We start from the raw sequence: 55247 nt of genomic DNA, 5'->3' as shown, positions 1-55247 counted from the left end.
GTCGAACCTCTCGCGTGCTGTCTGAAAGATCGTGAAAGTCGTAAAGTCCGCGATCGTCGGCTCAGCACCAGCTAGGAAAGCGTTCTCCCCGATCTCCTTCTCCAGCACATCGAGAAGTTCCGATACATAGCGATGCGTGCGATCCGCCATCTCCTGGGAAGGAACCGGCTCTTTTGCTGGAAAGGCGTCGGTCCGGTTCCAGAGCCACAACTGACCGCGCGCAATCAGATCATTGCCAAGCCGTTCAAGAGACCGCACCCGTGCACGGGACAGCGGGTCCGAGCCAATCATCGGCCTGTCGGGATAGAGTTCCTCCAGATACTCGACGATCGCCGCCGACTCTGTGATCGCAAGACCTGAGTCGGTCACCAGGATCGGGGCCCGGCCCGCCGGGTTGATGTTCACGTAACGGGCGGAGCGGTGTTCACCGTTCGCATAATCGAGTTCGTAGCGCGGGACGTCGATCCCCTTTTCCGCCAGGTAAATGATGACCCGTCGAGGGTTTGTACCCTTCCGAAACTGATACAGCAGCATTGTTCCAACCATCTCGCAGTTCGATGGTTACGAATGTATACTGTTGCAGAAGCCCGCGGAAGACAGCACATTTCTGTACTTGGGGCACACGGAGGATACTTATGGTCAACACAATCCATGGTCGCAACTACGAGGAAACAGAGCTAGGACCGCGGCTGAAGCCCTGCGCGCCCCACAGCGTATGTTGACCGTGACGCTCCGAAACTTGGAGAGGGATGGTTTCCTTGTCCGACACTACTTTCCGGAGGTTCCACCGCGCGTTGAGTACGAGCTTACCGACATGGGCTCGAGCCTGTTGCCAGCCTTGGAGGGCTTCACCAGCTGGATAAGGGAGCACTGGCCTCTCATCGAAGACGCACGCCGCACCTTCGATGAAGAACATCATCCTCGGGCAGCAGGGAGTTAGTTCGGAAGCCCCACGGCCCGCCAACACATCCCTCAAATCGACCTGTCCAAGCCGGCAAGGAAGGGCGAACTCCGCCAACCTAATCGCCGGCCTTGGCTGGGAACATATGCCATTGCCGATCGTCGCTGATGAACTCGTAGCGGAACAGCTTGTTCAGATCCTGCTGGAAGGACCTAGACGCGGCCTTTTATCGATGCAGGCCATTTACAAGGCCGACAGCCTTCCTGGTCGGGCCGCTCGTTGGTTGCTTGACCGCATCCGCTCCCCTGCGAACATGCGGTTGCGCGAATGGGCCGGGCTGAGAGCGTAGCGTCTACATTGAAATTTGCAGTTCGACGCAGCGCGATGAGGGCTCCGATTCCGGCCCACGAAACCCTCATGCTCGGACAGTCAAGGCCTCAGACTTGCGCCAGGCCACCATCGACGAACACCTCGCCGCCAGTCATGAAACTGCTGTCCGACGACGCTAGAAACGCGGCGACCGCTCCCGTCTCCGACGGGTCGCCCATGCGGCCGAGCACGGTCGACGCGCCCATCGCGGCAATCCCTTCCTCACCCAAGACTTCGAGCGCCAGCTCGGTCGTGGTCGGCCCGGGGACAGCACATTAATACGGATGCCCGTGCCGCGCAGATCCAGCGCCCAGCTACGGGCCAGATTGCGGATCGCGGCCTTGGTCGCGCTGTAGATACTGAACGCCGGCGTCCCCATCACCCCCGTGCTGGAGCCGGTCAGAATGATCGACGCCCCATCAGTCATCAGCGGCAGGGCCTTCTGCACGGTAAAGATCGTCCCCTTCACATTGATGTCGAAGATCTGGTCGTAGTGCTTGAGCGTAATTTCGCCGAGCGATGCGAACGAGCCGGTCCCGGCGTTGGCAAACAGGATGTCGAGACTGCCGCGTTCGGCCTTCACCGTCTCGTACAGCCGGTCGAGGTCGGACAAATCGGTAACCGAGCCCTGAACGGCGCGCACCGAGGACCCTAACTGCGCCACGGCAGCGTCGAGCGTCTCCTGCCGTCGTCCGAAGATGTAGACGAACGCGCCTTCGTCGATGAACCGCTTGGCAGCCCCGAGTCCGATGCCGCTTCCGCCGCCCGTTATCACTGCCGTCTTACCTTGTAGCCTGCTCATGGTGTGCTCCTTCATTGAGGTTGCACTAAGCTGGCGGCACACCCACCTATTGACAAGTATGCACCTTTTGGTAAGTATCTAGAAATGTCATCAGATCGTTCGGAACCGACCTTGCCGCCAGCGCGCGCTGTGCCGCCGGCCCAGACCTGCACCCCGACGCTGCCCGGCTTCACCTGCGGTCTCGACGCGACGCTGCGGGTCATCGCCGGCAAGTGGAAGCCACTGATCCTGTACTTCGTCGCCCAAGACGGCCCGACCCGCTACGGCGAGCTGCGGCGAGCCGTGCGCGACGTCAGCGACAAGATGCTGATCCAGCAACTCAAAGAGTTGGAGGCCGACGGTCTTGTGAAGCGGACTGATTACAGAGAGATCCCACCGCGGGTGGACTACAGCCTCACTCCGCTGGGCAGGAGCCTTGCCGAGGCGCTGGTGCCGCTTTGCTCCTGGGGCACGGAAAACATGGCCGAGGTCACGCGCGTCTTTGCCCAGCGCGAATCCTGGACCAGGAATAAAGGGTAAGCTGACGGTTCCGAGGGCGCTCGCGGCGTCGGCTCTCCATAGGGTTTGTTTGCGCTGCCTCGAACGCCTTGCGCCAACGTCAGACCAAGCACGGCGCTCGAGGGACACCGGTGCTGTTGTCCGTCTCTAAATCAAATCTGCTCGTTCTGAAGAGGTGGTGCGGGTGGTCGGAATCGAACCGACTCCTTGCGGAACCGGATTTTGAATCCAGCCGTCTACCAATTCCACCACACCCGCATGCAACCACCACCTATTTTCGACTTCAGCTTCCACTAGCGCAGCGAAAGGTCTGTGCTGGCATGTTAGGCTGACTTGCCAAGAGCTTTCAGGCAAAATCGAATCTGCTCGCGCAAGCCCACTTCGGTATCCTCCCCGTGTTCGAGGCAGTGCTCAATCAGAATTGGGTGGAGGAACGGCGCGAACGCGGTGTGGACGGCACGCGCCGCCCCAGCGGAATCATCGACTTTGAATTCGCTCGATTCGATGCCCTCGCGGATGATGACCCCTAAAGTCGTTACCATGCGCTCGATATGCACCTTGATGATCGCCCAGTTCTCCTGCATGGCGGCGACAATCAGGTCGTGCATGCGCTTTTCCTTGACCAGCGTCATCTTCTTGTGGTGGTGAACGGCGGTCAGTAGCTGGCCGAGTTTCTCCCCGGCCGGCGCGTTCGTGTGTGCGATTGCGAGGGCGATGTCAGCTACCTCGTTCACAACTCGCCCGCAGATGGATTCTTTGATTGCGTCCCTGGAGGGGAAGAAACGGTAGACATTTGCCGTGCTCATGCCGAGTTCGGAGGCGATGTCGGCCACCGACGTCTTATGGTAGCCGATGCGGCGAAAGTGCTCTTCCGCCACCTCCAGGATGCGCGCGCGCACCTCGTCGGGATCGGTTCGCGTTCGGACCGGACGATTCATGGACATCTCCTGAGCTGATGAATCCAACCCGCCGGGCTCGCGTGTCCGATCATCGGTAGGTAAGATCGTACGGCTGGCCTTGCCTATGTGAGGCAAAGCCAGCGGGCGAGTACTTGAATCGTCTCCTCCGACAACGGAGCCCTACTCGGCCGCCATTGCTGGTTGCAATTCCGGTTCCTTCGTCGAATCCTCATGGGACTCATCCGCAGTCGGCTTGATCCGGAACCACGCTACATAGAGTGCTGGAAGGAACAGCAGGATCAGCACCGTGCCGGCCGCCGTGCCGCCGATCAGCGTGTAGGCCATCGATCCCCAGAAGACCGAGTGCGTGAGGGGGATGAAGGCCAGCACGGCGGCAAGTGCGGTCAGGATCACCGGCCTCGTGCGTTGCACCGTGGCCTCGATGACGGCGTGATAGTCGTCAAGGCCGGCAGCACGGTTCTCCTTGATCTGTTCCGTCAGGATCAGCGTATTGCGCATCAGGATGCCAGCCAGTCCTATCAGGCCCAAAATGGCGTTGAATCCGAAGGGCTGGTTGAAGGTGAGCAAAATGGGCACGACGCCGACAAGACCGAGCGGCGCCGTCAGCACGACCATCGCCATCGTCGAGAAGGATCGCACCTGCAGTATGATGACGATCAGCATGGCGGCGATCATGGCTGGGAAGACTTTACCCAGCGCGGTGTTGGCCTTGATCGCCTCCTCGATCGATCCACCCAGTTCGATGCGATAGCCGGCCGGAAGGGATGCGATCAGCGGCTGAAGGGCGGTCATGATCTGCTTGGAGACCTCCGGAGGCTGGGTTGCCTCGTTGATGTCCGAGCGGATCGTGATGACGGGTGTGCGATCGCGGCGCTTCAGGATCGGCTCTTCCAAGCGGACTTCCGAGTGACCGATCTGGTCAAGTGGAATCTGGCGGCCATCCCGGCTCATCAGCGAGAAATCCGCCAGACGCGACGGATCCAGCCGCTCGCCGCCGGCGCTGCGTGCCACGATGGGGACATTGCGAATGTCCTCGCGGACCTGCGTGACGGGGATACCGGTGAGCAGGAACTGCAGCTGCTGGCCCACCTCCGCCGGCGACAGCCCGATGAGGTTGAGTCGATCCTGATCCGGGATGAAGCGTAGTACGGGCGTGCGATTTCCCCAGTCGCGGTTGGCCTGCCGCACGTCCGGAACGCCTCGCATGATATCGAGGGCTTTTTCAGAGATGGCGTATAGTTGCGCGGGATCAGGTCCCATGACCCGGAACTCGACCGGGAACGGCGTGTAGGGGCCGAACACAAGCTGCGTAACGCGGATATAGGCCTCGGGCGCAAGCCCTTGTGACACCGCCGCACGGAGTCGCTGCTTCAAAGCCTCGCGTGCCTCCGCGTCCGGTGTCAGCACGACAATCTTGGCAAAGGCAGGATCAGGCAGTTCCGGCGCCATCGCGAAGAAAAAGCGGGGAGCGCCCTGACCGACGTAGCTCGTCACGATCTTGGCCTCGGGTTGGTCGCCAAGCCAGTGCTCCAGCTTCTCCACCGTGGCGGTCGTCGTCTCGATGCTGGTGCCTTCCGGCAGGCGAACCTCGATCAGCACTTCGGGGCGGTCGGATGTCGGGAAGAACTGCTGCTTGAGCGCGCCCATGCCGACAACCGAAAGCGCGAAAACGATGCCGACGACACCGCAGGTTACGAACTTGTGGCGCACTGCAAAGGTGATGAGCCGGCGAAGGCGCCGGTAGTTCGGTGTGTCGTATATGGCGTGGACGCCGCCTTCGACCGCTTTGATCGCGGGCAGCATCTTGACGCCTAGATACGGCGTGAAGACCACAGCGACGATCCAGGAGACGATGAGGGCGAAGCCTACGACCCAGAAGATGTTGCCGGCGTATTCGCCGGCCGTCGAACGCGCGAAGCCCACCGGCAGGAAGCCGGCGATCGTCACGAGCGTGCCTGACAGCATCGGCGCCGCGGTATGGCTCCACGCATAGGCCGCCGCCTTGATGCGGTCCATGCCCTCTTCCATCTTCACCACCATCACCTCGATGGCGATGATGGCGTCGTCCACGAGAAGGCCGAGCGCCAGGATGAGGGCGCCGAGCGTGATGCGGTCGAAGAACCGGCCGGTTTCCAGCATGATGAGGAACACCACGGCGAGCGTCAGGGGGACGGCGGCAGCCACGACGATGCCGACGCGCCACCCGAGGCTGAGCAAGCTCACCAGGAGCACCACACCGAGCGCCATAGCGAATTTGAGCATGAACTCGTTGACCGACGAGTCGATGTTCACGGCTTGGTCGCTGACCTTGGCCAGCGTCATCCCGAGCGGCAGCGTCTGTGCGATAGAAGCGGACCTCTCCTCCAGCGCCTTGCCGAGTTCAAGACCATTCCAGCCCTCCTGCATCACCGCCCCGAGCATGATGGTCGGCTCGCCCTGATGCCGGATGACGTAGGTGGGGGGATCCTCGTAGCCGCGGCGGACCTCGGCGATGTCGGAGAGCTTCAGCGTCCGTCCCGCGGCGACGATCGGCGTGTCGGCGATCGCCTGGACACTGTCATAGGCGCCGTCGACCCGGATGAAGACCTGCGGCCCCTGAGTGTCGATCGAGCCGGCCGGTGTGACGGTGTTCTGCCGTTGCAAGGCGGCAACGATATCCTGGGCCGACACACCGAGGGTGGCCAGTTTGGCGTAGGAAAACTCGACGAATATCTGTTCGGGACGTTCGCCGAGGATGTTGATCTTCTTGACGCCGGGCACGTGCAGGAGGTCCTGGCGAATGGTCTCGGCTTGCCTGGCGAGTTCCCGCATCGGCATGCCTTGAGCCTTCAACGCATAAAGGGCGAAACTGACGTCCGAATATTCGTCGTTGACGAAGGGACCGAGCACGCCGGGCGGCAGGTTGCGGGCTTCATCCCCGAGCTTCTTGCGGGCCTGGTAGAACTCCTCCTGCACGCTGGATGGCGGTGTGCTGTCCTTCAGCGTAACCGTCAAATACGCATAGCCTGGTCGTGTCGTCGTCTCGACCCGGTCATACCAGGTCAGCTCCTGAAGCCGCTTCTCCAGCGGTTCGGCGACGAGGTCCTGCATCTCGCGCGCCGTCGCGCCCGGCCATACGGTCGTGACCGTGAGGGTCTTGATCGTGAAGGAAGGATCCTCAGCCCGCCCAAGCATGAGGAAGGCGTAGGCGCCGGCCGCGACCAGCAGGATGATGAAGAAAAGGGTGACGGCCCGTTCGCGAACGGCGATCGCGGAAAAATTGAGGTTCATCGTCAGTTGCTCCCGCTCTCGGAAGCAGTCCTGACGCGGGCCCCCTCCTTCAGGAGATGAGCGCCGAGCGAAACAATCGATTGATCCGAACTCAGTCCGGAGACCACGGCGGTTTCGCTGGTCACACGAACAAGGTTGACGGGCCGAAAGTGTACGGTCGAGGTAGCTCGATCCAGGGCCCAGACGCCGGTCTTGCTGCCGTCATCGAGCACGGCTCCCAGCGGGACCTGGACTTCCGGCTGGCTGGCCTGGCTTGCAATCCGGATGGTGACGGTCGCGCCAAGCGGTGCTGCCGCGGCCTCGCCGTCGAGCACGTAGCGGGCCTCGTAGGTACGGGTCTGGGGATCGGCGGCATCCGACAACTGCCGCAGATGCGCTGTATAGCGTCCAGCGGCGCCGTACACGCCGGCCTCGGCCGCCGAGCCAATCGCCGGCCGGATCGTTTCGGGAAGCGCGACCACAGCTTCACGGGGGCCGGCCTGGGCGATCCGAACCACTGTCTGGCCGGCGGAAACGACCTGTCCCGGCTCGCCGAGCGTTTCGACCACCGTCCCATCCGCGTCCGCCACCAGGACGGAATAGGCCGCTTCGTTCTCCGCGACTTTCGCTTCCGCTTCTGCGGCGGCGAGCTGTGCGGTCGCGGTATCCAGCGCGGCCTTCGCCTGCTCGTAGCGCTGCGGGGTTGCTGCCAATTCCTTCTTGACCAGAACGGCATAGCGCTTTTCGTCCGCGCTCGCCTGAACCAGCACAGCGCGTGCCGCGGCGACCGCGTTGCGCTTGGCGGTGAGCGCAAGGGCCAGATCGGTCTCATCGATCCTCAGCAGCGGTTGACCCGCCTTGACCCGTTCACCGACATTCACCAGACGCTGAACGATCTTGCCGGGTACGCGAAAACCAAGATTGCTCTGCACCCGCGCGGCAATTGTGCCCGTGAAGCCGCGTTCGGATCCGGCCACCGGCACTGCTGTCACCAATCTGACGATCGGTGCTTCCTGCCTCGGGTCGCCCGCGGCGGATGCCGCCTGCGTGCGAATGGGAAGTGTGGCAAACGCGCCCACCCCTAACCCCGCGACCAGGATGCCCCCCAGCCCAATGACAAGTCGCTTTTTCATGCCCATCGCCTCATGTCGAAATAGATTGCGTTCGTACGCTATACATGCTATTGATTACGAACGCAATCTAAAAAGGAGATCGATGATGCGAGTTAGTCGCAGCCAGGCCGAGCAAAACCGGCAAAACGTGATCGATGTGGCAAGTCGCCTTTTTCGCGAGCACGGCTTCGATGGCATCGGCCTCAAGGATCTGATGAAGGGTGCCGGGCTGACCCAAGGCGCTTTCTACAAGCAGTTCGCATCCAAGGAGGACTTGGCTGCACAGGCATCTAGCCGGGCGATGGAACATGCGACCCGCAGATGGTTGGCTGCCATCGCGGCGAAACCTGAGGATCCGCTTGGCGCGGTGATCGACTTCTATCTCAGCAGGGGACATCGCGAAGAGAGGATGGAGGGCTGCCCGGTCGTGGCGCTCGGCTCGGATGCCGCCAGACAGGGCAATAAGGTGAAGGCGTCATTCGAAGCGGGGATCGGAGAATACCTCGGGATGCTTGGCCCCTGGATTGGCGAGGCCGACGTCGATGCGCCCAGCGGCAAGGCCATGGCCATTCTTTCGACGATGGTCGGTGCGGTGCTCCTCTCGCGGGCGGTCAACGACCCCGACCTCGCGCAGGCTTTTCTGGATGCCGCGACCGATCAGGTTCGCAAAGCAGTTGCGGCTTGAACGGCGTGGCCAGCGCGATCGACGCATCCATGCGATAGGACAACAGATGCGACGGATTGTTGTTACAGGCATGGGCGCGGTCACCCCGCTTGCCGCCAATGTCGAAGCGTCCTGGTCGCGTCTGCTGGCCGGTCGTTCGGGGCTTCGGAAGCTTCCGGATGATATGGTGGGCGAACTGCCGGCGAAGATCGGCGGCGTGGTGCCGTCCATGGAAGAAGACCCCGAGGCTGGGTTTGATCCCGACACAATCCTGGCTCCGAAGGAACAGCGCAGGGCAGACCGCTTCATTCTCTTCGCACTGGCGGCGGCAGAAGAGGCGCTGTCCCAGGCGGGTTGGAAGCCAGTCTCGGACGATGACAGGGCTCGCACCGCGACGATCATCGCTTCGGGTGTCGGAGGATTTCCCGCCATAACCGAAGCTGTGAGAACCGTCGACCAGCGCGGTGTTCGGCGTCTCTCGCCGTTCACCGTGCCATCGTTCCTGGTGAACATGGCAGCGGGGCAAATTTCGATCCGATATGGTTTTAAAGGCCCGCTTGGCGCTCCGGTGACAGCGTGCGCAGCCGGCATTCAGGCGATCGGCGATGCGGCGCGTCTTATCCGCGCCAATGAAGCCGACATCGCCGTGTGCGGCGGAACCGAAGCCTGCATGAATGCGGTCAGTCTCGGCGGTTTTGCAGCAGCACGCTCTCTCTCGACATCCTTCAATCACCGTCCTGACCAGGCCTCCCGTCCATTCGACATGCTGCGTGACGGCTTCATCGTGGGCGAAGGAGCCGGAATCCTGGTCGTCGAGGCATTAAGCCACGCTCTTGCGCGCGGCGCCAAACCACTTGCCGAGCTTGTCGGCTATGGCACGACGGCGGACGCTTATCACATCACGTCCGGTCCCGAGGATGGCGACGGTGCGCGCCGAGCCATGGAGATCGCGATCACCCAAGCCGGCATTTCGGCACGGGAAATCCGCCATCTCAATGCGCACGCCACCTCCACGCCGGTCGGTGATGCGGGGGAAATCGAGGCGATCAAAAGGGTCTTTGGCGCGGATTTCAGCATAGCTGTCAGCGGAACGAAGGCGGCGACCGGACATCTGCTGGGAGCCGCCGGCGGGCTTGCAGCCATCTTCACGATCCTCGCGCTCAGGGATCAGGTTGCGCCGCCGACGCTCAATCTGACCGCTCCCGATCCGGCCGGCGACGGGATCGATTTCGTCGCAAACCAGGCCCGGCCAATGGAGATGGACCACGCGATCTGCAATGGCTTCGGTTTTGGAGGGGTCAACGCCAGTGCGTTGTTCCAGCGCTGGACGGGATGATCCGACCGGCGCGAGCACCGGAGCGGCCGGTGATTGAAACTTTACCGCTGACCCCTTGGCAATCCGGCCGCTTGCGATCGCGGCCCTATTCCCTGCCGGAAACGGAAGTTTCCGAGATTCGTATGTTCCGCGCATCCCCGGCAAGACTGGTGGGTGTGAATCTTATGGAGATTCGCGATGACTGCCATCCCCAACATCATTGAGCTGAAGCCAAGGATCACCGTGATCGGCGTGGGCGGAGGCGGTGGAAACGCCGTCAACAACATGATCCTCCAGAATCTCGAGGGCGCGGAATTCGTCGTTGCGAACACCGATGCCCAGGCGCTTGCCATGTCGAAGGCATCGCGCCTGATCCAGTTGGGCGCCAACGCGACAGCGGGGTTGGGAGCCGGCTCCCTCCCCGAACTCGGGCAGGCGGCCGCCGAGGAATCGATCGATGAGATCATGGACCATCTCGCCGGCACCCATATGTGTTTCGTGACGGCGGGCATGGGAGGCGGAACCGGAACCGGGGCAGCACCCGTCATTGCCCACGCCGTACGTCGGGCCGGCATTCTCACCGTGGGCGTCGTCACCAAGCCGTTCGTCTTCGAGGGCAGGCACCTCGAAGGCGACCGAGTTGGGTGCCGCCGTCGGGTTCGATAACGAAAAGGCCGGGCGCACGGCGGCACGCTACCTGCTTGACCTCGGCCACTCCCAATTCGGCATGATCGCGGGCATCACCAAGGACAACGATCGCGCGGCGGGTCGCCGGGACGGCTTTCTGCACGAACTCGAACGGTCAGGCATTGATCGCGCCATGGTTCCGATTGTGGAGGGGGCCTACAGGCTCGATGACGGCCGGACGTCCATGCAGCGACTGATGGAAGAAGACCGAAGGCCGACCGCGGTGTTTTGCGGCAGCGATATCCTGGCAGCCGGCGCCATCAAATACTGCCACGCAGCCGGAATCGCCGTCCCCGGGGAGATCTCGATCGTTGGCTTCGACAATCTTGAAATTGCTGAGCTCACCTCACCTGAATTGACCACGTTGGAAGTGCCGGCACGCGACATGGGCCGAATCGCTGCCGACTACATCCTGGCATCACCATCGCAGCGGCTGCATTTGAGGCAACGCGAGCTGGCCATCAGGTTGATCATCAGGGAAAGCACAGCTCCAGTGAGGCGTTAGGCACTTCGACATCCTAGGAAAACGCGTAAGAGCCCTCCGTTGCCGAAACCTAGTCTAAGTGTCCGCTTCCAGGTGGCGAACAGCCTCACTTAATGGCTGCAATGCGGCGCTTTGCTGCCATTCGCGACGCGGACAATAAGGTCGCCGATGGCTCATCAACGTGAATACGAGACGATCCGGTCAGCGTAGCCGGGAACATCGCAGCTGCGCCACAAATGCTTGAGGCGCTAGTCCGGGCTTTCCCCCTACCGACGATCATGGGGCAGCAGCACCGCAGGCTGGTGGGTGGTTAATGCCGCGTCGTGCATCTGCTTCGTCGACGAATGCCTTTTGTACGCCATTGGCGCCGCGAGCAGTTGCGGACGCGGCTCCTATTCTGCACCTAGGCGGCTTTGCGAGACTTCCAGGGATGAAGGTCTGATTCATTAAAGCATTGATTTTCTTATTCGTTTTTGGTTTTGCGACACTCCGTCGCATGGTAGACAAACCCCTTTTTGAGTCGAGCGCGTCTACCAATTCCGCCATAGGGGCTCAGGCCAGGCGGCCTGGATGGGCGCGGACTATACGGTTGGAGGCCTGTTCGTCAACTGGCCAATTCCCGCGACCCTATCTCGCCCAAGTCCAGCCTTTCGATTTCGTGAAGCAGCTGCCATTGTGCAGCGCGGAAAATCTTTCTAGACAGGCGGCGCATGTCATTTGGAGCGCACCTTGTCCGAAGAGGTTGATGCGGGCGCTTCCAAGTCTTTGTTTGTGCATGTCGTACCCAAAACCGCGACCGGTTTGGGCGTGCATTAGGAGTGCCGATGCTTCGCGGACTTTACGACTGGACCTTGTCGCTGGCGGCAAGCAAATCCGCCGAATGGTGGCTGGCCTTCATCGCTTTCGTCGAGAGCTCGGTGTTCCTGGTGCCGGCCGACGTGCTCTATCTGCCGATGGCGCTGTCGCGGCCGGATCGCGCCTATCGTTACGCGCTGATCGCCACCGTCGCCTCCGTGCTGGGCGGCATCGCCGGCTGGTTCATCGGCCATTACGCCTATGATGCGGTGGCGCGGCCGATCCTCGAATTTTATGGCAAGTATGACGAGTTCGAGGCGATGCGCGTCTCGTCGGGCACCGGCTTCATCATCCTGATGCTGGTCACCTCCGGCCTCGCCCATCTGCCGCCGATCAAGGTGGTGACGATCCTGTCCGGCGTCATCGGCGTTCCTTTGCTGCTGTTCATCGTGCTGGCAATCGTTGCGCGCGGCGCCCGCTTCCTGTTTCTCGCCTGGCTCTTGCGCCGCTATGGCGAGCCGATCCGCCACTTCATCGAAAAGCGCCTTGGCCAGATTGCGGGCGCCGCCGCCGCTGCCCTGATTTTGCTCTATATCGTCGTCAAATACGCCGTCTGAACGGCATCGAACCGAATGGACTGAGTCCGATGACAGCGACCGTGAATGCCGATACCGGACGCCAGCGGCTGCGCACCGCCCTGTTTCTCGCTGTCGCCATGGCCACCACGGTCGGCTCGGCGCTGGCCTTCCAGTATCTCGGCGGCTACATCCCCTGCAAGCTCTGCCTCGAGCAGCGCACGCCTTACTACGTCGGCGTGCCCTTGATGCTGCTGGCGGTGCTTGCGCCGGCTCTTCACGCGCCAGCCTGGGTAAGCCGTGGCCTGCTGGCTATTGGCGGCCTGCTGATGCTCTACGGCGTCTATCTCGGCGTTTATCACTCCGGCGTCGAATGGGCGTGGTGGCCAGGCCCGACCGATTGCACCGCAGCCGCCGGGCCGGTGGACACCGGCGGCAAGGGCGTGCTCGATGCGCTCGACAAATTCGTCCCGCCCTCCTGCGACAAGGCGGCGCTCCGCATCCTCGGCCTGTCGCTGGCCGGCTGGAACGCCATCGCCAGCTTTGTCCTGGCAGTCGTAGCCTTCCGCAGCGCCTTCGCCCGCGACTGATTTAGCGCGACACGAGATCATCCAAGAATTCGGCAGGCTGAGTCGGGTGGAGTGATTGTCGAGAACCGAAGCGGAGCGGACATTGGTCCGTGAGCATCGGAAGCGCAGAAAATCGCTTCAGACGGCCAGCCTCCCGAATTATCGGATGATCTCACGGCTCGAGTTCGACATCCCAGTACAGATAATCCATCCAGCTTTCGTGTAGATGGTTGGGCGGGAACAGGCGGCCGTTATTGTGCAGATCATGCACCGTCGGCTGGTACGGCTTCTGCAGCGGCCACATCTTGGCGTGCGCCGGCATCATGCCGCCCTTCCTCAGATTGCAGGGCGAGCAGGCAGCGACGACATTCTCCCAGGTCGTGGCGCCGCCGCGATGGCGCGGGATGACGTGGTCGAAGGTCAGATCGTCCGGCGTACCGCAATATTGGCACTGGAAACGGTCGCGCAGGAAGACGTTGAAGCGGGTAAACGCCGGATGCCTGGACGGCTTCACATAGGCCTTCAGGCTGACGACGCTCGGCAGCTTCATCGAGAAGGTCGGCGAAGAGACGGCGTGTTCGTATTCGGCGACGATGTTCACCCTCTCGAGGAACACCGCCTTGATGGCGTCCTGCCAGGACCAGAGCGACAAGGGGTAATAGCTGAGCGGACGGTAATCCGCATTCAGCACCAGCGCTGGAAGCCCATCCGGAGATACGGCAACCGTCACGTCGTTGACCTCCTTCACCCTCGAACCGGTCGACGCGGATACTGTAAGCCCGACATGACAGGGATGTGAAGCGGATTGTCGATCATCCCGGCCCTCAAAAACGCATGATTTCAATGCTTTTTTGCGGATTCAAGCCGGAGGCGCGGCGTCCCGGCCCTTCAATTCGCGATAATAAGCCCAGAAAAGCCGCGATGCGACACCGCGCCACGGGCTCCATGATTCGGCAAGCCGGATCAGCATTTTCTCCGGCGGACGCGGGTCGATGCCGAGTGCATGGCCGACCGCGCTCTGCAATGCAACGTCGCGCGCCGGAAAGATATCTGGGTGTCCGGCGGCAAACAAAAGGTAGACTTCAGCCGTCCACGAGCCGATGCCCGGCACCTTGGTCATGGCCGCGATCGCCTCGCTTGCATCGAGCCGGCACAGGTGATCGAGGTCGAGTCCCTCGGCCACCGCCCGGGCGACGGCAACCAGGCCGCGCTGCTTGGGCCGCGACAGCCCGGCCTCGCGAAAGATCGCCTCGTCGGCGGCAAGTATCGCCTGCGGCGTCAGCGGATCGAGCAGTCTCGCCAGCCGGCCGAAGATGGCATCGGCGCTCGCGCGGGACACTTGTTGTGAAACGACGATCGAGGCAAAGCTCCTGAACCCCGGCTCCGACAGCCTGAGCGGCACCTCGCCGGCCATGCCGCGCACTTTTTCCAGGCGTGGGTCGAGCAAGCATAGCCTATCCAGCCCTTGCGCAATGTCGTCGAGGCTGGCGATGCGTTGCATGTCTGCTTGTTCCAAAATCAAAAGTGCCGCACGCTTCGTCACGTGTCCCTCTGGACGCACGACGCCGCCGGCGCAAAGTAGCAATTGGCGAAAGCGCCGCACAACCCGTTTGCCGCCGGACAATGACACTGCTGACATTCCGCTTCGCGCCGAGCCCGAACGGCGAACTGCATCTCGGCCATGCCTATTCGGCGCTGCTCAATCAGAAATTGGCAAAGGCGGCGGGCGGACGCCTGCTGCTGCGCATCGAGGACATCGACACGACGCGCTGCACGCCGGAATTCGAGGCGGGCATTTTTCGCGACCTGAAATGGCTGGGGCTTGGCTGGGAGGAACCGGTGCGCCGCCAGTCCGAGCATTTTGCCGAATATCGGGCTATGCTAGAGCGGCTGATCGAAGCGGAGCTTGTCTATCCGGCCTTCATGAGCAGAAGTGAGATCCGCGCCTTCATCGCCGACAGCGAAAAGCGCGGCCGCGACTGGCCTCGCGACCCGGACGGCGTGCCGCTCTATCCCGCCGCCGACAAGGCGCTGCCGGCGAGCGAACGCAAACGGCGCATCGCCGAAAATGTGCCATTTGCCTGGCGGCTGGACGTCGATGCTGCAATAGCGCGCGCCGGCAAGGACCTGTCATGGGCCGAATACACGGACGAGACGCTCTCCGCGACGCGTCGTGTCGAAGCCCATCCGCAGGATTGGGGCGACGTGGTCGTGGCGCGCCGCGAAATCCCGACCAGCTATCACCTCGCCGTCACCATGGACGACGCGCTGCAGGGCGTCAGCCATGTCGTGCGCGGCCAGGATCTTTATTCCGCGACCAGCGTGCAGCGGCTGCTTCAGCAGCTGCTTGGCCTGCCGCAGCCGGCCTATTTTCACCATCGCCTGATCCTCGGCCCGGACGGACGAAAACTGTCGAAGAGTCTTGGCGATACCGGCCTTGCCGCCCAGCGTAAGGCGGGCGCATCGCCGGACGATGTGAGGCGGCTGGTCGGTCTCTAGCGGCGCCACCGGCATTCCTTGAATGGAAATGAGCCTAATGGATCAACGGTTTGGTTTTGCCTTCCGCTCGGAACGGCATTAGAGCAAGCGCGACAGTCAGTCCTCACCGACGCGTGGCCTCCGGAAAAATGCACAGCCTCAAGCGGTTCATCCCCGCCTCTTTCGTCGTCCTGTGGGCGACCGGCTTCATCGGCGCGCGCTATGCCATGCCGTGGGCGGAGCCCTTTACTTTCCTGGCCGCGCGCTTTGTCCTGGCCGCAATCCTGCTTGTCGCTTTGATGGCCGCACTTGGTTCGAGCCGCGCCACCCGCGACGAGGCGCTGCACGCGACCGGCGCCGGCATCCTGATGCATGGGGTCTATCTCGGCGGCGTGTTCTGGGCCATCCACCGGGGCATGCCCGCTGGGCTTTCAGCCCTGATCGTCGGCCTGCAGCCGCTGATCACGGCAGTGCTCGCCGGCCGGCTTCTGGGCGAGGCCATCCTGCCGCGCCACTGGGCCGGTCTCGGCCTCGGGTTGATCGGCGTGGTAATCGTGCTCTGGCCGAAGCTCGGCGCGCTCGGCGGCGGGGTGACGACCGAAACACTGGGGGCCTCGCTGGTCTCCGTACTCGGCATGAGTGCGGGCACGATCTGGCAGAAGCGTTTCGCCTCCGGCGGCGATCTGGTGGCTGCCACGTTCTGGCAATATGTCGGCGGCGCATCAGTGATGGCGCTGGCCTCGCTCGCCTTCGAGACCCGAACGGTCATCGTCAACGGCGAACTGATCTTCGCCATGGCCTGGCTCGTGCTGGTGCTATCGATCGGCGCCATCTTCCTGTTGATGGTGATGATCCGCGACGGCGAGATGTCGAAGGTCGCCTCGCTGTTTTACCTCGTGCCGGCCGTCACCGCGGTCATCGCCTGGGCATTGTTCGGTGAGCAGTTGAGCCCGCTCCAGATCGCCGGCATGGCGATCGCGACGCTCGGCGTCGGGCTGGCGACGGCTCAGCCGCCGACGCGGGCACGCGCCTCTAAATAGCGGCTGATCGCGGCGTTGAGCTCGCCACCGAGGATGAAGATCGCCGAGACGATATAGAGGAATACGACGGCGATCATAATCGAGGCGAGGCCGGCATAGGTCGTCACATAGGACGAGAAATGATCGAGATAGGCGGCGAAGATGGTCGATCCGATGAGCCAGCCGACCAACGTGAAGATGATGCCCGGCACGATCGAGACGAAGCGGCGCTTGCCGGCCGGCAACCAGAAATGCACGGCGAACAGACCGCCGATGATGACGACCGAGGCGATGACGTAACGCCACAGCGTGATCGTGCCCATGTAGGGCTTTATCCATTCGAAATGCGACTCGGCCAGCCGTGCCAGCAACGGCGCGAAGACCAGCAGCACGCTGATCGCCAAAAACCCGGCCGTCGCGATCAGCACGAAGATGATGCTCTGCACCCGCCGGTAGATGATGCCGCGCGTTTCCGAGACACGATAGGCGCGGTTGAGCGAAGTGCGCAGCGCCTCGATGCCGTTCGAGGCGAAGTATCCGGCAAGCACGATACCGTAGGTCAACAGGTCGCTGCGCCGGACGGTAAGCACGTTGAGCACTTCGCGCGCGATCGGTTTGGCGATCTGCTCGGGCCATGTGTCGAACACAAGGTGCACGGCGGTGTCGGCGAAAGCCTGCGCGCCGAAAAAACTCGCCAGCGTCGTGGCGAAGATCAGGAAAGGAAAAAGCGCCATCAGCGCGGTGATCGCCAGATGGCTGGCCATTGCCCAGCCGTCGTCGGTGTTGAAATGGCCGAGCGCGTCGTAGAGCACGCGTTTGAGGGCTACGATCTTCCGCAACAAGAACCGCGTTCCCTTCGATTGTCCCGACGTCGCGAATATGGGAAGGGTTTGCGGCAAATGACAACCCTAGGTCAAACCACCATTCCTCCCGGAGAAGAGTTGCGCACCATCATTGTCACCGGTGCCTCTTCCGGAATAGGCGCCTATTGCGCCCATGCTCTTAAGAAGGAAGGCTGGCGGGTGTTCGCAACGGCCCGAAAGCCTGAAGATATCGCCGCGCTCGACGCCGACGGCATCGAGGCCTTTTATCTGGACTACACCGAGCCCGGATCGATCGAGGCGCTGGTGGCGTCGGTGCTGGAGCGGACCGGCGGCCGGCTCGATGCCCTCTTCAACAACGGCGCCTACGGGCAGCCCGGCGCCGTCGAGGACCTGCCGGTCGAGGCGTTGCGGCAGCAGTTCGAGGCCAATGTCTTTGGCTGGCATGATCTCACTCGCCGTGTCGTACCGGTGATGCGCCGCCAGGGCCATGGCCGCCTCGTTCATTGCTCGTCGATCCTCGGTCTCGCGCCGCTGCCTTTCCGCGGCGCCTACTCGGCATCGAAGCACGCTCTCGAAGGGCTGATGCTGTCCCTCTATCAGGAACTCCGGGGTAGCGGCATCCATGTTTCACTGATCGAGCCGGGGCCGGTGAAATCGAAGATCGCCAGCAACAGCCTCGCATGGTTCTTGGCGAACATCGATCACGCGAAGTCAGTCCATCGCCTAGCCTATGACGCACAATTGGAACGGCTGCGGGCCGGCGGCAGCGCATCGCGGCTGAAGCCCGGGCCGGAGGTGGTTCACGCTGCCTTGCGCCATGCGCTTCTGTCGCGGCGCCCGCGACCGCATTATGTGGTAACGGTGCCGGCCAGGATCGGCGTAATCCTCAAACGCATCCTGCCGGCAGCGATGCTCTACCGCCTGCTCGCCAAACGCGCCTGAACGCAATTCAACTGGAACACACCATGGCAACCGTCTTCAACATCCTCGCCGTTCTCGTCATGGTCGCCGTGGTGATCGTGCTGATCCGCGGCCTCATCAACATGATGCGCGGCGGCTCCAGCATGACCTCTAACAAGCTGATGCAGACGCGCGTGCTGTTGCAGTTCGTGGCTTTGGTGCTGATCATGCTGGCGGTGTATTTCACCCGTAAGTGACGCAGCAGCCAGCAGCCGGGAGGTAACCCGTGGTCAAGCTCAACAAGATCTACACCCGCACCGGCGACGATGGCACCACCGGCCTTGGCTCCGGCGAGCGGCGGCTTAAATCCGACCTTCGCATCGACGCCTACGGCACCGTCGACGAGGCCAATGCCTGCATCGGCATGGCCCGTATCCATACAGCGGCAGTACATCCGTCGATCGATGCGATGCTCAGCCGCATCCAGAACGACCTTTTCGATCTCGGTGCCGATCTGGCAGTCCCCGACAATGGCAAGCCGCTCGACTACGAGCCGCTGCGCATCGTCGCCTCGCAGACCGACCGCATCGAACAGGACATCGACCTCCTCAACAAGGATCTGCAGCCGCTCAAATCCTTCGTGCTCAATGGCGGCACGCCGGCCGCCGCCGCCCTTCACCTCGCCCGCACGGTGGCTCGCCGCGCCGAGCGCATCATGGTGGCGCTGTCGCAAGACCCAAACGAGCCCGTCAACCGCGAGGCAATAAGGTACATCAACCGGGTCTCGGACTTTCTGTTCGTCGCCGCACGCGCGGTCAATGACAACGGAAACGCCGACGTGCTATGGGTTCCCGGCAAGAACCGCTGAATCCGCCGGAAGCGGGAGAGGCCCGATGTTTATCCCGCTTTACGACACCAACCGGCTGCGGCACATCAAGCTGCAATATGTGACGATCGGCCTGATCGCCCTCAATGTGTTGATCTACTTTGTCACCACACTTGGCGGTGAGGATTTCTCCAACGCCGCGGTGCTGGGCCTCGGCTTCATCCCGTCGGTTGTGCATGACAGCGCCGAACTCGCTCCGCAATTTGTCGTCATTCCGGAGAGCCTGAGCTACCTGACCTATTCTTTCCTGCACGCGGATATCTTCCACCTCGGCGGCAACATGCTGTTCCTGTGGGTGTTCGGCGACAATGTCGAGGATGCACTCGGCCACATCCGCTACCTCATCTTCTACCTGCTTTGCGCCATCGCCGGTGCTTTCTTCCAGGGTCTGGTGGCCTGGGATTCGCAAGTGCCGCTGATCGGCGCGTCGGGTGCCATCGCCGGTGTGGTCGTCGCCTATCTGATCCTTTATCCGCGGGTAAAGGTATGGGTGCTGGCCTTCGCCCGCATCCCGTTGCGCATTCCAGCCTTCATCCCGCTCATCCTGTGGATATTGTTCCAGATCTTCATGTTCGCCCAGGGTGGCGAGGATCAGGTTTCCTGGGCCTGCCATATTGGCGGCATCATCGCCGGAGCCGTGCTGGTGCTTGTCTTGCGCAGCCGTGGCGTACCGCTACTCGCCGGCGCCGACGAGGAGCCGGCCGTGGTCGCCGGTCCGGCGCCCGTTGCCGTGGAGCCGCCGGCAAGCGATCTGCCGCCCGCGCAGCCGGCGCCGCGCTGGGGCCGGGGAAGCGTTTCCGGTCTAGACTGAACCGATTTGAGTGCTTCGCCGAGGATCCGAGTGCGCCCTGGATATTGACGCGCGGGGTCGCCGCAACTACGGAAGCGCCACCCTACTGGCGTGGCGAAGACCAGAATTCCGTCCGGAATGTCGGCTTTCGACAACTCTGAAGAGGTGCATGCTGCTATAGCGCGCCCGACGAGCGTGAAGAGACTATCGTGAAAGAGGTGACAGGCAAATGAAGATCCTTGTGCCCGTGAAGCGGGTTGTGGATGCGAACGTCAAGGTCCGGGTGAAGGCGGATGGTTCGGCGGTGGAACTCGCCAACGTCAAGATGGCGATGAACCCGTTCGACGAGATCGCGGTGGAAGAGGCGATCCGGCTGAAGGAAGCTGGCAAGGCGGAAGAGATCATCGTCGTGTCGGTCGGGCCGCAGCAGGCACAGGAAACCTTGCGCACGGCGCTCGCCATGGGCGCCGACCGCGCCATCCTGGTCAAGACCGACGAGCAGACTGAGCCGCTCGGTGTCGCCAAGGTGCTGAAGGGCGTGGTCGAGGCAGAACAGCCCGGTCTCGTCATTCTCGGCAAGCAGGCGATCGACGACGATTCCAACCAGACCGGCCAGATGCTGGCGGCGCTTCTGGGCTGGGCGCAGGGCACCTTCGCCTCCAAGATCGTGCTCGACGGTGACAAGGCCAAGGTGACGCGCGAGGTCGATGGCGGCCTGCAGACGCTGGAACTGAAGATGCCGGCAATCGTCACGGCGGATCTGCGGCTGAACCAGCCACGCTACGCCTCGCTGCCCAACATCATGAAGGCCAAGAAGAAGCCGCTCGACGAGAAGACCCCGGCCGACTACGGCGCCGACGTCAAGCCGCGGCTGAAGGTGATCAAGACCGAGGAGCCGGGCGGCCGTAAGGCGGGCGTCAAGGTCAAGAGCGTGGCCGAACTCATCGACAAGCTCAAGAATGAAGCCGGCGTGCTGTAAGCAATCGGAAACGGAGACAAGAACATGGCTATTCTTCTGATTGCCGAACACGACAACGCAACGCTTTCCGACCAGACCGCGAAGGCGCTTTCGGCGGCACTGCAGATCGGTTCGGACGTGCATGTGCTGGTTGCCGGCAAGGGCGCCAAGCCGGCAGCGGACGCCGCCACCAGGCTCAAGGGCGTGAGCAAGGTGCTGCTCGCCGAAGCGGACGAACTCACCGAGCGTCTCGCCGAACCGCTGGCGGCGCTCGTCGTTTCGCTTGCTGAGCCATACGACACGATCATCGCGCCGGCGACCTCCTCGGGCAAGAACGTCTCGCCGCGTGTCGCGGCCCTGCTCGATGTGGCACAGATATCGGAAATCATCGAAGTCGTGTCGCCCGACACCTTCAAGCGGCCGATCTATGCCGGCAACGCCATCCAGACGGTGCAGTCGAGTGACGCCAAGAAGGTCATCACGGTGCGCACCGCTTCCTTCCAGGCGGCTCCCGAGGGCGGCTCGGCCACGGTCGAAACCGTGAAGGCCGCAGCCAACCCCGGCCTGTCCACCTTCGTCGAGAACAAGCTCTCGGAGACCGATCGTCCGGAGCTGACCTCGGCCAAGATCATCATTTCGGGCGGTCGCGCGCTGGGCTCCTCCGAGAAGTTCCAGGAGGTCATCCTGCCGGTCGCCGACAAGCTCGGTGCGGCCGTCGGCGCATCTCGCGCCGCCGTCGATGCCGGCTATGCGCCGAACGACTGGCAGGTCGGCCAGACCGGCAAGGTGGTAGCTCCCGACCTTTACATTGCCGTCGGCATCTCCGGCGCCATCCAGCACCTTGCCGGCATGAAGGATTCGAAGGTCATCGTTGCCATCAACAAGGACGAGGAGGCGCCGATCTTCCAGGTCGCCGACTACGGTCTCGTCGGCGACCTCTTCGTCATTCTGCCGGAACTGCAAAAGGCGCTTTGACGCCTTCTGCCAAAGCGTATTAAATTCTGAGGGGTGGGGTAGACGAAGTCGCCCCGCCCTTTTAGTGTGCACTGCACAAAAAAACAGGCCGCAAAGGCCTCGACGGGATCGGGTAATGAGCAAGATCGAGACGATCGGCATCATCGGCGCGGGCCAGATGGGCGGCGGCATCGCCCATGTATCCGCTCTGGCGGGCTACAAGGTGCTGGTTTACGACATTTCGCCCGACCGCATCGAAAAGGGCATCGCCACGATCAGCGGCAACATGGCCCGTCAGGTCGGGTCCGGCAAGCTCGAGGAAAAGCTGCGCAACGAGGCGATGGCGCGCATTTCGTCTGCACCGGCCATGGCTGACCTTGCGGGCGCCGATCTGGTGATCGAAGCAGCGACCGAGGACGAGACGGTCAAACGCAAGATCTATGCCCAGCTCTGCCCGCAGCTCAACCCCGAGGCCATCCTGGCGACGAACACGTCGTCGATCTCGATCACGCGGCTGGCTTCGCAGACCGACCGGCCGGAGCGCTTCATCGGCATACATTTCATGAACCCGGTTCCGGTGATGAAGCTGGTCGAACTGGTGCGCGGCATCGCCACCGAGGACCAGACCTTCGAGGCGGCAAAAACCTATGTGAAGCAGCTCGACAAGACGATCACCGTCTCGGAGGATTTCCCGGCCTTCATCGTCAACCGCATCCTGCTGCCGATGATTAACGAGGCGATCTATACGCTCTATGAAGGTGTCGGCTCGGTCGACGCCATCGACACCGCCATGAAGCTCGGCGCCAACCATCCGATGGGGCCGCTGCAGCTTGCAGATTTCATCGGGCTGGATACCTGCCTGTCGATCATGCAGGTGCTGCATGACGGCCTGTCGGATTCGAAATACCGCCCCTGCCCGCTGCTGGTCAAATATGTCGAGGCCGGCTGGCTCGGCCGCAAGACCGGGCGCGGCTTCTACGACTATCGCGGCGAACACCCCGTTCCGACACGCTGATCGCCGTCGCTACCAGCGCACGAAAAGCCGCCCGCCGAGCGCCCCGAGCACGGCAAGGATGGCGATCGCGACAGTGTACCAGGTGGCAACGAAAAGCGGCGAATCATCGAAACAATGCGCGGCATAGAAGGTCGCCGCCAGCCCGCCGGCAAGCAGGCCCGCTACCGCACCGGCAAGCACCGGCCGTGTTGGCGCGCCATGGCGCAGCACCGCGAGAAAGACGGCAAGCGGGCCGATGCCGATCAGCGGAATGAACGTCATGCAGATGATCATGTTGGTGCCGACCAGGCGCGTGCCCCAGTCGGACGCAGGCACGACGAAGAGTTCGAGAATCACGGCCACAATCACCAGCAGCGGGGCGATGATCATCCAGATCGCCGCCCGGCCGGTCGATGCTCCGGGTGCCGACAGCGCGCGGACCAAGACAAAGGCGCTGACGGCAAGAGCAATAGTGAAGACGAATTTCGACAGGAACCGCATCGTGTGCATGGCAAATGCGATGTCGGGGCGCGGGCCGATCGTCAGCCAGAAAACCGCGGCCGCGATCACGATGGCCGCGCCGGTGGCAAGCCACCAGGCGGCGCCCAGCGGCAGCGCCTTGCTGCGGGCATCGGCATCGAGCGCCTTGATGAGATCTTCGGTCCTCATGTTATTCCCGCCCCGCCCCGAACCGTTTGGCAATGGCGGCAAGCCCGCGGTGCAGCGACACCCGCACCGCCGTCTCGCTGATGCCGAATTTCGCCGCCGTCTCGCCGATCGAACGGCCTTCGACCGATACTGCCGAGACCACCGAACGCTGCGCCGGCGACAGGCCGTCGAGTGCTCGGTTGATGTCGCGCTCGCTGACCGTCTCCGCTTCCGGCTCGGCAAAGGTCTCGGCGATTTCGTCGATCTCGATCTCGATCCGCCGGCCGCGCCGCCGAAACGCATCGATCAGCTTGAAGCGCGCTATGGCATAGACCCAAGGCAACACCGGCGCATCATGGCGCCATGTATGCCGTTTCACATGAATGGCCAGCAAGGTTTCCTGCACGACATCCTCGGGATCGACCCCGCCCTGCACGATCTTGCGCCTGGCAAAGCCACCAACGAGAGCGGCGATCCGGTGCAGACAGTCGGCATAGGCCCTTTCGTCTCCAGCGATCGCGGCCCGCAGCAGCCGGGAAAGCTCGGCTTCGTCCTTGCCGGTCACAAGACTTCACTCCCCGATATTCGCGTCTCGGCGCTGATTTGTTACGTGGCCGGCGAAATAATGTCCAAGACAAAGTACGTGGAAACCACGAAAGTTTGCTGGTGAGAAGCGGTGGCCGCAGGCCATGAAATGCCGGTGGCTGTGCTTTTCAAGCTTCGAGCCGTAGCGCGCAACTTTCACTTGGCGACTCTGCGCAACCTCAAATGCCACCCAACTGCGAGCGGTTGAAAATCCGTCTCAAAGAGTTGCCACGCCCGATCGGAGTTAATGACCACGCGGCGCAAACAATATGCCTGCCGCCGCGAGTACGGCGATCGCCCCGCCCGCCAAGTCCCACGTATCCGGCCGATGCCCTTCGGCCAGCCACAGCCAGAGCAGGGATGCGAGGATATAGATGCCTCCATAGGCGGCGTAGGCGCGGCCCGCATAGTCGCTAGGCACCAGCGTTAGCAGATAGGCGAACAGCATCAGGGACGCGACGCCCGGCACCAGCCAGAGGATCGGTTTGCCTTGCCGCAACCAGGCCCAGAAGGCGAAGCATCCGGCAATCTCAGCCAGGGCGGCGGCCGCGAACGTCAGGAAGGTGCTGAGAAGAACTGGCATGCGGTCGAGTCTGTCACAGGCGCGTCGTGATGACCACCAGCCAGTCAGGCAATGCCCGCTCAAGCCCGGTTTGAAAGGTACGGTCGAACCCGGTCAGAGTCATAGCGCCGGCGATGACGAGCAGCGCGCCAAGAACCATCTTGATGCCGCTCGAAGCGCCCAGCATCAGGCCCCGCCAGCGTAGCAGCGCTTCACGGGACATCAATGCCAGCGCCAGGAGCGGCAACGAGGTGCCGATGCCGAAAGCCAGCATGGTCAACACCACCATGCCGAGATTTTCGCCGCGCGCGGCCATAATGGACGCTGCGCCGAGGGTCGGCCCGACGCAAGGCGTCCATACCGCGCCAAGGAGCAGTCCGACACCGAACTGGCCCGATATGCCGGAGGTGGAGACGCCACCGAAGCGGCTTTGCGTCCAGTTGCTTACCGGACCGGCCGCCACGGCAAATTGCGTCTGAAAACGCGGCACGAGCAGCACGGCTCCGACCAGGATCAAAAGCACGGCGGCGGCCGAGCGAAACACCGTCATGTCGAGGCCGATCGAAAAGCCGATGGTGGCAACAAACACCCCGATCGCGGTGAAGGAGACGGCGACGCCGGCGGCCAAAGCCAGCGGTGCCAGCCGGTGTTCGGCCAGGGCGCCGGTCAGAATCACCGGCAGCAGCGGCAGCACGCAGGGTGAAAGGATCGACAGAATGCCGGCAAGCAGGGCAAGCAGCATGTTACAGCGCCTTCCTGAGCAGCGCTTCAATAACAGCCGGGTCGGTCTGGCCGGTCTGCCGGTCGATTTCCTTGCCGCCCTTGTAGACAATCATCGTGCTCTGCATCTGCACGTGGTAGCGTGCGAGGACCTCCTTTTGCGTGTCGAAATCGACATCGAATTTCTTCATGGTCCTGAAGTCGGGAGACGCGAGGAGTGCTGCCACGATAGGCTTTTGCGCCTGGCAGACCTCGCACCAAGGCGCCGTAACGTGGATGATCACCGGCTTGCTGGACTTAAGCGCTTCGTCGAAGCCGGCAATGGTTTCGTCGCCGTTGTGGGCGAACGCTGGGCCGGCGGCAGCGGCGATGCCGGCGGTGGCTGAGAGCATCAGGAAGTGACGACGTTGCATGTTATGCAATCTCCTTGAGGTTGGATGGCGCGAGTTCAGGGCGAAATGGTCAAACAAAAGATCAGCGGCCTCGGCCGCCGCCTCCGGTGCGGTGATGGTGAGAACCACGTCGCGCGCGCTGCTCTTCAAATCAAAGGTCAGGAACGCGCAGCAGGTTCGCTCCTTGCGCATCAGCTCGCGCACCTCGTCCAGAGCTTCCGGCTCATAGGTCAGCGACAGCGACAGCGGCGCGCGATCTGCACGCCGCAAGGACCGTCGCGCCAGGGCGCGGATGCCGGCGACACGCTCCTTGAAATCGGAAGCACCAAGGGTGCAGGCGATCGACAGGGCATCATCTTGGGCGGTCGAGGGCACCAGACGGACCACAGCCGCATTCCTCTTGGGCCATCAATGACTGAAACGTGGCGTTGGGCGCAGCTTTGCGACGCGAGAGGAGATATAGCCCGCCGATCGGAACGGCCAACGCGAGCAGGCCGAGGCCCCAGGTACAGGCGGCACCGCCGATGGCAGCCAGGCTGGTGCCTAGCAGCGCCGCCGGTATGAAGCTGACCGTGCAGCAGGCCGCACAAGCGGCTGTTGCGACGCCGGCCCATTTTAGGGTGGTTTTCATCGAAACGGCCTTTCCCGATTTCTAATCTTGGCAGGACGGTACTTCTTCAAGTAACTTGAGGTTCAAGGAGTATCTGGCGATGAACCTTCACATCCGCGTGTTCACAATCGGCGCCCTTGCCAAGGCCGCAGGCGTCACGACCCCGACCATTCGCTATTATGAAGAGATCGGTTTGCTGCCTCCTGCCCAGCGCACGGCCGGTGGGCAGCGCAGCTATGATCACGACGATCTCGGCCGGCTGACCTTCATCAAGCAATGCCGGGACTTCGGATTCAGCATCGACCAAGTGCGCGTGTTGCTGAACCTTTCGATCAGCACTAGCCGCGATTGCGTCGAGACACGTGATATTGCCCAGCAGCATCTCGACGAGGTGCGCCACAAGCTCGCAGAGCTACGCTTGCTCGAGCGCCGGCTTGAGAGCTTTGTGACGCGCTGCAATGTTTCCTGTGCTGGCGGCCCCGGCCAGGACTGCGTGATTTTCAAGGACATGGCGACACCAGCAAAAAGCGGCTGCTGCGGATAGTCAGCCGCTGCGAACGATGCGCCTCATATTGGTCGACCGTCAGCCATGACTCACGACCAAATTCCCCCGGGCGCTGGTCTTTTTCCGGCGGGTCTGTGCCATCCGATGCCGCGCGTCATACGTTCGAAAGGCTGCCCCCCCTCCATCACGCAGAATTGTCCGTCTGGCACGGGGTTTGTGCGCCTCGGCGACGGATTGAAGCAGCCAGCAATGTTGACTGTGCTAGTCATGTATTGATAGGTGCAGCGTGCCAAACCAAAGCCCATCGAAATCGAGGACGATACCATGAAATATGCTCTTTCCGCCCTTGCCGGTGCGATAGCACTTGCAATCGGCCTGATCGCCGGCCCGGCAATGGCCGAGGACGAGGGCATCGTCGTCTACAACGCCCAGCACGAAAACCTGACCAAGGCCTGGGCGGAAGGGTTCACCAAGGAAACCGGCATCAAGGTCACCGTCCGCAACGGCGGCGACAGCGATTTCTCCAATCAGATCGTTGCCGAAGGCACCTCTTCGCCCGCCGATGTGTTCCTGACGGAGAACTCGCCGGCCATGGTGCTGGTCGAGACGGCCGGCCTATTCGCGCCGGTCGACGCCGAGACGCTGGCCCAGGTTCCGCAGGAGTACCAGCCGGCCAGCGGCAAATGGGTCGGCGTTGCCGCGCGCAGCACCGTCTTTGCCTACAACAAGACCAAACTGAGCGCCGACCAGCTTCCCAAATCGCTCCTCGATCTCGCCGATTCGAGCTGGAAGGGCCGCTGGGCCGCCTCGCCGTCCGGCGCCGATTTCCAGGCGATCGTCAGCGCCTTGCTTCAGCTCAAGGGTGAGACCGCTACGGCCGACTGGCTGAAGGCGATGAAAGAGAACTTTACCGCCTATAAGGGCAACAGCACCGTGATGAAGGCGGTCAATGCCGGCGAGATCGATGGCGGCGTGATCTACCACTATTACTATTTCGGCGATCAGGCCAAGACCGGCGAGAACAGCAAGAATGTCGAGCTTCACTATTTCAAGCACCAGGATCCGGGTGCTTTCGTCTCGATTTCCGGCGGCGGCGTGCTGGCGTCGAGCAAGCATAAGAAGGAAGCACAAGCTTTCCTGAAATGGGTCACCGGCAAGGGTGGCCAGGACGTGCTGAAAACCGGCGATTCCTTCGAATACGCAGTCGGCAAGGGCGCCGAGTCCAATCCGAAGCTGGTGCCGCTGGCTGATCTGCAGGCCCCGAAAGTCGACCCGACGGCACTGAACTCGAAGAAGGTGACCGACCTGATGACGGCGGCCGGCTTGCTTTAGTCGGCGTTCGTCCTAAAAGGGCAACCGACTGCGCTCCTGTGGGAATTCGCTTTCCGCGGGAGCGCTCTGCTTTCAAGATGGCATTTGCCCATGACCACAAGCTGCTCGCCACAGTATCGGCCGCCGATCGTCTCCGCCTTCGGGCGGAGATGGCGCAACGTCTGATCTGATGCAATCTGCGATCGATCTCGCACCTTCAGGCTTGCCGGCCGACACCGCGGCCGTGCGGGCCCGTCGTTGGGCGGTCTCGTGGATTTCGCTGGCCGCCGTCTTCGTCTCGCTTTTCGCGCTGCTGCCGCTTGCCTTCATCGTCTGGGGGGCGGTGCAGACCGGCGGGGAAACCGTGACGGCGCGGGTCTTCAGGCCGCGCGTCGGCGAGCTTCTGGTCAACACCAGTCTGCTGGTGGTGCTGGCCGTGCCGATCTCGATCGTGCTGTCGGTGGCGCTGGCCTGGCTCACCGAGCGCAGCGATCTGCCGGGGGCCCGCCTATGGGCCTGGCTGTCGGTGGCGCCGCTCGCCATTCCCGCCTTCGTCCATAGTTACGCTTGGATCACCATGGTGCCCAGACTGCACGGGCTGTGGGCCGGCGTGCTTGTGTCCGTTATCGCCTATTTCCCGTTCCTCTATCTGCCGGTGGCGGCAGCTCTGCGCCGGCTCGATCCGGCTCTCGAGGATGCCGCCGCGGCCCTCGGGCTTGGCCCATGGCGCGTGTTCCGGCGTGTCGTGCTGCCGCAGCTCCGGCTCGCCATCTGCGGCGGCTCCCTGCTTGTCGGCCTGCATCTGCTGGCCGAATACGGCCTCTACGTGTTCATCCGCTTCGACACCTTCACCACCGCCATCGTCGACCAGTTCCAGTCGACCTTCAACGGCCCCGCCGCCAACATGCTGGCCGGCGTGCTGGTGACCTGCTGCTTCGTGCTGCTCGGGCTGGAGGTGCTGGTGCGCGGCGAGGAACGCTATGCCCGCGTCGGCTCGGGCGCTGCGCGCCATCAGCAGCGCACGCCCCGGGCGCGAGCCACCATTCCTTGCCTGCTGCTGCCGGCTCTCACCACGCTGCTGGCGCTCGGCGTGCCGTTCGTCACGATCGGCCGCTGGCTTATGGCCGGCGGCGCCGAGGTCTGGCGGCTCGACGAGATCGGCCTGGCGCTTGGCCAGACGCTGTTTCTGGCGCTTGCCGGCGCGCTGCTCGCCACCGTTGCGGCAATGCCCATGGCGTGGATCTCCATCCGCGCGCCGGGGCGGCTGCAGCGCATTCTGGAGGGCTGCAACTATATCGTCGGCGCGCTGCCCGGCGTCGTCATCGCGCTGGCGCTGGTCACCATCACCGTGCGCATCGCCATGCCGCTCTACCAGACGCTGTTCACCATCCTGGTCGCTTACGCCCTGATGTTCCTGCCGCGCGCGCTGATCAGCCTCAGGGCGTCGATCGCACAGGCGCCGGTCGAGCTCGAACGCGCCGCCTCCAGCCTCGGCCGGGCGCCGCTCAAGGCGCTGTGGTCGACGACCATCCGGCTGTCGGCGCCGGGTGCCGCGGCCGGCATGGCATTGGTCGCGCTGGGCATCATGAACGAGTTGACCGCAACCCAGATGCTGGCACCCAACGGCACCCGCACGCTGGCGATGGCGTTCTGGTCCTATAGCGGCGAGATCGACTATGCGTCGGCGGCGCCTTATGCGCTGATCATGGTGGCGATGTCGCTGCCTTTGACCTGGCTGCTCTACGTCCAGTCGAAGCGGATGGCCGGGCGATGAGCTTTCTCGAACTGAGCGGCATCCACAAGCACTACGGCCCAGTGGCCGCACTTGCCGGCGTCGACCTCAGCGTGGCCAGCGGCAGCCGCACGGCCATCGTCGGGCCGTCCGGTTGCGGCAAAACCACCTTGCTGCGGCTGATCGCCGGCTTCGAGGCGCCGGACCAGGGTCGCATCGTGCTCGATGGCGAGGTGCTGGCCGATGGCGACACGGCCGTGCCGGCGCATCGCCGCGGCATCGGGCTGGTGGCGCAGGACGGCGCTCTATTCCCGCATCTGAGCATCGCCGCGAATATTGGGTTCGGCATGGGCCGTCACGAGGAAAAGCGCAACGAGCGCATCGCCGAGCTCGCTTATGTCGTCGGGCTGGACAAAGGGATCCTGAAGCGCCGCCCGCACGAACTCTCCGGCGGCCAGCAGCAGCGTGTCGCGTTGGCCCGCGCCATGGCCATGAAGCCGCGGCTGATGCTGCTCGATGAGCCGTTCTCGGCGCTCGACACCGGCCTGCGCGCCTCAATGCGCAAGGCCGTGGCCGAGCTTCTCGAAACAGCCGGCATCACCACGATCCTGGTCACCCATGATCAGGCCGAGGCGCTGTCCTTCGCCAGCCAGGTCGCGGTGATGCGCGACGGCAAATTCTCGCAGGTCGGCACGCCGCGCGACCTCTATTTCAGGCCGAAGGACAGGATGATCGCCGAGTTCCTCGGCGACGCCATCGTCCTGCCGGCCAGGATCGCCGATGGCTTCGCCACCTCGCCGCTCGGCCGCATCGCCGTCGACAGCACGGAGCGGCGCGACGTCGCCCGCATCATGCTGCGGCCCGAGCAGGTGCTGCTGAAAAGAACCTCGCGTGAAGGCATGTCGGGCACTGCGGACATGCTGTTCGGCGAGGTGACGGAATCCGAATTTGCCGGCTCGATGTGCACGATCGCCGTGCGTCTCTTGAACAGTCCCGATCCGCCCGACGCCGCCGCCATCGGCAACACGCCATTGATCCTGCGCAAGCCGGGCATGGACGCCCCGGCAGTCGGCGAGATCGTCCGGCTGACCGTATCGGGCAAGGCGCATGTGTTTGCCTGAACGGTTTGTACAAGGCCGACCTCAATCGACCCGTTTGCCCGCCTGATCGAACCAGTGCAGCTTTTCGGACCTGGCCACGACGCGCAATTGGTCGCCGGGCCTGGCGCTGGCGCGACCTGAGACGCGTACGACGATGCGGCTGCCGGCTGCCGCGCAGTGGAGAAAGCTTTCGGCACCGACCGGTTCGACGGCTTCGACCGTCGCCGGCAGCGCAAGCGCGCCGGACGGCGCCTCTGCCGCGAAAGTGATATCGGCATCCTCCGGACGAAACCCGAGTGTCACCGCCTTGCTTTGTCCAGGCGCCAAGCCAACCATCGTACCGTCCGCCAGTGCCGAGCCGGACGAGCCCCCCGTCAGCGCCAGGAGATTCATCGGCGGCGCACCAATGAAGGAAGCGACGAAGGTCGACGCCGGCTTCTCGTACACATCGAGCGGCGCGCCGATCTGCTCGACCAGTCCGGCGTTCATGACAACGAGGATGTCGGCCAGCGTCATCGCCTCAAGCTGGTCGTGGGTAACATAAACCGAGGTGACACCGAGCGAGCGCTGCAAATTCTTGATCTCGACGCGCATCTGCCCGCGCAATTTCGCATCGAGGTTGGACAAGGGCTCGTCGAACAGGAAGACTTTCGGGTTGCGCACGATGGCACGGCCCATGGCGACACGCTGGCGCTGGCCGCCGGAAAGCTCGCGCGGGCGCCGGTCGAGAAGCGCCGAAAGCTCCAGCACCTTGGCGGTCGAACGCACCCTGCTGTCGATCTCGTCCTTCGGCGTGCCGCGGTTGCGCAGGCCATAGGCCATGTTGTCATAGACCTTCATATGCGGGTAAAGCGCGTAGTTCTGGAACACCATGGCGATGTCGCGCTCGGTCGGGCCAATGGCGTTGACCACCTTGCCGTCGATGGCGACTGTACCGGCAGAAATGGTCTCCAGCCCGGCGATCATCCTCAGCAGCGTAGACTTGCCGCAGCCCGAGGGGCCGACCAGAACACAAAGCTCCTTGTCGGGAATGGCAATGGAAACGCCCTTCACGGCTTCGATGCCGCCGGGATAGATCTTCTTCACGTCCTTCAGATCGACGGTCGCCATCGGCTTCTCACTTTTCGGATTCGACCAGGCCGCGCACGAACCAGCGTTGCATCAGCACGACCACCAGGATCGGCGGCACGATGGCTAGCATTGCCGTGACCATGACCAGGTGCCATTGCGTGTCAGCATCGGCGAAGGAAACCATCTTTCTCAGCGCGATGACGATGGTGTTCATATCGTTACTGTTGGTGACGAGCAGCGGCCAAAGATACTGCGTCCAGCCGTAGATGAAGAGGATTACGAACAGAGCCGCGATGTTGGTGCGAGACAGTGGCAGGAGGATATCGAAGAAGAAGCGCCACGGCCCGGCACCGTCGACACACGCCGCCTCGACCAATTCGCCCGGTATGGTCATGAAAAACTGGCGAAACAGCAGCGTCGCGGTGGCCGAAGCGATCAAAGGGATGATCAGGCCGGCATAGGTGTCGATCATGCCGAGATCGACCATCACCTTGTAGGTCGGCAGGATGCGCACCTCGACCGGAAGCATCAAGGTGATGAAGATCAACCAGAAGAAGGTCATGCGCAGCGGAAAGCGGAAGAACACGATCGCGTAGGCCGACAGGATCGAGATGAAGATCTTTCCCACCGCAACGCCGAGCGCCATGATCGTGGTGTTGAGGAGCAGTCTGCCGACGCTGACACCGCCGATGCGACCAATACCGCCGAACAGCGCCTCGCTGTAGTTGTTCCAGAGCTGGTCGCCGGGCAAGAGCGGCAGCGGCGGCCTGAGGATCGTTTGCAGCGTGTGTGTCGAGGCAACGAAGGTGTAGTAGATCGGAAAAGCCACGATCAATATGCCAAGGATGAGCACGGCATGGGCGATGAAGGTGCGGAGCGGGGACTGGCCGATCATCGCTGCCCTCAACCGTAATGGACTTTGCGTTCCACGTAGCGGAACTGGATAGCAGTAAGCGCAATGACGATGGCCATCAGGATGACCGACTGCGCCGCCGAATCGCCGAGGATCAGATTGACGAAGCCGTCATTGTAGACCTTGTAGACCAGCGTCTCGGTCGTCTTGCCCGGCCCGCCGCCGGTGACGGCATGAACGATGCCGAACGTGTCGAACAGGGCATAGACCGTGTTGACGACCAGCAGGAAAAAGGTTGTCGGCGCAAGCAGCGGGAAGACGATAGTCCAGAAGCGCTTGGTCTCGCCGGCGCCATCCATGGCCGCCGCCTCGATCAGCGTTTTCGGCACCGCCTGCAGGCCGGCAACGAAGAACAGGAAATTGTAACTGATCTGCTTCCAGGCAGCCGCCGACACCAGCAGGATCATGGCGTGGGTGCCGTTGAGCAGCGGATCCCACGCGATGCCGAGGCTTCTCAGCAAATAAGCCAACGACCCGATCGAAGGATTGAACAGAAAAAGCCACAGCATGCCGGCAATCGCCGGCGCCACGGCATATGGCCATATCAACAGTGTGCGGTAGAGGCCTTTGCCGCGCACGGCCTTCTCGGCCATGACCGCGAGCAGCAGGGCCACAACCATGGCAACGATCGCGGTCGCAAGAGAGAACACCACCGTGACCTTGATCGAGTTGAGGTAGGCCGGATCGGCCAGCACCTTCCGGAAATTGGCAAACCAGACAAACCGGCTCCTCAGCCCGAACGGGTCTTGCCTGAGCATCGACTGGTAAAGCGCCTGACCGGCCGGCCAATAGAAGAAAACCAGTGTTATGGCGAGTTGTGGCGCCACCAGCAGGTAGGGCAGGATCTTGTTGGGAAAGACGACGCGTGGAGACAGGCTGATTTCCCTCGCTATTCAGGTATCGCCCCCGCCCGCGCGCGGGGGCGATATTCCAACCGACTAACCGAGATAATCCCGTCAGTTCTCCAGCGCTTCCTTGATCGCGGCGTTGCCGCGCGTGACCGCATTGTCGAGCGCCTGCTGAGCGGTTTGCTGGCCGGCCAGCATCTTCTCGAGCTCCTCGTTCTGGATATCACGCACCTGCGGCAGATTCGGCAGGCGCACGCCCTTCGAGTTGTCGGTCGGCGCCTTGCCCGTCATCTGCAGGATGGGTGTCTCGCGGCCGGGGTGTTTGTCATAGAAGCCTGATTTCTTAGTCGCCTCGTATGCCGCAAGCGTCACTGGCAGGTATCCCGACTTCTGGTGCAGATATTCCTGCACATCTGTCTTGGACAGATAGGCAAAGAAGGCCGCGACGCCCTTGTATTCCTCGTCCGACTTGTTGCCGAACACCCACAGGCTGGCACCGCCCGGCGTGGTGTTCTGTGGTGCGCCCTTGGCGTCGGTATCGTAGGGAAGCTGGCCGATGCCATAGTTCATGCCGGACTTGACGATGTCGCCGAGGCCGCCTGACGATTCGGTGAAGATGCCGCATTCGCCGGCGAGGAATATCTGCTTGGCTTCGGAGGTGCGTCCGCCATACTTGAATGTGCCGTCCTTGGCCAAGTCAGCGAGCGCCTGGAAGTGGTTGACGAAAATCGGCGCATTGATCTTGAGTTCGACATCACCTCCGGCCAGGCCATTCTGCTGGGTAGCCCAAGGCACGTCATTCCACGCTGCGAAATTCTCCAGATGGATCCAGGTCAGCCAGGTCGAGGTGTAGCCGCAAGGGGCGGCGCCGCTCGTTTTGATCTTCTTGGCAGCTTCCCACACCTCGTTCCAGGTCTTGGGCGGGCTGTTCACGTCGAGGCCGGCCTTCTGGAAGATGTCCTTGTTGTAGTAGAGGATCGGCGAGGAGGAGTTGTAGGGGAAGGACAGCATGGTGCCGTCCGGCTTCGAATAATAGCCGACGATGCCGGGCAGATACTGGCTCTTGTCGAAGGTCATCCCAGCACTGGTCAGCACATCGGCCGCCGGTTTGATCGCACCCTCGGCCGCCATCATCACGCCGGTACCGACGTCGAACACCTGGAGGATATCGGGCGCCTGTCCGGCGCGGAAGGCCGCTATGCCCGCATTCAGCGTCTCCGGATAGGTGCCCTTGAACACCGGAACGAGCTCATAGTCGCTCTGGCTGGCGTTGAAATCCTTGGAGATCTTGTCGACGACCTCGGCGTTGGCACCGGTCATGGCGTGCCACCAGCTGATCTGCGTGACGGCGAAGGCGGAGGTGGTGGAAAGCAGGGTCAAGGTGGCGGCAATACCGGCCGCGAAGCCGAAGAACTTCATGTTTCATCTCCCGTTTGTCATTGGCGAAAGGGGCGCTTCCGCAAAGCCAATATGTGGCGCTGATGACAATCGGACAACGGTTTTGTTGCGGATCAATGAACATCGTTTCCGACTAAAGTGCGCTCGCTACCGAAAGCGCGGCGTCAGGGGACTGCACCACCGCCCCTCTCGGCAGAGCGGCATGCACTTGTCTGGTTTCCCCCGAAAAGACCCGCCTCATGACCCGCGGGTTAACCATTCGTTAAAATCTCCAAGGGCTAATCAGTCACACCTCCCCTGTTTTTTTGGCAGACCGAGTGAACCCAGGATGCTGACGGTCTATAACTGTATTGTAAGTCAGCACGACCTGAGACTGGTCGCACTTGCCGCCCTCGTCTGCGGCATTTCCTGCTTCTCAGCAGTTAATCTCCTTAAGCATGTCGGCCGATCGACCTACCGAAATCGGCTTGTCTGGCTGATGATCGCCGCAACTTCGACCGGGTTCGGCATATGGGCGACGCATTTCATCGCCATGACTGCGTTTACGCCGGGAATACCAAACGCATACAATCCGGGATTATCCGCCTTTTCGCTTGCCGCCGCCGTCATCCTGACCGCGCTTGGGATGTGGGTTGCCACCTTGCGCCGCGGCATCGACCATTTCCTCGTCGGCGGCGCCATTCTCGGTGGCGCCATCGCGACGATGCACTACATCGGCATGGCGGCATTCGAGGTGGAAGGCCGGATCGTGTGGAACCTGCCCCTTGTCGCGATATCGCTTCTGGCCGGCGGGACGCTCGCGGCAGTGGCGCTTCTTGTCGTCTTGCGTCGCCCATCCGCGCTCGCGACGCTCGGCGGCGCCGTGCTTTTGACGCTGGCGATCTGCAGCTTGCATTTCATCGCGATGGCCGCAGTGTCGATCTTTCCGGATTCCTCGATTGAAATATCCGAACATTCAATCGACCCCGTTTCCCAGGCGTTTGCCGCAGCAGTCGCCAGCCTGGTAATCCTTGTGCTGTCGGGCGCCGCCCTGTGGATCGACCTGCGTTTTCGCGGCCAGAAGCTCGAGGCCGATCGCATGCACGATCTCGCCAATGCCGCTGTCGAAGGTCTGATCGTTTGCGATGGCACCCGCATCGTCAGCGCCAATGACAGCATGGCGAAACTGACGGGCACGGCGACAGCCACCCTGAACACGATGCAGCTCGGCGACCTTTTCGACGAACGGAGCACAGCCGATATATCCGGCTTCGGCGAGCAGGCGCAGGAAGCGAAATTGAGGGGCAGCGACGGCACGAGAATTCCTGTCGAGCTGATCGCCAGGAAGATCACGTACTGCGGCAGGCCTCATACAGTGCTTGCCGTTCGCGACGTCCGCGAGCGCAAAAAGGCGGAAGAAGAGATCCTCCGCCTCGCACATTTCGACCCACTTACCGGGCTTGCCAATCGCCGAAGCTTTTCTTCCCGGCTCGAAGCGGAAATCGCATCGATGGATCGTAGCGGCAAGGATGGATATCTGGCGCTCCTGCTGCTTGACCTCGACCGGTTCAAGCAAGTCAACGACCTCTATGGCCACAGCGCCGGCGACGCCATGCTGCAGAAGCTGGCGCACTGCATTTCCGGCATCCCGCGCCACGGACAGATGCTCGCGCGCCTCGGCGGCGACGAATTTGCCATCATAGCTCCGAACCTCCCCGACCCACTGGCCGCGGGTCGCATAGCCGAGGATGTGCTGGCTGCGATCCGGGAGGAAAACAGAGTTTCAGTCGGCTACGGTCTTGTCTCGGCCAGCATCGGCATCGCCTTCTTTCCGCTGGATGCCGAAGACCAGGCCGGCCTGATCAGCCATGCCGATACGGCACTCCATCGCGCCAAGACCGAGGGCAGGGACACTTACCGGTTTTTCGAGGTAGCCATGGGCACCGCGGCCCGCGACAAGCGCGTGATGGAGCATGAATTGCGCCAGGCGATCGCCCGCAAGGAGTTCCACCTCGTCTACCAGCCGCAGAAGGAGATTCGCAGCGGCAAGATGATCGGCTTCGAAGCCCTGGTCCGTTGGCAGCATCCGGAGCGGGGTGATATTTCCCCGGCCGTTTTCATCCCCATGGCCGAGGACAGCGGCGCCATCGCCCAGATCGGCGACTGGGTGCTGACGACGGCTTGTAACGATGCTGTTCGCTGGACAAACCCGCTGATGGTCGCCGTCAACGTCTCCGCCGTGCAGCTTCACAATCCGAACTTCAGCCGCAAGGTGCACGACGCCCTGGCGAGATCCGGCCTGGCACCCATCAGGCTCGAACTGGAGATCACCGAAACGGCCCTGGTGAAGGACATGCCGCGCGCGCTGGCAACCTTGAGGCAGGTCAAGGCGCTTGGCGTGCATGTGGCGATGGACGATTTTGGCACCGGCTACTCTTCGCTATCCAACCTTAGCGCGTTTCCCTTCGACAAGATCAAGATCGACGGGTCGTTCATCAAATCGGTCGACAAGAACGGCCAGTTCGCGGCGATCGTCCGCGCCGTGCTGGGGCTTGGACGCGGTCTCGGCCTGCCGGTCCTGGCGGAGGGCATCGAGACGCCGGGCGAATTGCAGTTCCTGGACGCCGAGGGTTGCGAGATCGGGCAAGGCTATCATCTCGGCAAGCCGGCTCCGATCGAGACATTCGGCGACCTGACCGGCGTGACAGCTCCGGCAATCCGCACCGCCAGCCGACGCGATGCAAGCATTGCCGTGCTGAAGCCGCGCCTGCGCACGGTCTGAGCCTATCCCGGCTGAAGCGCCGTCTCGACGAGCCGCCGGGCGTCCGGCCCGGACCATTCGGCCGGACCGTTCATGTGCGCGATCAGGCAGCCTTCCGCGTCGATCAGCATGGTGACCGGCAGGCCCAGCGCCAGGCCGCGCGTCTTGACGTCGTTGAACAGCGCCATCGTCGCATCGCGATAATAGCCGAGCGCCTTGACGCCGGTGTCCTCGAGGAACTTCTTCGGCTTGGTATCGTCGCCGGCATCGACGTTGACAGCAACAACCTGAAACGCATCGCTGCCCATCTCCTTCTGCAGCGCATCGAGCGCCGGCATTTCGGCGCGGCAAGGTGCGCACCATGTCGCCCACAGATTGAGCAGCACCGTTTTGCCGGCATGGTCGGCGATCGTCGTCGGCTTGCCGTCGGGGCCGTTGAAGGCCAGGCTTTTCAGCGATAGCGGCGGATCCGCCGGCAAAAGCGCGGCAACCTGGCCGGTAGCAGCGGCGGCAATTTTCTTGGCACGGTCGGTCTTGGCAGCGCAGGCAAGGTCGTCCTTGCCGCCGCCGACAGCCACTTGCGCGGGCGCGTTGTTGCCAGAACCGCTTTCCCTGACATATACCGCGACCGCGCCGGCCAGCACGCCCGCAACCAAAGCGGCGAGGATGAGACGCAAAGCCGGGAAAAATCTATTGCCGTCTGCCATTTTTCAAAAACTGCTCCGGAGCACGGGTTATAGCGATGAGCGACAAGAAGGCCAGCAATCAGATGTGGGGCGGACGTTTTGCCTCGGGTCCGGCCGCAATCATGGAAGCGATCAACGCGTCGATCTCGTTCGACCGCAAACTCTACGCGCAGGATATTCGCGGCTCGATCGCCCATAGCGAGATGCTGGCGCAAACCGGCATTATTTCGGCGGCCGATCAAGAAAAAATCGCTCACGGGCTGAACACGATTCTGGCAGAGATCGAGGCCGGCACATTCGAGTTCTCGACCAGGCTGGAAGACATCCACATGAATGTCGAGGCCCGTCTGGCCGAGCTGATCGGCCCCGCCGCCGGCCGCCTGCACACCGCCCGTTCGCGCAACGACCAGGTGGCGGTCGACCTCAGGCTGTGGGTCAAGGACGAATGCTTTCGTGTCGCCGAGGCGCTGAAGGGCCTGATCACGTCATTCCTGGAGCGGGCCGAGGAGCATGCCGCAACGGTGATGCCGGGCTTCACCCACATGCAGGCGGCGCAGCCGGTGACCTTCGGCCACCACTGCATGGCCTATGTCGAGATGTTTGCGCGCGACCTGTCTCGCGTCCGCAACGCGATCGAGCGGATGGACGAAAGCCCGCTCGGTGCGGCCGCGCTTGCCGGCACCAGCTTTCCCATCGACCGGCACCAGACGGCGAAGTCGCTTGGCTTCCGCGAGCCGATGCGCAATTCGCTCGACAGCGTTTCGGACCGCGATTTCGCGCTCGAGTTCTTGGCGATGGCGGCGATCTGCGCGACGCATCTGTCGCGGCTGGCCGAAGAGATCATCATCTGGTCGACGCCGCAATTTGGCTTCGTCAGGCTGTCGGACAGCTTCTCCACAGGCTCTTCGATCATGCCGCAGAAGAAGAACCCCGACGCTGCCGAACTGGTGCGCGGCAAGACCGGCCGCGTCACCGGCCATCTGGTCGGATTGCTCACGGTGATGAAGGGCATGCCGCTGACCTACGGCAAGGACATGCAGGAAGACAAGGAATCCGTATTCGACGCGGCCGAGACGCTCGACCTGATGCTGGCGGCGATGACCGGCATGGTGCGCGACATGACGGTGAACACTGTCGCGATGAAAAAGGCCGCCGGCGCCGGCTATTCGACCGCGACCGACCTCGCCGACTGGCTGGTGCGCACGCTCGGCCTGCCGTTCCGCGAGGCGCACCATATCACTGGCCGGGCGGTGGCGCTGGCCGAGGACAAGAAGATCGGGCTCGATAGGCTTTCGCTGGAGGATCTGCAGTCCATTCACCCAGGCGTCACGGCGGACGTGTTTTCAGTTCTGGCCGTGCAGAACTCGGTAAAGAGCCGCACCAGCTTCGGCGGCACCGCGCCGTCCGAGGTGCGCAAACAGATCCGCTACTGGAAAAAGCGGCTCGCCAAGGCGTAAGACGCGGGGTGCAATGGCCGCAAAACTCGGCTAGAAGCGGCTGCGGGCAACAGTTTCGGACGGATGGCACGATGACCGGAAGCAGGATTTTGGTGACGCTGACGCTGCTGGCAGTAATCGCCACCGTTGCGGCCTGCGGCAGGAAGGCTGCGCTCGATACGCCCTACGCAGCAGCCGTGCAGGCGCGCAAGGACGCCGAGAAGGCCAAGCAACCTCTGCCGCCGGAGCCGGAAAAACCTGTCGAGGACAAGAAATTCATCCTCGACCCGCTGCTCTGATTTTTCGGACCAATCTCGTGAACCATTTCGACTACCGCGACGGCGCACTGCATGCTGAGGACGTGGCGATATCAGATATCGCCGCCAGCGTCGGCACGCCGTTCTATTGTTATTCGACGGCGACGCTGACCAGGCATTTTCGCGTCTTCGCCGAAGCTTTTGCCGGGCTCGACGCCCTCGTCTGCTATGCCATGAAGGCGAATTCCAATCAGGCCGTGCTAAAGGTGCTGGCCAGGCTCGGCGCCGGCGCCGACGTGGTCTCGGAAGGCGAACTGCGCCGCGCTTTGGCCGCCGGCATTCCGGCAAGCAAGATCCTGTTTTCGGGCGTCGGCAAGACTGCGCGCGAAATGGATTTTGCGCTCTCGGCCGGCATTCTCTGTTTCAACGTCGAATCCGAACCGGAGCTGGAGCTGCTGTCGGCCCGCGCCACCGCACTGGGCAAGATCGCGCCGATCTCCCTGCGCATCAACCCAGATGTCGACGCCAGGACGCACAAGAAGATTTCGACTGGGAAGGCCGAGAACAAGTTCGGCATTCCCTGGCAGCAGGCGCGAAAGGTCTATGCCAGCGCGGCTGAGTTGCCCGGCATCAAGATCACCGGCATCGATACCCATATCGGCAGCCAGATCACCGAATTGCAGCCCTTCGACGACGCCTTCGCCCTGCTGGTGGAGCTGGTCGGCGCCTTGCGCGCCGACGGTCATGCCATCGAGCATATCGATGTCGGTGGTGGCCTCGGCATTCCCTACCGGGTCGACAACAACCCGCCGCCTTTGCCCGATGCCTATGCCCAGATCGTCAGGAAGCATGTCGCCAAGCTCGGGCTGAAGGTAATGTTCGAGCCGGGCCGGATGATCGTCGGCAATGCCGGCATCCTGGTCTCGGAGGTGATCTTCGTGAAGGAGGGCGACGCCAAGAACTTCCTCGTCGTCGATGCCGCGATGAACGACCTGATCCGGCCAACGCTTTACGATGCTTTCCACGACATCAAGCCGGTGCTGCAGCAGCCGGCCGCAGCACCGCGCATGAAGGTCGACGTGGTCGGCCCGGTCTGCGAAACCGGCGACTATCTCGGCCTCGACCGCGACTTGCCCCGGCTGAAGGCCGGCGACCTGATCGCTGTCGCCACCGCCGGCGCTTATGGCGCCGTCCAGGCCGGCACCTACAACACCCGCCTACTGGTGCCGGAAGTGCTGGTCGACGGCGACCGCTTCCACGTCGTGCGCCCGCGCCAGACCTACGACGAGCTGATCGGGCTGGATTCGGTGCCTGACTGGTTGAAATAGATCATGACCCCGAAAACTGGGAACCGGTTTTCGGAAACGATCGTGGTCAAACAAAAATGGATCGCCTGCAACGCTACAGCCGGTGCTGAACGCTACAGCCGGTGCTGAATAAGTGCCCTGGTCTCGGCGATCCTGTCCTCGTTCCGGCGATAGAATATCCACTGCTTGATGCGCTTGCTGCGCAAAAGCCCTGCTTGGGTCAGCACGCGCATATGCTCGCTGAGCGTTGCCTGGGTGATCCCCAGCTTTTCCGCGATCAGCAGCGCGCAGACGCCGTCCTCGACCAGATCGCCGTCCGTCTGCGGCGGAAAATGCGCGCGCGGGTCCTTCAGCCAATCGAGGATCTGCAGCCTGCGCTCGTTGGCGATCGCTTTGAAGACGTCGACCTCTTGCATTTAGGCACTTTGCCAAGTTACTAATTAATGTCAACTCTGAATGTCAACTCTGGGGGCGAAGCATGCTGCACGGCCACACGATCACCCGCGAGCGCATTGCGGCGATAGAACCCCGCATCCGGCCCTTCGTGCGCCACACGCCGGTGCTGCGTGTCGACATGGCCGATTTCGGCCGTCCGCCTCTCAGCATCGACCTGAAGCTCGAGTGCCTGCAGCATTCCGGCTCGTTCAAGGCGCGTGGTGCGTTCACCAATCTCCTCGAACGGCCGGTTCCCGCAGCTGGCGTCGTCGCCGCATCCGGCGGCAATCACGGCGCCGCCGTCGCCTATGCCGCCATGCGACTCGGCCACAAGGCGACCATCTTTGTTCCCGAAGTGAGCCCGTCGGCCAAGCTGGACCGCATCCGCGGTTACGGCGCCGAGCTGATCGTCGGCGGCGCCCGTTATGCCGAGGCGCTGGCCGCCAGCGAGAGCTTCGCCGAAAAATCCGGCGCGCTGCAGATCCACGCCTTCAACCAGGAGGAGACGCTGGTCGGGCAAGGCACGCTCGGGCTTGAGATCGAGGCCGACCTTCCGGAGCTCGACACGCTGCTGGTCGCCGTCGGCGGCGGCGGCCTGATCGGCGGCATCGCCGCCTGGTTTTCCGGCCGCATCAGGATCATCGCCGTCGAGCCGGAGGGCGCGCCGACGCTTCATCGCGCCTTCGAGGCCGGCCGGCCCGTCGATGCGCCGACCGAGGGCATCGCCGCCGACTCACTCGCGCCAAAGCGTGTCGGCGAAATGATGTTTCCTATCGCCGAGGCTTTCGTCGAGCGCTCGATATTGATCAGCGACGACGACATCATCGCCGCCCAGGCGGCGCTGTGGGACCGGGTGCGAATCATCTCCGAGCCGGGCGGTGCGGCCGCCTTCGCGGCGCTCCTGTCCGGCCGCTACAGGCCGGCTGCGGGCGAGCGCGTTGCCGTTCTGGTCTGCGGCGCAAACGCCAATCCGGCGAAATTCTGACAATATCCGGGGCATTATTGTTCACGTTTTGGGGAACCGCCTCGCCTTCGCCGTGTTTGTTGGTATCCTTAGGTGACGTGCAACCGCCTGGATGCACGAAGTACGCGCTAAGATTTTAGGTCTTCGCATCGTGCTTCCCGAAAATCGACTTTTCGGGTCCATGCGATAGACTCGTGAGGTCCGGGCTGTCCCGCCCGGCCAGGAAGGGCCGATGACGCAACGACCCATCTTCACCAGCCATCGCAGCCTGGCCGGGCGCCTTGCCTTGAGCCGGCTGGCGACGCAGGTCTCAATAATTGTCGAGCGCGGCTGGCCGTTGCTGCTGCCGCTGATCATCGTCGCCAGCCTGTTCCTCAGCATCTCGTGGCTCGGCCTGTTCCCGCTTTTGCCCGATTTGGCGCGGATCGGTCTCATCACGGCATTCGGCGTCGCAGCGCTTGCCGCACTCTATCCATTGCGTTTCTTCCGCACGCCATCCAGGGCCGAGGTCGACCGCCGCATCGAGGCGGCCAATCGATTGCTGCACAGCCCGGTGCAGGTCCAGACCGATCGCCCGAGCGGCAAGGAAAGCATTTTTTCGCAAGCCCTGTGGCGCGAGCATCAGAGGCGCATGGCGGACCGGCTGGGCGACCTTGGCGGCGACGTGCCGCGCACGCGCGTCCCCGAGCATGACCCGTGGGCGTTGCGCGCCGTTGCAGCGCTTTTGTTGGTCACCGCCTTTGCCTTCTCCTTCGGGCCGTCGGGCGGCAGGCTGAGTGACGGCTTCGTTGCCCGTGCCGCGCGCGACGCCGTGCCGCCGCGCATCGACGCCTGGGTGACGCCGCCGGCCTATACCGGCCGGCCGCCGGTATTCCTCACAGCTCCGGTTCTTGCCAACCCAGTCCTTGCCAACAACGTCGATCAAGCGGCCCCAACCTTCACCGTTCCGGAGGGCAGCGATATATCGCTGCGCGTCACCGGCGGTTCGGGCGAGGAAACGCTGAGCTACGCCGACGCCGGCGGCAACACCCGCGCCATCGATCCGACCGGGCCGCAACTCACCAAGCCGGAGGCAAATACGGCAACGGCTTCCAACGTGCGCCAGTTCGCCGGCAAGCTGACGGCCGACGGCACGCTGACGCTGCAATCCGGCGATGGTGACCTCGGCCGCTGGGCCTTCGCGATAATCCCGGACAAGCCGCCGCAGATCCGCTTTGTCGGCGAGCCGAAACGCGCCGTTAACGGCGCCTTCGAACTCAACTAGCAGATCGACGACGACTATGGTGCGGCCTCCGCCAAGGCGGTTTTCGCATTGGCCGATCCGCAGGCGCCCGAGGCGCACCCGCTCTATGGCCCGCCGGAAATGCCGCTGTCGTTGCCGCGCCGCGGCGGCAAGGCCAATGCCGCCAGGACGACGAAGGATCTGACCGACCACGTCTGGGCCGGTGGCAACGTCAAGCTGTCGCTCGTCGCCACCGACGGCGCCGGACACACGGCAACCAGCGAAACCAAGACGCTGGTGATGCCGGAGCGGCCATTCTCCAACCCGCTGGCGCGGGCGCTGATCGAGCAGCGCCGCATGCTGGCACTCGACGCCAATAGCAAGGATCGCGTGCTCGATCTGATGGATGCGATCACGCTCAGGCCCGAAGACACGTTCGACAACATGACGCACTACCTCGCCATCATGAGCGCCCGCACCCGGCTGAAGATGGCCGACAGCGACGACCAGTTGCGCGACGAGGTCGCTTACCTCTGGGAGATCGCGCTCGGCATTGAGGAAGGCAATCTTTCGGCGGCCGAGAAGCGGCTGCGCCAGGCGCAGCAGGCGCTGCAGGAGGCGATCAAGAACGGCGCCAGCGACCAAGAGATCGAGAAGGCGATGAAGGAACTGCGCGAGGCGATGAACCAGTTCCTGCAGGAATTCGCAGCGCGGGCGCAGCAGAATCCAAATGCGCCACAGATGCAGCAGAACGGCCAGGAACTGCGCCAGAGCGACATCGACCGCATGATGGACCAGATCGAGAACCTGGCGAAATCCGGCGATCGCGACCAAGCGCAGCAATTGCTGTCGGAGCTGCAGGACATGATGAACAATCTGCAGGCAGGCCGCCAGCAGCAAGGCGGCCAGCAGGATAGCGAGATGCGCCAGCAGATGGACAAGCTGGGCGAGATCATGCGGCGCCAGCAGGAGATGATGAACGACACTTTCCGTATGGATCAGATGCAGCGCGGCCAGCAACAGCGCGGGCAGAATCGCGACGAGCAGCTCGGCGAGAACGGTGAGCAAGGCCCGATGGGCGAAGAGGGCAAGCCCGGCCCGGGCGACGACCGCGATCCGCTCGGCCGGCCGAAGCCGATGACGCCGCAGGAATTTGCCGATGCGCTGAAGCAATTGCAGGAAGGCCAGGGCAAGCTGCAGAGCGAGCTCGAACAATTGAGGAAGGGCCTCGAAGGCATGGGCCTCGACCCCAATGAGGGATTTGGCGAGGCCGGCAAATCCATGGGCAATGCCGAACAGGCGCTCGGCGAGGGCGAGGGCGACCAAGCCGTCGGTCACCAGGGCCGCGCATTGGAAGCCTTGCGCAAGGGCGCCAAGGACATGATGAAGCAATTGCAGGCGATGCAAGGCGACCAAGGCGGCAACGGGCAGGGCGGACGCCAGCAGAATGCCGATCGTGACCCGCTCGGGCGGCCCCGCACCAGCGAGGGTCCCGATGACGGAAGTTCGGTGAGAGTGCCTGACGAGATTGACGTGCAGCGCGCCCGCCAGATCCTCGAAGCGATCCGCAAGCGGCTCGGTAACGCGCTCAGCCCCGATATCGAGCGCAGCTATCTGGAGCGGTTGCTGGAGCTGAAGTAAGGCTGCCCTCTATATTCGGAAGATCGCCGTGCGCGGTCCGTGGTGACCGCCATCGCCGGACTGAGCGACATGTTTAACGGTTGGTGAACGCCTCGCGAATCGCCTCTTCCATCCCGTCGATAGCCTCGCCGGAAGCGTTCGGATTGCGCCGCAGCACTACGTTCGAGGAATCGATGTCGCCGAACCCGTCGGCGGCCGTAAGTTCGCGGCAGCCGGCCGGGATGTTGCTGCGCGAGATCGGCGCAATCGCCAACCCGGAGGTGACGGCGAGCCGCAGGCCGCCATTGGTATCGCTGGTGTAGGCGACACGGTAGGCGAGACCGCGCTGTTCCAGCGACTTTATCGCGAAATCCTTGCACCAGCCGGCACGGTTGTAGAGCGCGATCGGTACCGGCCGCTCCTCCTGCATCTGGTGCAGCTCCGACGTCACCCATACGGTCGGGTCATGCATCAGCACCTCACCGCCTGTGAGATCCTGCCATTCGAACACCACCGCCAGATCGAGTTCGCCGGCGGCGAGCGCCGCGATCTGCGCACCAGAATGCGCGTAACGGACGGTGATGTCGACCTGAGGATGGCGCTTGGCAAAGGCGCCGAGCGCGCGCGACAGGATCGCGTGGCCATATTCCTCCGGGATGCCGATGCGCACCGGGCCGCCGAGCGGCGCCGCGACCATCGATGCCGCCGTCTCGTCGAGCAGCGACACAATCCGGCGGGCGTTGGCGATGAGCTCGCCGCCGCGCCGCGTCAGCGCCACACCGCGCGAGCCGCGCTCGAACAGGCTGTCGCCGACCATGCCTTCGAGCTTCTTCATCTGCATCGAGACCGCCGACTGGGTGCGGCCGGCCCGCTCCGCCGCCTTGGTGAAATTGCCGGTGTCGGCGACCGCCACGAAGGTGCGCAACAGGTCGCTGTCGAGATTGGGTCGCATGCCGTCCGCCATAAGAATATCTGATAGCTGGCATCATTCCAATTCGTTTGCAACATGTCAAACGGCGGACGATAGTCATCTCACCCATTGGATATGCGGCCGCGAAATCGGCCGCGGACCAATCAAAAGTCCTCACTCGTACCCGCTGCCCGAAACGGTGGCGGGTTCTTTTTACCCGGATGCAGGCCTGCTTCCGACCGCGCATGCAGGAGACCGGAGCGCCTATGCAGAATCGGCTTGTGCTCGGCATCCTCAGCCTCTGTCTCGGCGTGCTGGTCTTTTCGCTGCAGGACCCGCTGGTCAAGGCGGTGTCGAGCCACTATCCGGTCACGGAGGTGATGGCGATCCGCTCGATCGTCGCACTGCCGATCCTGGTTTTCCTCGTGCACGCCGATGTCGGATTGCAGGCGATCCTGTCGAAGCGATTCGGCATGCTGACGATGCGCGCCTTCATCCAGTTCACCTCCTACACGGCCTACTATCTGGCAATCGCCGCCCTGCCGCTGGCTGACGCGGTGGCGCTCTATTTCATGGCGCCGCTGTTCATCATGGCGCTGGCCGGCCCTTATCTCGGCGAACGCGTGTCCTGGCAGGCGCTTGCCACCGTCCTGGTCGGCATGCTCGGCGTGCTGGTGATGGTGCGCCCGGGTGCCGGCTTGTTCGACTGGGCGGCGCTGCTGTCGCTAGGCTCGGCTCTGCTCTACGGTTTCTCGCAATTGATGGCACGCAAGATCGGCGACACCGAATCGTCGACCGTCATGGCGTTTTACCAGAACGGCGCCTATCTGGTCGGCGCTGGCTTGGTGGCGGGCTTGTTTTGGCTGGCAGGTATTGACCATGCCGTGCATCCGAGCCTCGAATTCCTCGTCCGGCCATGGGTTTGGCCGACAACGCTGGATCTCTTGAAGATGGGGGCATGCGGCTTCGTTGCCTCGGCCGGAATGATCCTGTTGTCGCAGGCCTACCGGCTGGCGCCCGCCAACAGCGTCGCCACCTTCGAATACACCGGCATCATCTGGTCGCCGCTATGGGGTTTTCTGTTCTTTGCCGAAGTGCCGCGACCGGCGACGGCGGCCGGCGCAGCCCTCATCATCGGCGCCGGCCTGTTTGCGCTCAATGCCAGCCGGCGCCGGAGCGGCGCGCCAGCCATTGCGGCGACCTGCGACCCTGCCTGAAGGCGGTCAGGCGAAGCAGGCGAGCACCTGTTCGACGCGGGCGCGGATTTCAGCCAGCGTGAACGGTTTTTGCACGACGTCGAGAATAATGCCGTCCAATTCCTCGGCGCGCTCGCGCTGGTCGGCATAGCCGGTCATCAGCATGATCTTCATCGCCGGGAAAAGGACCACTGCCGCCTTGGCCATCTCGATGCCGTCCATCTCGGGCATGCGGATGTCGGACAGCACAAGGTCGTAGCCACCTTGCGCCGCCCGGATCAGAGAAAGACCGTGCGCGCCGTCGGCGGCAATGGTGACATTATGCCCGGCGCGTTCGAGCGCACGGGCGGCGAGGGTGCGGACGGATTCATCGTCCTCGACGATCAGGAGCTTTGCCATGGGCAGGATATTTGACGGGGAAAAGTTGATGTTTCCTGAAAGCCAGGAAAGGCCATGAGGCCTTTTCAAAATTCGCTCCGGCGAGGCATATGGCGTGGTTTTCGAGAACCGGAGCGGAGCGGACATTCAAGTCCGTGAGCACCGGAAGCGCAGAAAACCGCGTCAGATGACCGCCGGAGTAGAATTTTCAAAAGGCCTCAGGCGTCGCCCTTGACGACGCCGACAAACGGCAATTCGCGAAACGCGTGGGCGACGTCCATGCCATAACCGACGACGAAATAATCGGGGCAGTCGAAGCCGACATAATCGGCGTTGAGCGTGGTCTGGCGGCGCATCCGCTTGTCGAGCAGCACGGCGATGGCACAGCTCCTGGCTCCGCGCGACAGCATGAGGTCGCGGGTGAAGCTCAGCGTCTTGCCGGATTCGAGGATGTCGTCGATCAAAAGCACGTCGCGGCCGGCGACCTCGTTGTCGATGTCGCGCAGCACCCTCACCTCACCGCTGGTCGTCCCGGCACCGTAGCTGGAGATGAAGATGAACTCGACCTCCGGCGACAGGCCGACATCGTGCATGGCACGGATAAGATCGGCGGCGAAAATGAACGATCCCTTCAGCACCGAGATTACCAGAAGGTCGTGGTAATGGTGCCCGGCGATCTCCTTGGCAAGTTCCAGGTTCCGCCGCGCGATGGCGGACGCCGAAAACAGGACTTCGATGTCCTTGCCGCGCACAACTGGCATTGGCCGCCTTTCCAAAAGTGATCGCCTCGCAGGCGAAGCTGACCGAAACGGTCTTCAACCCCGTTTCTAGGCATGTCGAGCCGGCTGGCAAAGCCAAATCTTTCGCAGGGCGCCCGCGAACGGTCGGATGTCCGCAGCGCATCGCGAACCGTTTATCTGGTAACCTGTTGATTTTCTGGCGCCGTTCTAACGAACCAGCGCGTGGCCGCCCGAAATCCAGAAGGCGGCAAAGGCGGCGCCGACGCCGGCAATCCAGAAGATCGGCCCACCGTGCAACCACAACGGCCGTTCGACGGCGGTTTCGGGCTTGCGCAACATGTCCATGCCTTCGATCGAAGGCGTAGAAATCATGCGCGTAGCCGGCGGCGCAAAGTCTGGACGCGTAAAATGGCGGGGCAGCACCTCATAATCGGCATCGATGACGTCGGCGGTCACGTCGCGCATGATGCGTTCCGGCTCGGCGGCCGGGTCGGTCATGATTTCGCCGGAAACCGGGCGCGCGGTTCGATCCTCAGCCATCATGGCCCAACACTACAGCACCTGTTCGCTGTTCGTTTCTTTTGGGTAAACGGAAATGGTTAACGCTTCCCCACCGGAACCCCTGTGACTCGCTCGAAAAGCCCCCTAATTAACCGCCGGTTAACCATGCCGGCCGATGGTCTTTCCACAGAAAGGGCTGGCATCTTGCCGCCGAGAATTCCAGGTCGTCGAAAGTGATCCGCTTCGAAAATGTCGGCCTCCGCTATGGCATGGGTCCGGAGATCCTCCGCGACATCTCCTTGCACATTCCGGAGCGCTCCTTTCAGTTCCTGAGCGGACCTTCGGGCGCCGGCAAGACGACGTTGCTGCGGCTCCTGTTCATGTCGCTGAAGCCGACGCGCGGCCTGATCACCATTTTCGGCAAGGACCGCTCGCGCATCTCGCGCACCGAATTGCCGCATCTGAGACGCCGCATCGGCGTGGTGTTCCAGGATTTTCGCCTGCTCGACCATATGACCACCTACGAGAACGTGGCCTTGCCGCTGCGCGTGCGCGGCCGCGAGGAGGCGACCTACCGCACCGACGTCACCGAGCTGCTGAAATGGGTCGGCCTCGGTGAGCGCATGCATGTGCTGCCGCCAGTGCTGTCCGGCGGCGAGAAGCAGCGCGCCGCGATCGCCCGGGCCTTGATCGAGCAGCCCGAGATCCTGCTCGCTGACGAGCCTACCGGCAATGTCGACCCGCCGCTGGCGCGACGCCTGCTGCGGCTGTTCATCGAGCTCAACCGACTGGGCACTGCCGTGGTGATCGCCACGCACGACCTCGGCCTGATGGAACAGGTCGACGCACGGCGCATGATCCTGGCCGGCGGAAGGCTGGACATCTATGACTGAGCTTTCCGTCCAACAGTTCGAGGATCAGGACGCCGCGGCGGCAAAGCCCCGCGTTCAGCGCAAGATGGCGCCGATCGTGCCGGCGCAGAACGTCGCCGGCCGGGCGCTGGTGCTGGTCATCGCCATCATGACGTTTCTGTCTTGCCTGACCTTCGGCGCGGTAACGCTGGTGCGCGACACCGCCTCGGTCTGGCAGAATCAGATCTCGCGCGAGGCGACGATCCAGATCAAGCCGGTCGACGGCCTCGACATGGAGGCCGCGCTTGCCCAGGCCTCGCAGATCGCCGGCGAATTCCCCGGCGTGAAAAGCGCCGAGATCGTCGACCGCGAGGCAACGGCCCGGCTGCTCGAGCCCTGGTTGGGCTCGGGCTTGAACATCGATGAGCTGCCGGTGCCGCGCTTGATCATCGTCACCATCGACGAGAACAACCCGCCCGATTTTGTCGCACTGCGCGCGGCGATCACGCCGAAGCTGCCGAGTGCCTCGCTCGACGATCATCGCACCTGGGTTGACCGGCTGGTTGCCATGGCCCGGACCACGGTAACGATCGGCATCGCTGTGCTGGCGCTGATGCTGTCGGCGACGGTGCTGACAGTGGTGTTCGCGACGCGCGGCGCCATGGCCGGAAACGGCCACATCATCGAGGTGCTGCATTTCGTCGGCGCCGAGGCGCGCTTCATCGCACGCGAATTCCGCCGGCATTTTCTGGTTACCGGCATGAAGGGCGCCGCGGCAGGCGGCGCCGCGGCGATCCTCGTCTTCATCATCTTCTCCTGGTGGTCGTCACGCAACATGGCAACGCCGCAGGCCGACCAGGCTACCGCCCTGTTCGGCAATTTCGCCATCGGCTCCGCAGGCTATCTCGGGGTCGCTGTCATGGTGCTGGTGATCGGCGCGCTGACGGCGGCAACGTCACATTTCACCGTGGTTACCTATCTCAGCGACATCGACATTCGCCAGCCGGACGCCGGCTAAAGGAAAGATCGATCACGGATGAAAACGCATCGTCACGAAAATTGCATTTTTTTCCTACCAAAGGCCGTATTTCGGGATTAACCATGCGATGATGGACCGGGACTCGACCGATACCGCTGGGTGCATGCCGGTGCTGGTTGCGCGTCCGCATGAATTCACCAAGCCAGACGAGTTCGTCAAGCCAGATGGGTTCGCCAAACACGGGCGGCTGCTGGCAGCCCGCTCCTTGCGCATCTCGGCTCTCCTTCTGCTCGCTCTCGTGGCGCTGTTTGTCGCCGGCTTCGGCTGGTTCGCCAATACCGTCAGCCATCTGACGACGCCCGCCAATCCGGCAAGGGCCGACGCTATCATCGTGCTGACCGGCGGCCAGTCGCGCCTCGACGCCGCGATGGGCCTGCTTGCGTCAGGCAAGGGCGAGCGGCTGCTGATCAGCGGCGTCCATCCTTCCGCCAGCCGCCGCCAGCTTCAAGCCGCGACCGGCGGCGACAAGAGGCTGTTTTCTTGCTGCGTCGACATCGACCGCGCTGCGCTCGACACGATCGGCAACGCCGAGGAAAGCGCCAAATGGGTCGAGGACCACGCCTACGGCACCGTCATCCTCGTCACCAACAATTATCACATGCCGCGCAGCCTGCTGGAAATGGGCCGGCTGCTGCACGGCGCAAGGCTCGAGCCCTATCCGGTGGTCAACACCAACCTCGAGAATGGCGGCTGGCTGACCAAGCCGGAAGCGTTGCGCGTGCTGTTCACCGAATACAGCAAATACCTGCTGGCGCTGGCGCGCGGCATCATGCCGGCGAAGCAAACGCCCAACGGCGTCACGCTGGCCGACGCCGCGGGCGGAAACTGAACGGCACTGGCACTTTTCATTCCCTGGCTGTTGGATCCGAGCGCAAGCGCGCGATCTCCTGCTCGAGCCGTTCTATGCGCCTGTCGCGTTCGGCCAGAGCCGCCGCCACGTCGGCCGCTTCGAAACGCTGCGGGATATGCTGCGAGCAATTGGAATCCCAGGCCGAAACCGCAAACAGGATGACCTGCTCGGGTCGCGCTTTATAGTCGTGCGGCATCAGTCTTGCCGTCAGCTCGGCATCGCCCTCGACGACGCGCGCTTTGCCCCAGATCTTGATGCGCTGCCGCTGCGCATAGTCGATCAGGAACAGGAAAGCCTGCGGGTTGTCGCTGAGGTTGCCCTGAGTGATGAACTGCCTGTTGCCGGAAAAATCGGCAAAGCCGATCGTCCGCTCATCAAGTACCGTGAGGAACCCGGCAGGCCCGCCGCGATGCTGGATGTAAGGCTGGCCATCCGCATTGGCGGTCGACAGGAAGACACTGGTCTGGGCCTCGACGAAAGCGGCGAGATCGGGCGTGATTGCTGCCTGCCAGCCGCCACGCTCCTCGACACGGGCATAGGTCTGGCGCGTGCCCTTGCGGGCCTGGATCGCCTTGACCGTCGGTGTGAAGGCGACATCGCTGGTGTGAGCGTTCATCAAAACCCTCCTGAAGCGCCGAACTGCGCTGCATTACTCACTCCGGAAATAGAGCCTTCCATCTTCGAGATGCAGATGCCATATCTGCAATCTATCCTTCCACTTTTCGGAAGGAGCAATTTTTCGGGAGAGCTATGGATCGCCTCCAGTCCATGTCGCTTTTCGTTGCCGCGGCGGAGACAGGCAGTCTTTCGGCCGCTGGGCGCCGCTTCGGCATTCCGCTGACAACTGTCAGTCGCAAGATTTCGGACCTGGAAAAACACCTGAAGACACGGCTGTTGAATCGCTCGGCGCGGCAGCTGTCACTGACCGACGCGGGCCACGCCTATCTCGCCGCCTGTCGTCGCATTCTCGACGAGGTCGGCGAGGCCGAGCGGACAGCCGCGGGGGAATACAGCGCCCCGACCGGCGAACTGATCGTTACCGCACCGATCGTCTTTGGCCGCCTGCATGTGCTGCCGGTCGTCACCGGCTTCCTCGCCGCCTACCCCGACGTGAGCGTCCGGCTGACGCTCGCCGATCGGATAACCCAGTTGGTCGAGGAGCACATCGATCTCGCCATCCGCATCGGCCAGCTTGCCGATTCGAGCCTGATCGCCCTCCGCCTGGGATCGATCCGCCGCGTCGTTTGCGCGAGCCCGGCCTATCTCGCCGAGCACGGCACGCCGAAAACCCCGCAAGAGCTTGCGGCGCACAGTGCAATCACCTTCGAAGGGCTCACCGCCGCCAGCTGGAGCTTCGCCACCGGCAAGGCCGAATTCGCCGTGCCGATCCGCTCCCGGCTACGGGTCAACACCGCTGAGGCGGCAATCGATGCGGCGATTGCTGGCGTCGGCGTGACCAGGCTGCTTTCCTACCAGATCGCCACCGCAATTCGATCGGGTACGCTACGCCCTGTGCTGCAGGAGTTCGAGCCCGAGCCATGGCCGGTAAGCCTCGTCCATGCCGGCCAGGGGCTGCTGCCGGTGAAGCTGCGCGCGTTCCTCGACTTCGCGGCCCCGCGCCTGAAGCAGCGCCTGGTACAGGCGGCGTGGCAGGCGTGACGGAGACGGCCTATCGCAAGACCGGAACCGATCTCCGGCCTCGCGCCGTTTCCTTTTTGCCGGCGCTTGGTGTAACCAACGCACACCTCCTCACCGGGCACTTGCTGCATGCTCCATATCCGCTCGCTGGCGTTCAATCTCGCCTTCTACCTCAATTTGATCGTCCAGATGATCCTCTGGACCCCGTATTATTTCCTGTCGCCGCGCCATCGCGCCTGGTTTGTGCCGAAATTCTGGTCGCGCACCAGCATGTGGCTCTACGACAAGATCGCCGGCACCAGGAGCGAGATCACAGGCCAGGAAAACCTGCCCAAAGGCTCCTTCATCCTGGCGCCGAAGCACCAATCCTTCTGGGACGCGATCGCCTTCCTGCCGTTCCTCGACGATCCCGTTTACATATTGAAGCGGGAGCTGACCTGGATCCCGTTCTTCGGCTGGTACATCTTGAAAATGCGGATGATTCCGGTCGACCGCGGCAGCCGGTCGAAGGCTTTGAAGATGGTGATCGCCGCGACCAAACAGGAATTGGCGCGCAATCCCCGCCAACTCATCATCTATCCCGAGGGCACGCGCCGGGCGCCGGGCGACGAACCGGTCTATAAATACGGCATCGTCGAACTCTATGCGCAACTTGGCATTCCGGTGGTGCCGGTCGCTCACGTCGCCGGCCTCTATTGGCCGCGCCGTAAATTCCTGCGCTATCCCGGCACGATCAAGGCGCACTTCCTGCCGCCGATCCCGCCCGGCCTCGGCAAGGATGAATTCATGCAACGGCTGATCGGCGAGACGGAAGCCGCCTGCGACCAGCTCCTCGTCGAGGCGGCGCAGACGCCGAACCCGCCGCCGATGCCGCCGACGGCAGTGAAAAGGCTTGGTGAGCTGGACGCGAAACCTGAAATGAAAGGCTGAAACAACAGCCTCAGATGCCGCAAGGGCTCACGGCAGGGCAGCCAGAGCGGCTGTCGCAACCAGCGTCACGGCAAACACCAGATTGACGATCCGCGAAGCCAAGGGTTTGCGCAACATACGTGCAAAGGCCGCGCCGGCGAGAAGCCACAAGAGATGAATGGCAACGATCATCAAGGCGAGGACCGCCAGCTTGGCTGAAACAGCAAGATCGCCGGCGCCAGAAGACGCGCCGGCGAACACGGCGGCAATCGCCACATAGGCTTTCGGGTTGGCGACGGCCAGAAGGAATCCACCAAGGAAGGTGGGAAGGGCCGCTCCACCGACGCGGGGGGCGCCCGCCCGCGGCGCCACCGGCAGGAGATTGCCCAACTAGTATGATGCACCACAATGTAGCACCCGCACCCCCCCC

57 protein-coding genes, 1 tRNA gene and 3 pseudogenes (1 of these 61 running past the window's edge) are annotated in these 55247 nt (G+C 63.0%); 35 read left to right on the top strand and 26 right to left on the bottom strand.

Going from position 1 to position 55247, the window contains the following annotated elements:
- Positions 1-534 carry the 5' portion of a glutathione S-transferase family protein gene (locus tag NKJ08_RS05050; RefSeq protein ID WP_352532253.1) on the bottom strand. The gene continues 78 nt to the left of window position 1, outside the view, so 534 of the gene's 612 nt are visible here — the first part of the coding sequence; the start codon lies at positions 532-534; its stop codon lies beyond the left edge, outside the window.
- A gap of 181 nt (positions 535-715) precedes the next feature.
- Here NKJ08_RS05050 and NKJ08_RS05045 point away from each other — a divergent pair, with 181 nt between their 5' ends.
- Complete coding sequence (locus NKJ08_RS05045; RefSeq protein WP_352532251.1) at positions 716-940, top strand: winged helix-turn-helix transcriptional regulator; 225 nt, start codon at positions 716-718, stop codon at positions 938-940.
- The gene (locus NKJ08_RS05040; protein ID WP_352532249.1) at positions 906-1250 is read left to right on the top strand and encodes a type 2 periplasmic-binding domain-containing protein; all 345 of its coding nucleotides are present in this window, start codon (positions 906-908) and stop codon (positions 1248-1250) included. The genes NKJ08_RS05045 and NKJ08_RS05040 overlap by 35 nt, the downstream gene beginning before the upstream one ends.
- Positions 1251-1338: 88 nt before the next feature.
- Here the strand turns inward: NKJ08_RS05040 and NKJ08_RS05035 are convergent.
- Positions 1339-2072 (bottom strand): annotated as a pseudogene (locus NKJ08_RS05035) (SDR family NAD(P)-dependent oxidoreductase).
- 159 nt (positions 2073-2231) lie between these two features.
- Between NKJ08_RS05035 and NKJ08_RS05030 the strand changes: the two are divergent.
- Positions 2232-2591 (top strand): winged helix-turn-helix transcriptional regulator, encoded by a 360-nt coding sequence (locus NKJ08_RS05030; RefSeq protein ID WP_352532265.1) that lies wholly within the window; start codon positions 2232-2234, stop codon positions 2589-2591.
- A 155-nt stretch (positions 2592-2746) separates the two neighbouring features.
- Here the strand turns inward: NKJ08_RS05030 and NKJ08_RS05025 are convergent.
- The 4 genes from NKJ08_RS05025 to NKJ08_RS05010 form a co-directional block, all read right to left on the bottom strand.
- A tRNA-OTHER gene (locus NKJ08_RS05025) sits at positions 2747-2828 on the bottom strand.
- A gap of 65 nt (positions 2829-2893) precedes the next feature.
- Positions 2894-3508 carry a TetR/AcrR family transcriptional regulator gene (locus NKJ08_RS05020; protein WP_352532247.1) on the bottom strand — a complete coding sequence of 205 codons (615 nt, stop codon included), beginning with the start codon at positions 3506-3508 and terminating at the stop codon, positions 2894-2896.
- Positions 3509-3649: 141 nt separating this feature from the next.
- Positions 3650-6760 (bottom strand): efflux RND transporter permease subunit, encoded by a 3111-nt coding sequence (locus tag NKJ08_RS05015; protein ID WP_352781509.1) that lies wholly within the window; start codon positions 6758-6760, stop codon positions 3650-3652.
- 2 nt (positions 6761-6762) lie between these two features.
- Positions 6763-7872, bottom strand: a complete 1110-nt coding sequence (locus NKJ08_RS05010; RefSeq protein WP_352778729.1) for an efflux RND transporter periplasmic adaptor subunit — start codon at positions 7870-7872, stop codon at positions 6763-6765.
- A gap of 85 nt (positions 7873-7957) precedes the next feature.
- Between NKJ08_RS05010 and NKJ08_RS05005 the strand changes: the two genes are divergently transcribed.
- The 6 genes and pseudogenes from NKJ08_RS05005 (at position 7958) to NKJ08_RS04980 (ending at position 12961) form a co-directional block, all read left to right on the top strand.
- The gene (locus NKJ08_RS05005; protein WP_352532263.1) at positions 7958-8536 is read left to right on the top strand and encodes a TetR/AcrR family transcriptional regulator; all 579 of its coding nucleotides are present in this window, start codon (positions 7958-7960) and stop codon (positions 8534-8536) included.
- A gap of 46 nt (positions 8537-8582) precedes the next feature.
- The gene (fabF, locus tag NKJ08_RS05000; RefSeq protein ID WP_352778724.1) at positions 8583-9851 is read left to right on the top strand and encodes a beta-ketoacyl-ACP synthase II; all 1269 of its coding nucleotides are present in this window, start codon (positions 8583-8585) and stop codon (positions 9849-9851) included.
- Between the two features lie 177 nt (positions 9852-10028).
- Positions 10029-10451 (top strand): annotated as a pseudogene (locus tag NKJ08_RS04995) (cell division protein FtsZ); the annotation flags it as partial.
- A gap of 19 nt (positions 10452-10470) precedes the next feature.
- Positions 10471-11022, top strand: coding sequence for a substrate-binding domain-containing protein (locus tag NKJ08_RS04990; protein ID WP_352528922.1), 552 nt, complete (start codon positions 10471-10473; stop codon positions 11020-11022).
- An 803-nt stretch (positions 11023-11825) separates the two neighbouring features.
- Positions 11826-12413 carry a YqaA family protein gene (locus NKJ08_RS04985; protein ID WP_352528920.1) on the top strand — a complete coding sequence of 196 codons (588 nt, stop codon included), beginning with the start codon at positions 11826-11828 and terminating at the stop codon, positions 12411-12413.
- 29 nt (positions 12414-12442) lie between these two features.
- Positions 12443-12961: a disulfide bond formation protein B gene (locus tag NKJ08_RS04980; protein WP_352528918.1), complete on the top strand. Its 519-nt coding sequence runs from the start codon at positions 12443-12445 to the stop codon at positions 12959-12961.
- Between the two features lie 151 nt (positions 12962-13112).
- Here the strand turns inward: NKJ08_RS04980 and NKJ08_RS04975 are convergent, their stop codons facing one another.
- Complete coding sequence (locus tag NKJ08_RS04975; protein WP_023677956.1) at positions 13113-13670, bottom strand: HNH endonuclease; 558 nt, start codon at positions 13668-13670, stop codon at positions 13113-13115.
- A 129-nt stretch (positions 13671-13799) separates the two neighbouring features.
- Positions 13800-14441 carry a DNA-3-methyladenine glycosylase family protein gene (locus NKJ08_RS04970; RefSeq protein WP_352528916.1) on the bottom strand — a complete coding sequence of 214 codons (642 nt, stop codon included), beginning with the start codon at positions 14439-14441 and terminating at the stop codon, positions 13800-13802.
- A 122-nt stretch (positions 14442-14563) separates the two neighbouring features.
- On the opposite strand from NKJ08_RS04970, the gene gluQRS reads away from it, so the two are divergent.
- Both gluQRS and NKJ08_RS04960 read left to right on the top strand, forming a co-directional pair.
- Complete coding sequence (gene gluQRS / locus NKJ08_RS04965; RefSeq protein WP_352528914.1) at positions 14564-15439, top strand: tRNA glutamyl-Q(34) synthetase GluQRS; 876 nt, start codon at positions 14564-14566, stop codon at positions 15437-15439.
- Between the two features lie 128 nt (positions 15440-15567).
- Positions 15568-16458: a DMT family transporter gene (locus NKJ08_RS04960; protein WP_352528912.1), complete on the top strand. Its 891-nt coding sequence runs from the start codon at positions 15568-15570 to the stop codon at positions 16456-16458.
- On the opposite strand, the gene NKJ08_RS04955 is transcribed toward NKJ08_RS04960, so the two are convergent.
- Positions 16425-17279, bottom strand: a complete 855-nt coding sequence (locus NKJ08_RS04955; protein ID WP_292656768.1) for a YihY/virulence factor BrkB family protein — start codon at positions 17277-17279, stop codon at positions 16425-16427. The two genes, NKJ08_RS04960 and NKJ08_RS04955, sit on opposite strands and share 34 nt — an antisense overlap.
- 57 nt (positions 17280-17336) lie before the next feature.
- On the opposite strand from NKJ08_RS04955, the gene NKJ08_RS04950 reads away from it, so the two are divergent.
- The 7 genes from NKJ08_RS04950 to NKJ08_RS04920 all read left to right on the top strand — a co-directional run bounded on the left by NKJ08_RS04950 (position 17337) and on the right by NKJ08_RS04920 (position 22764).
- A complete protein-coding gene (locus tag NKJ08_RS04950; protein WP_352528910.1) occupies positions 17337-18203 on the top strand; it encodes an SDR family oxidoreductase in 867 nt (288 codons plus the stop codon).
- A gap of 23 nt (positions 18204-18226) precedes the next feature.
- The gene (locus NKJ08_RS04945) at positions 18227-18418 is read left to right on the top strand and encodes a twin transmembrane helix small protein (RefSeq protein WP_023677950.1); all 192 of its coding nucleotides are present in this window, start codon (positions 18227-18229) and stop codon (positions 18416-18418) included.
- Between the two features lie 29 nt (positions 18419-18447).
- A complete protein-coding gene (locus NKJ08_RS04940; protein ID WP_352528908.1) occupies positions 18448-19029 on the top strand; it encodes a cob(I)yrinic acid a,c-diamide adenosyltransferase in 582 nt (193 codons plus the stop codon).
- A gap of 25 nt (positions 19030-19054) precedes the next feature.
- On the top strand, positions 19055-19858 hold the full coding sequence (locus NKJ08_RS04935) for a rhomboid family intramembrane serine protease (RefSeq protein WP_352528906.1): 804 nt from the start codon (positions 19055-19057) through the stop codon (positions 19856-19858).
- 208 nt (positions 19859-20066) lie between these two features.
- Positions 20067-20816, top strand: a complete 750-nt coding sequence (locus NKJ08_RS04930; protein WP_352528904.1) for an electron transfer flavoprotein subunit beta/FixA family protein — start codon at positions 20067-20069, stop codon at positions 20814-20816.
- Between the two features lie 24 nt (positions 20817-20840).
- Positions 20841-21770, top strand: a complete 930-nt coding sequence (locus tag NKJ08_RS04925; protein WP_352528902.1) for an electron transfer flavoprotein subunit alpha/FixB family protein — start codon at positions 20841-20843, stop codon at positions 21768-21770.
- A 115-nt stretch (positions 21771-21885) separates the two neighbouring features.
- Complete coding sequence (locus NKJ08_RS04920; protein WP_352528900.1) at positions 21886-22764, top strand: 3-hydroxybutyryl-CoA dehydrogenase; 879 nt, start codon at positions 21886-21888, stop codon at positions 22762-22764.
- Positions 22765-22773: 9 nt separating this feature from the next.
- On the opposite strand, the gene NKJ08_RS04915 is transcribed toward NKJ08_RS04920, so the two are convergent.
- The 5 genes from NKJ08_RS04915 to NKJ08_RS04895 form a co-directional block, all read right to left on the bottom strand.
- Positions 22774-23412 carry an NrsF family protein gene (locus NKJ08_RS04915; protein ID WP_352781508.1) on the bottom strand — a complete coding sequence of 213 codons (639 nt, stop codon included), beginning with the start codon at positions 23410-23412 and terminating at the stop codon, positions 22774-22776.
- Between the two features lies 1 nt (position 23413).
- Positions 23414-23956, bottom strand: a complete 543-nt coding sequence (locus NKJ08_RS04910; RefSeq protein ID WP_352781507.1) for a sigma-70 family RNA polymerase sigma factor — start codon at positions 23954-23956, stop codon at positions 23414-23416.
- 264 nt (positions 23957-24220) lie between these two features.
- A complete protein-coding gene (locus NKJ08_RS04905) occupies positions 24221-24559 on the bottom strand; it encodes a YnfA family protein (RefSeq protein ID WP_352528894.1) in 339 nt (112 codons plus the stop codon).
- Positions 24560-24572: 13 nt separating this feature from the next.
- Positions 24573-25280 carry a cytochrome c biogenesis CcdA family protein gene (locus NKJ08_RS04900; protein WP_352528892.1) on the bottom strand — a complete coding sequence of 236 codons (708 nt, stop codon included), beginning with the start codon at positions 25278-25280 and terminating at the stop codon, positions 24573-24575.
- A gap of 1 nt (position 25281) precedes the next feature.
- The gene (locus NKJ08_RS04895; RefSeq protein ID WP_352528890.1) at positions 25282-26037 is read right to left on the bottom strand and encodes a thioredoxin family protein; all 756 of its coding nucleotides are present in this window, start codon (positions 26035-26037) and stop codon (positions 25282-25284) included.
- 137 nt (positions 26038-26174) lie between these two features.
- On the opposite strand from NKJ08_RS04895, the gene NKJ08_RS04890 reads away from it, so the two are divergent.
- The 5 genes from NKJ08_RS04890 to NKJ08_RS04870 all read left to right on the top strand — a co-directional run bounded on the left by NKJ08_RS04890 (position 26175) and on the right by NKJ08_RS04870 (position 30929).
- Positions 26175-26306: a hypothetical protein gene (locus NKJ08_RS04890; protein WP_352528888.1), complete on the top strand. Its 132-nt coding sequence runs from the start codon at positions 26175-26177 to the stop codon at positions 26304-26306.
- A 54-nt stretch (positions 26307-26360) separates the two neighbouring features.
- Positions 26361-26804 carry a MerR family transcriptional regulator gene (locus NKJ08_RS04885; protein ID WP_352528886.1) on the top strand — a complete coding sequence of 148 codons (444 nt, stop codon included), beginning with the start codon at positions 26361-26363 and terminating at the stop codon, positions 26802-26804.
- A gap of 285 nt (positions 26805-27089) precedes the next feature.
- Positions 27090-28097, top strand: coding sequence for an iron ABC transporter substrate-binding protein (locus tag NKJ08_RS04880; protein WP_352528884.1), 1008 nt, complete (start codon positions 27090-27092; stop codon positions 28095-28097).
- 169 nt (positions 28098-28266) lie between these two features.
- Positions 28267-29850 carry an ABC transporter permease gene (locus NKJ08_RS04875; protein WP_352781506.1) on the top strand — a complete coding sequence of 528 codons (1584 nt, stop codon included), beginning with the start codon at positions 28267-28269 and terminating at the stop codon, positions 29848-29850.
- The gene (locus NKJ08_RS04870; protein ID WP_352528880.1) at positions 29847-30929 is read left to right on the top strand and encodes an ABC transporter ATP-binding protein; all 1083 of its coding nucleotides are present in this window, start codon (positions 29847-29849) and stop codon (positions 30927-30929) included. Before NKJ08_RS04875 ends, NKJ08_RS04870 begins: the two co-directional genes overlap by 4 nt.
- A gap of 21 nt (positions 30930-30950) precedes the next feature.
- On the opposite strand, the gene NKJ08_RS04865 is transcribed toward NKJ08_RS04870, so the two are convergent.
- The 4 genes from NKJ08_RS04865 to ugpB all read right to left on the bottom strand — a co-directional run bounded on the left by NKJ08_RS04865 (position 30951) and on the right by ugpB (position 35159).
- Positions 30951-32018, bottom strand: coding sequence for a sn-glycerol-3-phosphate import ATP-binding protein UgpC (locus tag NKJ08_RS04865; RefSeq protein WP_352528878.1), 1068 nt, complete (start codon positions 32016-32018; stop codon positions 30951-30953).
- 7 nt (positions 32019-32025) lie between these two features.
- Positions 32026-32874, bottom strand: a complete 849-nt coding sequence (ugpE, locus tag NKJ08_RS04860) for a sn-glycerol-3-phosphate ABC transporter permease UgpE (RefSeq protein ID WP_352781505.1) — start codon at positions 32872-32874, stop codon at positions 32026-32028.
- Positions 32875-32882: 8 nt separating this feature from the next.
- Positions 32883-33767, bottom strand: coding sequence for a sn-glycerol-3-phosphate ABC transporter permease UgpA (ugpA, locus tag NKJ08_RS04855; RefSeq protein ID WP_352528926.1), 885 nt, complete (start codon positions 33765-33767; stop codon positions 32883-32885).
- A gap of 81 nt (positions 33768-33848) precedes the next feature.
- On the bottom strand, positions 33849-35159 hold the full coding sequence (gene ugpB, locus NKJ08_RS04850) for a sn-glycerol-3-phosphate ABC transporter substrate-binding protein UgpB (RefSeq protein WP_352528874.1): 1311 nt from the start codon (positions 35157-35159) through the stop codon (positions 33849-33851).
- Between the two features lie 307 nt (positions 35160-35466).
- Here ugpB and NKJ08_RS04845 point away from each other — a divergent pair, with 307 nt between their 5' ends.
- Entirely contained in the window at positions 35467-37899 is a 2433-nt protein-coding gene (locus NKJ08_RS04845) for a bifunctional diguanylate cyclase/phosphodiesterase (RefSeq protein WP_352781504.1), read from the top strand.
- A 2-nt stretch (positions 37900-37901) separates the two neighbouring features.
- Here the strand turns inward: NKJ08_RS04845 and tlpA are convergent, their stop codons facing one another.
- Positions 37902-38585: a thiol:disulfide interchange protein TlpA gene (tlpA, locus tag NKJ08_RS04840; RefSeq protein ID WP_352528870.1), complete on the bottom strand. Its 684-nt coding sequence runs from the start codon at positions 38583-38585 to the stop codon at positions 37902-37904.
- Positions 38586-38620: 35 nt separating this feature from the next.
- Between tlpA and argH the strand changes: the two genes are divergently transcribed.
- The 3 genes from argH (at position 38621) to lysA (ending at position 41585) form a co-directional block, all read left to right on the top strand.
- Complete coding sequence (argH, locus tag NKJ08_RS04835; protein ID WP_352528868.1) at positions 38621-40021, top strand: argininosuccinate lyase; 1401 nt, start codon at positions 38621-38623, stop codon at positions 40019-40021.
- Between the two features lie 71 nt (positions 40022-40092).
- Positions 40093-40299 carry a hypothetical protein gene (locus NKJ08_RS04830; protein WP_352528866.1) on the top strand — a complete coding sequence of 69 codons (207 nt, stop codon included), beginning with the start codon at positions 40093-40095 and terminating at the stop codon, positions 40297-40299.
- A 17-nt stretch (positions 40300-40316) separates the two neighbouring features.
- Positions 40317-41585 (top strand): diaminopimelate decarboxylase, encoded by a 1269-nt coding sequence (gene lysA / locus NKJ08_RS04825; protein WP_352528864.1) that lies wholly within the window; start codon positions 40317-40319, stop codon positions 41583-41585.
- A 92-nt stretch (positions 41586-41677) separates the two neighbouring features.
- Here the strand turns inward: lysA and NKJ08_RS04820 are convergent, their stop codons facing one another.
- Entirely contained in the window at positions 41678-41980 is a 303-nt protein-coding gene (locus NKJ08_RS04820) for an ArsR/SmtB family transcription factor (RefSeq protein WP_023677929.1), read from the bottom strand.
- A 62-nt stretch (positions 41981-42042) separates the two neighbouring features.
- Here NKJ08_RS04820 and NKJ08_RS04815 point away from each other — a divergent pair, with 62 nt between their 5' ends.
- A complete protein-coding gene (locus NKJ08_RS04815) occupies positions 42043-42984 on the top strand; it encodes a threonine/serine dehydratase (protein ID WP_352528862.1) in 942 nt (313 codons plus the stop codon).
- Positions 42985-43195: 211 nt separating this feature from the next.
- Positions 43196-45826, top strand: a pseudogene (locus NKJ08_RS04810) (TIGR02302 family protein).
- Between the two features lie 73 nt (positions 45827-45899).
- On the opposite strand, the gene NKJ08_RS04805 reads toward NKJ08_RS04810, so the two are convergent.
- Entirely contained in the window at positions 45900-46757 is an 858-nt protein-coding gene (locus tag NKJ08_RS04805) for a LysR substrate-binding domain-containing protein (RefSeq protein WP_352528858.1), read from the bottom strand.
- A 224-nt stretch (positions 46758-46981) separates the two neighbouring features.
- Here NKJ08_RS04805 and NKJ08_RS04800 point away from each other — a divergent pair, with 224 nt between their 5' ends.
- Positions 46982-47932, top strand: a complete 951-nt coding sequence (locus NKJ08_RS04800) for a DMT family transporter (RefSeq protein ID WP_352528857.1) — start codon at positions 46982-46984, stop codon at positions 47930-47932.
- Positions 47933-47938: 6 nt separating this feature from the next.
- Here the strand turns inward: NKJ08_RS04800 and NKJ08_RS04795 are convergent, their stop codons facing one another.
- The 3 genes from NKJ08_RS04795 to NKJ08_RS04785 all read right to left on the bottom strand — a co-directional run bounded on the left by NKJ08_RS04795 (position 47939) and on the right by NKJ08_RS04785 (position 49527).
- Positions 47939-48310: a response regulator gene (locus NKJ08_RS04795; RefSeq protein ID WP_352528855.1), complete on the bottom strand. Its 372-nt coding sequence runs from the start codon at positions 48308-48310 to the stop codon at positions 47939-47941.
- A gap of 197 nt (positions 48311-48507) precedes the next feature.
- Positions 48508-49050, bottom strand: a complete 543-nt coding sequence (gene hpt / locus NKJ08_RS04790; RefSeq protein WP_352528853.1) for a hypoxanthine phosphoribosyltransferase — start codon at positions 49048-49050, stop codon at positions 48508-48510.
- 186 nt (positions 49051-49236) lie between these two features.
- Positions 49237-49527: a hypothetical protein gene (locus NKJ08_RS04785; protein WP_352528851.1), complete on the bottom strand. Its 291-nt coding sequence runs from the start codon at positions 49525-49527 to the stop codon at positions 49237-49239.
- Between the two features lie 236 nt (positions 49528-49763).
- Here NKJ08_RS04785 and ftsE point away from each other — a divergent pair, with 236 nt between their 5' ends.
- The 3 genes from ftsE to NKJ08_RS04770 all read left to right on the top strand — a co-directional run bounded on the left by ftsE (position 49764) and on the right by NKJ08_RS04770 (position 52249).
- Positions 49764-50423: a cell division ATP-binding protein FtsE gene (gene ftsE / locus NKJ08_RS04780; RefSeq protein WP_023677923.1), complete on the top strand. Its 660-nt coding sequence runs from the start codon at positions 49764-49766 to the stop codon at positions 50421-50423.
- Positions 50416-51399 carry a cell division protein FtsX gene (locus tag NKJ08_RS04775; RefSeq protein ID WP_352528849.1) on the top strand — a complete coding sequence of 328 codons (984 nt, stop codon included), beginning with the start codon at positions 50416-50418 and terminating at the stop codon, positions 51397-51399. The genes ftsE and NKJ08_RS04775 overlap by 8 nt, the downstream gene beginning before the upstream one ends.
- 88 nt (positions 51400-51487) lie before the next feature.
- A complete protein-coding gene (locus NKJ08_RS04770; RefSeq protein ID WP_352528847.1) occupies positions 51488-52249 on the top strand; it encodes a YdcF family protein in 762 nt (253 codons plus the stop codon).
- A gap of 16 nt (positions 52250-52265) precedes the next feature.
- Here the strand turns inward: NKJ08_RS04770 and NKJ08_RS04765 are convergent, their stop codons facing one another.
- Positions 52266-52886, bottom strand: a complete 621-nt coding sequence (locus NKJ08_RS04765) for a pyridoxamine 5'-phosphate oxidase family protein (protein WP_352528845.1) — start codon at positions 52884-52886, stop codon at positions 52266-52268.
- A 134-nt stretch (positions 52887-53020) separates the two neighbouring features.
- Between NKJ08_RS04765 and NKJ08_RS04760 the strand changes: the two genes are divergently transcribed.
- Positions 53021-53929, top strand: coding sequence for a LysR family transcriptional regulator (locus NKJ08_RS04760; RefSeq protein WP_352528843.1), 909 nt, complete (start codon positions 53021-53023; stop codon positions 53927-53929).
- Between the two features lie 108 nt (positions 53930-54037).
- On the top strand, positions 54038-54838 hold the full coding sequence (locus tag NKJ08_RS04755) for a lysophospholipid acyltransferase family protein (protein ID WP_352528841.1): 801 nt from the start codon (positions 54038-54040) through the stop codon (positions 54836-54838).
- Positions 54839-54865: 27 nt separating this feature from the next.
- Here the strand turns inward: NKJ08_RS04755 and NKJ08_RS04750 are convergent, their stop codons facing one another.
- Positions 54866-55207, bottom strand: coding sequence for a LysE family transporter (locus NKJ08_RS04750; protein WP_352781503.1), 342 nt, complete (start codon positions 55205-55207; stop codon positions 54866-54868).
- Between the last annotated feature and the right edge of the window lie 40 nt (positions 55208-55247).

The sequence above is a fragment of the Mesorhizobium sp. M0244 genome (assembly GCF_040321795.1).
Lineage (GTDB): Bacteria > Pseudomonadota > Alphaproteobacteria > Rhizobiales > Rhizobiaceae > Mesorhizobium.
This window is presented reverse-complemented; position numbering and strand designations above follow the sequence as displayed.

Excerpts from the sequence above, each read along its gene's own strand:
- NKJ08_RS05045 (WP_352532251.1), top strand. The coding sequence starts at position 716 with ATGTTGACCGTGACGCTCCGAAACTTGGAGAGGGATGGTTTCCTTGTC.
- NKJ08_RS05040 (WP_352532249.1), top strand. The coding sequence starts at position 906 with ATGAAGAACATCATCCTCGGGCAGCAGGGAGTTAGTTCGGAAGCCCCA.
- NKJ08_RS05020 (WP_352532247.1), bottom strand. The coding sequence starts at position 3,508 with ATGAATCGTCCGGTCCGAACGCGAACCGATCCCGACGAGGTGCGCGCG.
- NKJ08_RS05015 (WP_352781509.1), bottom strand. The coding sequence starts at position 6,760 with ATGAACCTCAATTTTTCCGCGATCGCCGTTCGCGAACGGGCCGTCACC.
- NKJ08_RS05010 (WP_352778729.1), bottom strand. The coding sequence starts at position 7,872 with ATGAAAAAGCGACTTGTCATTGGGCTGGGGGGCATCCTGGTCGCGGGG.
- NKJ08_RS05005 (WP_352532263.1), top strand. The coding sequence starts at position 7,958 with ATGCGAGTTAGTCGCAGCCAGGCCGAGCAAAACCGGCAAAACGTGATC.
- fabF (WP_352778724.1), top strand. The coding sequence starts at position 8,583 with ATGCGACGGATTGTTGTTACAGGCATGGGCGCGGTCACCCCGCTTGCC.
- NKJ08_RS04985 (WP_352528920.1), top strand. The coding sequence starts at position 11,826 with ATGCTTCGCGGACTTTACGACTGGACCTTGTCGCTGGCGGCAAGCAAA.
- NKJ08_RS04980 (WP_352528918.1), top strand. The coding sequence starts at position 12,443 with ATGACAGCGACCGTGAATGCCGATACCGGACGCCAGCGGCTGCGCACC.
- NKJ08_RS04970 (WP_352528916.1), bottom strand. The coding sequence starts at position 14,441 with ATGCAACGCATCGCCAGCCTCGACGACATTGCGCAAGGGCTGGATAGG.
- gluQRS (WP_352528914.1), top strand. The coding sequence starts at position 14,564 with ATGACACTGCTGACATTCCGCTTCGCGCCGAGCCCGAACGGCGAACTG.
- NKJ08_RS04960 (WP_352528912.1), top strand. The coding sequence starts at position 15,568 with ATGCACAGCCTCAAGCGGTTCATCCCCGCCTCTTTCGTCGTCCTGTGG.
- NKJ08_RS04950 (WP_352528910.1), top strand. The coding sequence starts at position 17,337 with ATGACAACCCTAGGTCAAACCACCATTCCTCCCGGAGAAGAGTTGCGC.
- NKJ08_RS04945 (WP_023677950.1), top strand. The coding sequence starts at position 18,227 with ATGGCAACCGTCTTCAACATCCTCGCCGTTCTCGTCATGGTCGCCGTG.
- NKJ08_RS04935 (WP_352528906.1), top strand. The coding sequence starts at position 19,055 with ATGTTTATCCCGCTTTACGACACCAACCGGCTGCGGCACATCAAGCTG.
- NKJ08_RS04930 (WP_352528904.1), top strand. The coding sequence starts at position 20,067 with ATGAAGATCCTTGTGCCCGTGAAGCGGGTTGTGGATGCGAACGTCAAG.
- NKJ08_RS04925 (WP_352528902.1), top strand. The coding sequence starts at position 20,841 with ATGGCTATTCTTCTGATTGCCGAACACGACAACGCAACGCTTTCCGAC.
- NKJ08_RS04920 (WP_352528900.1), top strand. The coding sequence starts at position 21,886 with ATGAGCAAGATCGAGACGATCGGCATCATCGGCGCGGGCCAGATGGGC.
- NKJ08_RS04915 (WP_352781508.1), bottom strand. The coding sequence starts at position 23,412 with ATGAGGACCGAAGATCTCATCAAGGCGCTCGATGCCGATGCCCGCAGC.
- NKJ08_RS04905 (WP_352528894.1), bottom strand. The coding sequence starts at position 24,559 with ATGCCAGTTCTTCTCAGCACCTTCCTGACGTTCGCGGCCGCCGCCCTG.
- NKJ08_RS04900 (WP_352528892.1), bottom strand. The coding sequence starts at position 25,280 with ATGCTGCTTGCCCTGCTTGCCGGCATTCTGTCGATCCTTTCACCCTGC.
- NKJ08_RS04890 (WP_352528888.1), top strand. The coding sequence starts at position 26,175 with ATGGCAGCCAGGCTGGTGCCTAGCAGCGCCGCCGGTATGAAGCTGACC.
- NKJ08_RS04885 (WP_352528886.1), top strand. The coding sequence starts at position 26,361 with ATGAACCTTCACATCCGCGTGTTCACAATCGGCGCCCTTGCCAAGGCC.
- NKJ08_RS04880 (WP_352528884.1), top strand. The coding sequence starts at position 27,090 with ATGAAATATGCTCTTTCCGCCCTTGCCGGTGCGATAGCACTTGCAATC.
- NKJ08_RS04875 (WP_352781506.1), top strand. The coding sequence starts at position 28,267 with ATGCAATCTGCGATCGATCTCGCACCTTCAGGCTTGCCGGCCGACACC.
- NKJ08_RS04870 (WP_352528880.1), top strand. The coding sequence starts at position 29,847 with ATGAGCTTTCTCGAACTGAGCGGCATCCACAAGCACTACGGCCCAGTG.
- NKJ08_RS04865 (WP_352528878.1), bottom strand. The coding sequence starts at position 32,018 with ATGGCGACCGTCGATCTGAAGGACGTGAAGAAGATCTATCCCGGCGGC.
- ugpE (WP_352781505.1), bottom strand. The coding sequence starts at position 32,874 with ATGATCGGCCAGTCCCCGCTCCGCACCTTCATCGCCCATGCCGTGCTC.
- ugpB (WP_352528874.1), bottom strand. The coding sequence starts at position 35,159 with ATGAAGTTCTTCGGCTTCGCGGCCGGTATTGCCGCCACCTTGACCCTG.
- NKJ08_RS04845 (WP_352781504.1), top strand. The coding sequence starts at position 35,467 with ATGCTGACGGTCTATAACTGTATTGTAAGTCAGCACGACCTGAGACTG.
- tlpA (WP_352528870.1), bottom strand. The coding sequence starts at position 38,585 with ATGGCAGACGGCAATAGATTTTTCCCGGCTTTGCGTCTCATCCTCGCC.
- argH (WP_352528868.1), top strand. The coding sequence starts at position 38,621 with ATGAGCGACAAGAAGGCCAGCAATCAGATGTGGGGCGGACGTTTTGCC.
- NKJ08_RS04830 (WP_352528866.1), top strand. The coding sequence starts at position 40,093 with ATGACCGGAAGCAGGATTTTGGTGACGCTGACGCTGCTGGCAGTAATC.
- NKJ08_RS04820 (WP_023677929.1), bottom strand. The coding sequence starts at position 41,980 with ATGCAAGAGGTCGACGTCTTCAAAGCGATCGCCAACGAGCGCAGGCTG.
- NKJ08_RS04815 (WP_352528862.1), top strand. The coding sequence starts at position 42,043 with ATGCTGCACGGCCACACGATCACCCGCGAGCGCATTGCGGCGATAGAA.
- NKJ08_RS04805 (WP_352528858.1), bottom strand. The coding sequence starts at position 46,757 with ATGCGACCCAATCTCGACAGCGACCTGTTGCGCACCTTCGTGGCGGTC.
- NKJ08_RS04800 (WP_352528857.1), top strand. The coding sequence starts at position 46,982 with ATGCAGAATCGGCTTGTGCTCGGCATCCTCAGCCTCTGTCTCGGCGTG.
- NKJ08_RS04795 (WP_352528855.1), bottom strand. The coding sequence starts at position 48,310 with ATGGCAAAGCTCCTGATCGTCGAGGACGATGAATCCGTCCGCACCCTC.
- hpt (WP_352528853.1), bottom strand. The coding sequence starts at position 49,050 with ATGCCAGTTGTGCGCGGCAAGGACATCGAAGTCCTGTTTTCGGCGTCC.
- NKJ08_RS04785 (WP_352528851.1), bottom strand. The coding sequence starts at position 49,527 with ATGACCGACCCGGCCGCCGAGCCGGAACGCATCATGCGCGACGTGACC.
- NKJ08_RS04775 (WP_352528849.1), top strand. The coding sequence starts at position 50,416 with ATGACTGAGCTTTCCGTCCAACAGTTCGAGGATCAGGACGCCGCGGCG.
- NKJ08_RS04770 (WP_352528847.1), top strand. The coding sequence starts at position 51,488 with ATGATGGACCGGGACTCGACCGATACCGCTGGGTGCATGCCGGTGCTG.
- NKJ08_RS04765 (WP_352528845.1), bottom strand. The coding sequence starts at position 52,886 with ATGAACGCTCACACCAGCGATGTCGCCTTCACACCGACGGTCAAGGCG.
- NKJ08_RS04760 (WP_352528843.1), top strand. The coding sequence starts at position 53,021 with ATGGATCGCCTCCAGTCCATGTCGCTTTTCGTTGCCGCGGCGGAGACA.
- NKJ08_RS04755 (WP_352528841.1), top strand. The coding sequence starts at position 54,038 with ATGCTCCATATCCGCTCGCTGGCGTTCAATCTCGCCTTCTACCTCAAT.